Here is a 57,671-nt window from a genome sequence, read left to right on the forward strand (position 1 = left end):
TATTGCCTTCGCGATGAACATTACGGCAGCGGTGATCCAGCCGATGGTCGGCATGTATGCGGACAAACGCCCGCGGCCTTATATATTGCCGATCGGGGTGTGCTTTACGCTGATCGGCGTTGTTGCGCTCGCGCTGGCTCCCGAGTACGCCTATATCGTGATTGCGGTCATGATGATCGGTATCGGGTCGGCGATCTTTCATCCCGAATCCTCGCGCGTAGCCTATTTGGCTGCAGGGGGCCAAAGAGGGCTGGCGCAGTCGATCTTCCAAGTGGGCGGGAATATCGGCGGCGCGCTTGGGCCGATCATGAGCGCTGCGATCTTCGTGCCGCTCGGACAAATCAGCGTCCTGTGGTTCTCCATTGCGGCAATCGCAGCCATTCTGATTCAGAGCTATGTCGCGCGCTGGTATCGGGATCATGGACTGCAGCTGCGTCCTAACGTAGTCCAGAAGAAGGCGGCTTCGAGCGTGAAGCATGAATCTGCTGCTTCTGCTGCCGTCGCGCGAATCGGATTATCCAGCAAACAAATTACATGGGCCATCGTTATTCTGGTGTTTCTGGTGGTATCGAAGCATATTTATATGTCCAGCTTGAGCAGCTATTATAGTTTCTATCTCATGGATACGTTCGGGGTTTCCGTGCAGCATGCGCAGTTGTTTCTGTTTGCGTTCCTGGCGGCAGCCGCGGCAGGAACCTTCTTCGGCGGACCGCTCGCGGATCGCTACGGGCGGAAAAATATCATTTGGTTCTCGATTCTCGGTACGGCGCCGTTCTCGCTGCTGCTGCCGTATTGCGATCTGTTTTGGACATGCGTGATGTGTATCTGTGCAGGGTTCGTGCTGTCTTCGGCATTCTCGATCATTGTCGTATTCGCGCAGGAGCTAATGCCAGGCAAGGTCGGTCTCGTATCGGGGCTGTTCTTCGGGCTCGCATTTGGTATCGGCGGTTTGGGCTCGGCCGTTCTTGGCTGGATCGCCGATGCGACCAGTATTGAATATATGATGAAGCTGTGCGCGTACTTGCCGCTGCTCGGCATCCTCGCGATATTCCTGCCGAAGGATGACAAGCTGCACGCCTAGTCGGTATCATAATTACAGTGAAGAGGGCGCCCGTCGTGGCGTCCTTTTGGTTATTTTCGTCAGGTATAGCTACATATTCCGTACCCGGATGGGCATTGTAATGGGAGCAAATTGCGTACTATACGGGAAAAATCCGACATTTGTTGGTACTCCTCCTTCGTAAGCCTTATGATGAGACAAGGTAAATTGAAGCTATACATTCGTCCATAATCATTCTAGAGTGGTGACACAGAAAGCAGGTTTACACGGTATGGCAGAAAATCAACGACAGCAGTTTCGTTTCAGCGAAGCTCCGATTTGGGAGTTGCAGCGCAACTATTATGAAGAAGAAGGCATGAAGGCTTGGAATAATGACCAAGTCCCGCAATATATATCGAGTAATCCGATGATGGCTACCTCCTACGCGGAGATGATTTTCGGATTTCTGCAAGACCGGGCCGGTATGGGGGATTTAAGCGAGCCGGTTACGATTATGGAACTGGGTGCAGGCGCAGGGCGACTTGCATTTCACACCTTGCATCGATTGTGCGAGCTGCGCGATTACGCGGGTATCGAGCTGCCGCCTTTCCGGTACGTGATGACCGACCTGGCCTCTAAGAACGTATTGGCGTGGCAGCAGCATCCCGCCTTGCAGCCGTTCATTCGGGAGGGACTGCTGGACTTTGCAAGGTTTGATGCGGTACAGGATACTGAGGTGCATCTGGCAGTAGCGCAAACTACGATACGTCCGGGCGATTTGAAGCAGCCGCTGCTGATCGTCGCGAATTATTTCTTCGATGTGATTCCGCAAGAGTTGATCTATGTCCATGACGGCAAGGTTTATGAGTGCGACATCAGCGTCGAATTTCCGGATAATCTCAAGGAGCTTACGACTTCAGAGAAATTGAAGCAAATGAAGCTGAATTACGTGAATCGCCCGGCACCTGAATACACAGAGAAAACCTATCCGTATCACGACCTGATCGACATGTATGTGACGGAGCTGGATGATTCTTATATCCTGTTTCCGGTTGCCGGATTGACCTGCTTGGATCGGCTTCATCGGCTGTCACAGGCAGGGTTTCTGCTGATCACGGCGGATAAAGGCGATCACCGGCTGGAGCATTGGGACCTTGCGGACCCGCCGGAGTTCTTCCATCACGGCAGCTTCTCGTTAACGGCCAACTATCATGCGATTCAGCATGTGCTGGAGCAGCGAGGCGGACTGTCGCTCTTTACGAAGGAGCATCATTATCACGCGATTAATGTCGGCTGTATCCTCATGCTGGAATCGCCTATGCGGTATGCCAACACGCGGCTTGCTTTTCGACGCTTTGTCGACCGGTTTGGGCCGGACGAGTTCTTCAGTTTGAAGGAGTGGGTCGACCAGCATTCCGGCACGATGGGGCTGCAGCAAATCCTGGCCTTTTGGCGGCTTGGCGGGTACGACGCGGAGTTCTTTATCCAGAGCACGAAACGCATCTCGGCTCTGCTGCCTGAAGCGGGCGAAGAGGAATTAATGGATATTCAAAATGGCATTCACATCATGTGGTCATCCTTCTATGTGATGGAGCAGCGTTACGATTTGGCACTCGATGCCGGGCTGCTGCTGTTTGAGATGGAATTCTACGATGACGCGAAGGAATTCCTGAGCTTATCGATTGAAACCGACGAAGACGAGTCTGTGCCGACCGTCTTATTCTGTCTGGCGATATGCAGCTACGAGCAGGGGGACAAGGAAGCGGCAATGGTTTACTTGCGCGATGCGCTCGTCCTGGAGCCGGAGCATGAGGATGCCTTGGCGCTGCTGCATGCGCTGACCGCAGAAGAATAGGGCGGCTGCTTCAGGATAGGCTTTGCAATTACTGCAGCAATGGATAGACAAAAGCATTGTTCTTCTATAGTATGAATAGCAATTGAATAGCGCGATCAAGGTGCACGCTTAGTCGATAAGCGCTGCTTAATAGGGAAGTCCGGTGCAAATCCGGCGCGGTCCCGCCACTGTAAATGAAGAGCTGATCTAGAAGACGCCACTGGCCCATAAGCCGGGAAGGCATAGAGAAGCGTTGACGCATAGCCAGGAGACCTGCCTTGATTGGATTTTCACGGACTCTACGGATGATGGAGGCGGTGCTTTTTTTGTTGTCTATTCGTGTAATTGACGACGCCGGCTGCCCTTGATTCGATAAGAATCAGGGGTTTTTCTTGTTTTTCTGAACAACGAAGGAGACATAGGTGCATGAAACCAAACGGAACAAGATTTATTGCGGCGGCGATTGTCGTCGTTGTCCTCATTATTGCTTTCTATAGCAGCAGTCCTTCGACGACGAAGAAGAGTGAACGGACGACCGTACAAACGGCGACGGAAATGACGAATCCGGCGGGAGAAGAGTCGGCTTCGACTTCGCCAACACCTGCCGCTGAATCCGAGTCGGAGTCAACGGCCGATCCTTCAACCGAGCAGTCGGAGCCGGGCTCTACAGAGGATAAATCACCGGCACTAACTGATGAGGCTGCCGAACAAGCACAGGAGCCGGCAAGTCCTGATGATGGAGTGATCGCCTCTCCTAAGCCTGATCAGTCGGTGAAGCCTAAGCCGGACTCAGGTTCAAACTCAAACTCAAACTCAAATTCAAACTCAGACTCAGGCTCAAACTCAGGCTCAAACTCAAACACATCAGCACAAACCAAGCCTTCCACGCCGCCGAAGGGAGCAACGAAGCCTCCTTCAACGGACGCGAAGCCTCCAGCCAAGCCGGATGCCGGAAAGGATCCCTATCAGACCGAACCCGTTCCGGAAGGAAAGCCGACTCCCGTCGAACCGCAGAAGGCAGAAATCTCCAATAAGGTCATGACAGCGTATCTCTCCGTGAGCTGTGCCACAATCCTTGATCGTATGGATCAATTGGATGCCGAGAAGGTCGAGCTCGTCCCTAAGGATGGCGTCATTTTCAAGTCGCAGAAAGTGACCTTCTATGAAGGCGAGTCCGTGTTTAACGTGCTGCAGCGTGAAATGAAGAAGAACAAGATTCCGATGGAATTTGAGAATATGCCTATGTACAACTCCGCGTATATCGAGGGAATCAATAATTTGTACGAATTCGACTGCGGGGAGTTATCCGGGTGGATGTATAAGGTGAACGGCTGGTTTCCGAACTACGGCGCAAGCCGGTATCAACTGAAACAAGGCGATGTAATCGAGTGGGTATACACCTGCGATTTGGGCCGAGATGTAGGGGACACTTATGCTTCTACCGACGGCGGAAAATCATGAAAGACGCCTTCTCCGGCTATCACCCCTTCGTCAACTTCCTGTATTTCGTCCTAGTGATCCTGTTCGCTATGGTGTTCATGCATCCGGTCTGCTTAGCGATATCGATGATCTTCGCAATCGCCTATTCGATTAACCTGAGCGGTCGGAAAGCGATCGGCTTTCAGCTCTTCTATATGCTGCCTATGCTTTTGCTAACAGCCATCATTAATCCCGCATTCAATCATGAGGGAGTTACGATCCTAACGTATTTGCACAGCGGCAATCCCTTGACGCTGGAATCCATTGCCTACGGCATCGCAGCGGCTGCGATGTTTGTAACGGTTATTAGCTGGTTCACGTGTTACAACGCAGTCATGACCTCGGATAAGTTCATTTACCTCTTCGGTACCGTCATCCCGGTCCTCTCCCTCTTTTTCTCGATGGTGCTGCGTTTTGTTCCGAAGTTTAAGGCGCAGCTTGCCGTAGTATCCTATGCGCAGAAATGCATCGGCAGGGATCTGTCGAGTGGCGGCGTCTTCGTTAGAATCAAGCACGGCATTCGAATTCTATCGATCATGGTGACCTGGATGCTGGAGAACGCCATCGAAACGGCGGACTCCATGAAGAGCAGAGGCTACGGATTAAAGGGGAGAACGGCCTTCTCCCTCTTTAAGTTCGGCCGCCGTGACCGCATCGCGACGATCAGTATGGCGATAATCGGTATATATCTCATCGCAGGCGCAATGGCTAAGGGGCTGTTCTTCAGGTATTTTCCTTCCATGCGCGGCGTTGATCTATCGGTATTCAGCTTCAGCTTGTTTCTGGCCTACGCCGTATTATGCGCAGCGCCGCTGATGATTAATAGTTGGGAGGACAGGAAATGGAAGCTTTCGCAATCCGACATTTGACGTTCACTTACCCCGGCTCGGAGAAGAAAGCGTTAGACGATATTTCTTTATCCATTCGCGAAGGGGAGTTTATGCTGATCTGCGGACAATCCGGCTGCGGCAAATCAACGCTGCTCCGCCATTTGAAAACCGATCTTACCCCTCATGGCGCCCGAAGCGGAGAAGTTCGATTTCAAGGGACGCCTCTCCCTCTTTTAGACAGGCGGCAGCAAGTCGCTCAGATCGGCTACGTCCTGCAATCCCCCGACAATCAGATTGTTACGGACAAGGTATGGCATGAGCTGGCTTTCGGACTGGAAAGCTTGGGCTTCAGCACCTCTGAGATCCGGCGTCGCGTCGCGGAAATGGCCAGCTTCTTCGGTATCCAGGACTGGTTTCACAAGAAGGTAAACGAGCTCTCCGGCGGGCAGAAACAGCTGCTCAATCTGGCCTCCATTATGGCCATGCAGCCTCAGGCCCTCATTTTGGATGAGCCCACAAGCCAGCTCGATCCCATTGCTGCCGCGGAATTTCTGGCCACCATCGCCAAAATCAACCGCGAGCTTGGTGTCACCATCATCCTATCGGAGCATCGGCTTGAAGACGTGCTTCCGCTCTCAGATACGGTCGTCGTTATGGACCGTGCCTCTATCCTCGCAACGGGTGCGCCAACAGAGGTCGGCTTAAGGCTTCGTGAATTGGGCCATTCTATGTTCCATGCCATGCCTGCTCCTGTGCGAATATGTGCAAAAATCGACAATAACTTACCTTGTCCGACCACGGTCCGCGAAGGTCGACAGTTTCTGAGAGAACTTGCGAAAACAAGGAAATACAAGAGGGATATTGCAGAGTTCGTTATGGCGAACAGGCAACGGGAGCCTATTGTCGAGGTAGATGAGGCTTGGTTTAAATATGACAAAAACGATTCCGACATTATTAAGGGATTGCAAGCAAAAGTATACCCGGGAGAACTCTATGCCATCGTAGGCGGTAACGGTACCGGCAAAACGACGACACTATCTCTAATCGCCGGGCTGCGCAAACCCTACCGTGGACGTGTGCTGATTCAAGGACGGCCGATCGACGAGATTCCAGGCGGCGAGAAATATCAGGGGCTGCTGGGTGTGTTACCTCAAAACCCGCAGGCGCTGTTCGTTCGCCAAACCGTTGAGGCAGACCTTAAGGAAGTGCTATCCGGACGAGGATTCCATAAAGAAGCGGTCCAAGAGAGCGTTAATTACATGGCGGATTTATGCGGTTTGCAAGACTTGCTGCATCGACATCCTTATGATCTATCCGGAGGTGAACAGCAGAAAGCTGCTCTTGCCAAGGTGCTGCTCCTTGAGCCGGCTATCCTTCTGTTGGATGAACCGACCAAGGGGCTCGATGCCCAGTATAAACTGCAATTAGCAGCTATCTTGCTCCATCTAAAGCAGCAGGGAACGGCGATTGTAATGGTCAGCCACGATATCGAGTTCTGTGCAAACTTCGCCGACCGTTGTGCCATGTTCTTCGACGGGGGGATCGTATCGGAAGGAAGCCCGCGGGATTTCTTCGCAGGCAACAGCTTCTATACGACAGCAGCGAACCGGATGGCGCGGGACTTAATTCCGAAGGCCATTACAACGAATGATGTTATAAGCGCTTTTCACGGCGAACCGGAAATAAACGACTATCCGATCAAGCCGAAGATGAAGAAACCCGTGTCGTTAACCAAAGCGGACCGTGCAAAGCCCAAGCCGCCGCCAGTAAGCAAAACCACTCCAATGGCACACGAACAAATGCCCATTGAACATCGGAATCTCTCCAAACGAACACTCGCCGCCGCACTTCTCGTATTGCTGTTCATTCCGTTGACGATTTGGTGCGGCATCTATTATTTGAATGATCGGAAGTACTATTTTATTTCCATGCTGGTGATTCTGGAAACGATGCTTCCGTTCATGATGATCTATGAGGGAAGGAAGCCGCAGGCTAGAGAGATCGTGACCTTATCCGTGCTGTGTACCATTGGCGTCGTGGGCAGAATGGCGTTCTTCATGGTGCCCCAATTCAAGCCGGTTGTCGCCATTGTGATTATATCGGGGATCGCATTCGGGGCAGAGGCCGGGTTTCTGGTAGGTGCGATTACGGGGTTTGTATCCAATTACTTTTTCGGCCAAGGGCCTTGGACGCCTTGGCAGATGTTTGCCTTTGGCATCATCGGTTTTCTTGCGGGCCTGCTCTTCAAGAAAGGCATTCTACGCAGAAATCGGCTCGTTTTATGCATGTTTGGCGGCCTGGCGACCTTTATTATCTATGGTTGTATTATGAATTTCTCTTCGGTATGGATGACGCAAACGAATCCTACAATCGCCATGTTAGTCATAGCTTGCATACAGGGAATTCCGTTCGATTTAATACATGCGGGGGCAACGGTGCTGTTCTTATTCGTGCTATCGCGGCCTTTGCTTGAGAAATTAGACCGGATCAAAGAGAAGTACGGGATGGTGTCGGCCGTATCCGACCACGACACAATAGGAAGCGCACAATAACGAAAAGCCTGGGATACCAAGATCCCAGGCTTCTTCTCCACAACGAGCACGCTAATCGCTTACTTCTTGCCTTTCGCTTTCAACCATTCGTCCAGTTGTTTCTGCTTCTCTTCGATTACTTTCGCGGAGCCGGCCTTCTTCATGGCATCAACCAGCTTAGGCATATATTCGTTTGGATCAACTGCGCCTGTAGTGACTGCGGCTTCGTACTCTTTGTAAACAGCATCCATGTTGGCCAACTCCGTCTTGACCGGCTCTTGGTTGAATTGGAAGCCCCAAATTTCCGGTACCATAGCCGAGTTGTTAAGCTCGATTGTTTTCGGCCATGTATCGTCCGATTGGCCTTCCAACAAGTAACCGATTGTAACGTTACCCATTGCCCATGCTACGTTCGGAGCATAGCCACCGTCTGTCTTCACCTTGATATGAGTGGCATCGAGTTTATCATAATGTTTGCCTTCAACGCCGAAGGCTAGGAGATTAAACAACGCCGGATCCGTATTCGCCAGATTGAGGAACATCATCGCTCTCTCCGGGTTTTTTGAAGTATTGCTGATTGCAGTCATAGTCGGCTGAACGCCGGAGAAACGTGGTTCATAGAGCGGGATGAAGACGACATCTTTGCCGCCCAGGTTTTGTTTCATCTCGATTTCTCCGCCCGGTTTGAGCGTCCACTCGTAGAAAGAAACGATTTTCCCTGCTTTCTGATAATCAGCGAACGTAGCTGTGGCTACGTCTTTATTGACATAACCTTTCTTAAACCAATCATGCAGCAATTGATGAAAAGCTAAATATTCCGGTGCTTCCAGCACATATTCGAGTTTGTAATTCGGGTCGCCGGTTCTGTACTCAACTCCGGCAAGTCCGTCAAAGCCATGCATATAAGGAACAAATGAGTTAGATCTGGAACCGAAAGCAATTTTGTCCGGTTCACCGGCTTTGACCTTCTCCAGGAATGGCTCCAAATCTTTATACGTCTTGATTGTGCTAATATCCAAGCCGTACTTGTCGACCATTTCCTTCTGAATAACGAAGCCGCCGCCTTGTGCAATAATTTGATAGTTAGGAATGGCGTATAATTTGCCTTGCGAGTTTCTTGCCCCTTCAATTGCGGCTTTCGGCAGGCTGTTGATGAAATCGGGTGCGTAAGTGGTAACTAGCGACTCTAGGTCCTTGAACGCACCTTTGAGGGAATTATTCTCATAGTTGAATGACCAGTTTGACGTCCACATCATGTCGAACGTTTCACCTGCAGAGACGATTGTGTTCATTTTCTGATCATAGTCACCGAAAGTAATCGGCAGTAGTTTCACGGTCGCATTGATTTTCGGCTTGATGTACTCATTTATGGCAGCTTCAACCGAGGCAAGATCCGGCTGCAATTCAGGTTGAGGAATATAATAGGTCAATTCTACAGGCGGCAGTTCTTCTTTCTCAGGCTCTGCTGGCTCATTGGCAGTCTCTGTTTTCGATGTAGTGGACTCTGTGTTCGTGGTCGTTGCCGGCTCATTCGTTGACGTGTTAGTTTCATTGTTCTTATTGTTACCGCCGCAAGCGCTTACAAGCAAAACGATTAACATGCTTGCCAATAGCAATTTCAGAAAGGCTGTCTTTTTCATAGTAAGCTTACCCTCCTAAGTAATGTTTTCGCACTTTGAATTGACCCTGCCCCAGCACCTTCAAACCAAGTGATTCTTGTACCCCCTCTCGTGGACTCAACTTACGATGAATCGATCACTACCGTTATCCTTTCAAGGAACCCACCGTTAAGCCTTTGACAAAATATTTTTGAAAAAACGGGAAGATGAACATCATCGGACCCGCTGCCAGCACCGTCATTGCCATCCTTGCGGATAAGTTAGGAAATTTGCTGGTATCAATATGCAGACCACTCATAAACTGCGAGCTAGTGGTCAAGAAATTGATCGTACTCATCATTCGCGTAAGCAGCAGCTGAATCGGAACGAGCTTCTCGCTGTTAATGTAGAGCATCGCCGGAAACCAGGAATTCCAGTAGTTAAACGAGATGAACAGGCCCAGTGTAGCAAGCGCGGGCTTGGAAAGCGGCAAGATCATCTGGAAATAAATCCGCCATTCGCTGGCTCCATCCACCTTCGAAGATTCGATAAGCTCCTTGGGGATCTCACCGATAAAGCCTTTCATGATCAGAATGTAGAAGGGGGAAAGCATCCCTGGGAGAATAAGCGCCCACATCGTATCCTTAAGATGCAGGTATTGTGTCATTAAGATATAGGAAGGAACAAGTCCTCCGCTGAACAGCATGGTGAAGAAAATATAGAACGTCATCGGCTTTACGTAACGGTAGTCTTTACGGGACACGACGTAAGCCGTCATGGATGTGAGAGCTAAACTAGCCAACGTACCGATAACCGTCGTCATAATGGTGACCCAGTAAGCTTGGATCAAGATCATAGGCGATCTAAAAATATAATGGTAAGCGTCCGTGCTGAATTGGTGAGGAATCAAATGATAGCCTTGGGTAATAATCGACTCTTCACTCGTTAACGAGATGGCGATAACGAGCAAAAAAGGTACAACCATCGACAGCGTGACGAGAACAAACAAGAGATTGATCCCAATTTCGACGTAGGATACTTTAGGCCCTGTTCTGATCATGATCCACCTACCACAATGAATTTTCCGGATTTATTTTTTTGACCCATAAATTAGCGCTTAGAACGAGGATCAGTCCAACTACGGACTGGAACAAGCCGACTGCTGTAGCCATGCCGACATCTCCGATTTTGGTCAGCGCCCGGTAAACGTAAGTATCAATGATGTCCGTCGTCGGGTAGGTCATGCCGGCCAAGCCGCCATTTGGCACAAAATAATGCAAGCCGAAGTCTCCGGAGATGAGCCCGCCGATCGCCAAGATGAGCAAAATCATAATTAACGGCATGATCATCGGGATGGTGACTTTGCGGGCGATTTGAAACCGTGTGGCCCCATCGATTTTGGCTGCTTCGTAATATTCGGGATTGATGGCAATAATACCGGCGTAATAGACCAGCGCGCTGAAGCCGATACGTTTCCACAGCGCAACGATGTTCAATATGTACGGCCAAGGGCCAGCTTCCATATACCAATCATGTGTCTGCAAGCCCACCATTTCGAGCAGTTTGTTCAGTATGCCGTTGTTGATATCGAGCAGGGTGAACACGATATAATACACCACGACCCAAGACAGAAAGTGAGGAAGGAACAACGCGGTTTGGTAGATCTTCACCGCTTTACGGGATATTTCATTCAGTAATACCGCGAAGAGAAGCGCGAACACCGTTGTAAAGAAGATGTAGCCGATCTCATACAGCACCGTATTACGCGTAATGCGAATGGCATACTCAGATACGAAAAAAAACTCGAAATTCTTAAAGCCGATCCATTCGCTGCCGAACATCCCTTTGTCGTAGTGGAAATTTTTAAATGCCATGATAATGCCGATCATAGGTAAATAAGCAAAAATGAGAATGTACACGACTCCGGGGATGCCAAGCGTAAACAATTCGTGATTTTTTTTGAAGTGGCGCCATTCGTTCGCGATTCGTTTCCACAATCCGTTATCCAAATTGCTTTACCCCTTTCCTGCGTAATTGGTTCTTGGTTGTTGCCCTCATTATTGCTGTTTTGACCCTATCGTATCTAGTGCACAATCAAGGTATTATTGGCGTTTTGAACTGTGTTTTTTGTGTTTTACTACTACAATTCGTGAATGACACGATAAAAAGCCAACCAAAGAGGTTGGCCTTTAAACATAAAGCTATCGCCCAATCGATTTTTTCAACCGATACTCGCCGGGTGTACAACCGATCTTCTTCTTAAACAGCTTAAAGAAGTAGCTTTGATTTGCGAATCCGGCTTGATCCATAATTTCATAGACACTGTGATTTTTGTGTTCCAGGAGTTCTCTGGCGACACCCAGCCGGACCTCGCTTATATAGTCTGCAACGGAAATGAGCTCGTTCTTGCGGAATAATCGGCCTACGTAGTCCGCGGACAATTTCATCATACCGGCTATCGATTGGAGGCTGAGGTTAATGTCGCCGTAGTTTTGTTTGACAATCTCCTTGATCGTCTCAACGAGGATGTCGTTGCGATCCACCAAGCCGCTGCGTTTCTGCTGCGTAATGTCATGCAGCGACTGCCATAGCTGCCGATGAATATCTTCAAGCGTATCCATCTCCAGCATACTTAAGCTAACTTTATTGATATCGATGTCAATGGGCTGTACGCGGTTTTGATTGATTTCCTTCAGTGTTTGCCTAATAATCACCGGTATCTGCGTAATGCCCGTCATAATTTGATCATAGTTGCATGCGGCAATATGGCGTATGAGCTTGTCCAGCGTATCTTCAAGAAGCATGGCATCGTCCGATTTGATTCCTTCGACGAGTCTTTTTTCCAGCTCCGGAAGCAGAGGTTCACTCATATTTCGCATGTTTTCCTCAACTGATTCGAGGGTAAGCAGTGCGTTTCTTCCATAAATGAGCTTGTACATCATGATCTGTTGGGCTTGATGGTACTGCTTGAATATATCCGAGAAATGAAAGATGCTTTCGCTTATGGCGGCACTGATCGTTATTTTGTAGTAGCGCTGTACGGTTTCCTGAACCAGCAACACTTTTTCCTTCAACAGCTCGATTGTATCCTCGAGATCATGCTCCGCACTGACCAAGAATGCCAGATGATCGGATCTTAATTCGGCTCCGACACAGCAATAGCGATTTCCGATGAGTTCCTCTGCAATGTTCAAGATTGCAAAATGAAACAGCTTCATTTGGCTGGGCTGCAGCAGTTGACTAATTTTTCGGAGGTTATCTATTGCGATAACGACCACGATATAAGAACCGTTTTCCTGAATGTTCATTTGGTTTGATCGGATGATGCCGATGAATTGTTCGTGACTGAGCGCCATGCTGCCCGTAAGCAATTGACGGATATGATAGGAATCGATAATGTCGCGGTTATCTCTTTGCATTTTTCTCATATCATGCAGATTATCTACGACGGTGGAATATACTTCGGATAAGTAAGCAAGCTCATCTTTGGCCGCTTGATCTCCGATGCCAAACTGATTGTTTTGGATTTGACTCATGAGCCTGTCGATTGGCCTGTACAGCCTTCGGGATACGAACACAGCGGCAATAATCGACAGCACTAAGAATAAGACCGTCAAGCCAATGGTTGTTTTGCGGATTTGATCGATGTTATGAATGACGGCGTCGTAAGGCTGCGCGCTTACGATATACCAATTGGGTATAACCAGCTTGGAGTAGGAGATAATTTGTTTTTGGTCCCCAACTCGCTGGATCATGTACCCGTTTGATTTGTTTTCACGGACGGAACCGGAGAACAAATCTTGGAATCCGGCCCTATTCAGATCGGACCTCTCATTCGTATATAGTATCTGGCCTTCGCTGTTCACCAGCATGATGGAGCCTTCCTTCTTCAGCCCCAGTCCATTGATCAGCTTGATATTGTTAAATAGCCATTCCGGCTTAATATTCAACACCAGTGCGCCTTCATCCGGCTTGTACTTTCCGAGCGAGTCGTACATGACATAAGAGAATACATCGATTCCCGTGCTCTTCTCCTTCAGTTTCATTGGAATGAACTTCATTTTCTGTACAGCATCGCTGTTACGGAGGAATTGGAGCATATGCTGCGTGGATTCGCTGCTTTGGCTTTTGAGTGCTGAGTTCCCTCCTGCGAAAATCTGGTCGCTGTAGCCGTTATAAATGATAATGGAATCCAGGAAAGAAGTAGAGTTAACGATTGTTTCCATTCTACGGAGTTTATGGGTCAAATCGAAAACAAAAACTTCTTGGTTGGACATCAGAGGCTTGAGCTGAACATCCCAAAACAGGGCGGACACCATGTTTTTGGCGATTTCTTCCATGGAGTTAATATTGTAGTTGATTTGTGCCAAGGTTGCTTCGTTGTACTCTTTTTGCATCTCGACGACGGAATTTCTGGAGGTATAAAACAGTGTGGCAGAGGAACCAATAAGGAAAATAACGGTTAAAACGGATATAGATAGTAGAATGCGGAGTAAGTACTTCTTCGATTGATAGATTTTCAAAAGCCGCATGGTGGTCATACCTTTCCGTCGTATTAGTTCGAATACGGTCAGGAAACGATGGCTAGTAGTGAGCTTTATGTGTATTTATTAATTTACCATATCTGTAGAGGTTTAGGATAGATGAGGCTGCAGGGGAATTGCTTAACGGAATCATGTACTGTTATTGCAATACTAGGGTATCCGCCGTGACGTTTCTCGACGATAGGTAGTAATCTATCCCGAGTGATGTTAAGGAGATGATGGTGTGCCTAGAAAAGGCGGAAGCAGCATTTCGATTAAAAGCAAATGGACGAAGACAAAGTGGTTGCTGGCAGACCGTACATTAAGACGATTCGTTCCCGAAACGAAGCGCTTTACCCGCTCATCACTGCATGCGATGATTGGGCGTTATAAGACGGTTTATTTCAAACCGACAACCGGGACGGGCGGCAGCGGCATTGCACGTATTGCGCGGTTATCTGCTCGGAAATATCAGGTGAAAAAAGATACGCGAACGACCTCAATTTCTTCTATAAGCTCACTTTATCGCCAGTTAACCGGAATCGCTCGCGGCAGGAGCTACCTTCTCCAGAAAGGCATTTACTTAAAAGCTGCTCGAGGCAGACCATTCGATCTGCGGATGATGGTGCAGAAGGACGGCAGCAAATGGGTGCCAACCGTCATGTTCGTCAAGCTTGGCAAGAAGAACAAAATCGTCACGAACTACCATCAAGGCGGCAAGCTTGCTAAGGTTGAGCCGACATTGCGTCGTTCGGGGTACAGCAGTGCTCAGGTTACTCAATATAAGCAGAGGCTGAAGACGCTCGGCATGCAAACCGCGCGCTGCTTCGATCGTCACAGTACACGGTTCAAGGAGCTCGGTCTTGACGTGGCTCTTGATCGCAAGGGGCGGTTATGGATTCTGGAGGTCAACACGAGGCCGGGCTTTAGTGCATTAAAATCGCTTGCCGACAAGCGGTTTTACCGAACGGTTATCCGTTATGGCAGGAAGTATGGAAGAACCAAATGAGCGATATCGAGCAGGCCATCCTTGATGAGGATGGCCTTTATGTGCGTTCTGACAATAAAATGGAGAAAAAGATTGTTATTTCGACAAATTAAGTGTAAATTTCAGATTAAAGACCTAATCTAATAGGATTATAGTCCTATCGAAATAGACATTAGTTGAAATGGGTATTTTGGCTTAGCATCATAGATTATTCCTTACTGAGTGGGGGGTATAGCGTTTTGGATGTCGATAACAAAGAGACGACTTTACGGACGTTAATGAGAATAGGGCCCATTCCGCTTCATTCTTTTTTCTCTATTGCATTGGAATTAGTAGAGTTGGTTAGTCAGCATCATCGTAATGGGATCCTTTACGAGCCTCTCAGCCCCGACCATTTATTTATTCACTATCAAGGTGAGCGGCCGATGCTAAGGCTTGTCAGCTCGCCCTCATGCAATCAGACCGAAAAGGAGGGAAATGATAACGAGCAAGAAGAGCTCAATCGAGCATTTGCCTACATATCACCGGAGCAAACGGGTCGCATGAAGCGGAAGATTGATGAACGCAGCAACTTGTATACCCTAGGCATTCTCTTCTATGAGCTGTTAGTCGAAGAAACGCCGTTAAAGGCCAAATCCGTGAATGAGTGGATTCATGCCCACATGGCCCTGCTGCCAATTCCCCCGCACTCCTTGAAGTCCGAAGTGCCGCGTATGCTGAGCGATCTCGTAATGAAGCTATTATCCAAAGCGGCAGATGATCGGTATTTCAGTGTCTACGGTCTCCGTTATGACCTGCAGAAATGCGCGAATCAGTATAGAGAGAGTGGCAGCATTGCGCCATTTGCTTTAGGAGTAATAGACGAACGAAGTCGATTTCAATTGCCGACTCAGCTATACGGCAGAGAAGAGGATCTGCAGGGACTGCTTCAATCCTATGAGCGTGTCTCCGCGGGATCTATGGAATTTCTCTTAATTGGCGGCCATGCAGGCAGCGGCAAAACTTCGTTAGTGAAAGCCATTCAAACGCCTATTATGCAGAACAAGGGGCACTTTATCTCTGGGAAATTTGATCAGCTCAATCACTCACTCCCCTATTCCTCTCTTATTGTTGCCTTTCGCGATCTCATTGGCCAGATTATAGCGGAAAGTGAAGAACGGTTCTCTTTATGGAAAACGAAGATTTTAACTGCCTTAGGGCAAAGCGGAAGTGTGCTCATTGAAGTGATTTCCGAGCTGGCCCTCATTATTGGCGAACAACCCCCCGTCGAAGATTTACCGCCGGCCGAATCAACGATTCGCTTTCAAACGTTATTTTGCAACTTTATTCAACTATTCGCAGATCAACATCACCCGCTGGTAATCTGGCTGGATAACTTGCAATGGGCCTATGCTGCCTCACTTCATTTACTTCGCGTTTTGTTGAACGACCCAACTAATAAACATTTGCTCATTATTGGCACTTATCGAAACAATGAAATTCATGAGGGACACCCGGTTTTGGAAATATTATTCGGGCAGTCGCCTAAGAAGGATCCCTCTATACACTGCATGAATCTGAAGTCGCTCGGATATTCGAGTGTCATTGACTATGTTGCGGATACGTTGCATACGGATCCGGTGCGAGTTAAGCCGCTGGCGGAAGCGCTTTATCAGAAGACGGGAGGGAATCCCTTTTATATAAAGCAAATGCTGCATCGCGGTTATGAGGACAAGTTGTTATATTTTAATGCGGACCAAGCTTGCTGGGACTGGGATATCGAGCTCATTAAAGAACGGAAAGGCTTCGAAGATGTCATTAGTTTGATTATGAGTCGCTTCAATGCGCTGCCCCCGGATACCCGTAAGTTGTTGCATTTAGCAAGCTGTATCGGCAACGCTTTCGACATCAAACGATTATCCATGTTATGCGAACAAGAGGTTGAAGAGACGGAACAAGTATTGCAGGCTGCATTAAGTGAAGGTTTCGTATGGTGTGAAGGAGATCGCTATATTTTCTTGCATGATCAGCTGCGGAGTGCAGCCTATGAACTTATGCTGGAAGAGGAGAAGAAGCAGGTTCATTTGAAAATCGGGCATTTCATGCTGAGTTGCTTTCAATTGGAAGCGATAGCGATGGATGATCTTCTCTTCGAGATGGTGCATCATCTGAATCGGGGCAGCGAGCTCATAACAGAACCGTCGGAGATTGAGTTGTTGGCTAGTCTGAATTTACAAGCGGGTAAGAGAGCCAAAGCTTCTGCTGCGTATGAGCAGGCGTTGGAGCTGTTGGAGATAGGCGTTCAATTGATTGGGAGCAAGGGTTGGTCTACACACTTTGACCTCTATTCCAATTTGTTGCTTGAGAGCTCAGAGTGCCAGTATTTCTGCGGTTATTTCGACCAGGCCGAGTGTAGGCTGGAGCAGCTTCTCATTCATGTCGTGAATTTGGCGGATCGGGCCAAAATCTATATTATCCAGATTACGATGTACGCTTTCCTGAAGCGGGAAAGGAAATCGGCCGAAATTGCCTTGAGGGCAATGGCGGAATTCGGGTTAGTTGTACCGTCCAAAGCCTCGAAGCTGGCGATTATTTCCGAAATTGCGCTCACCCAGCTAAGTCTGGCTAGGGAAGGCGACAATATAAAACAGCTGTCGAAGAGCAAAGATCCTTTGCACAAAGCTTTAGCTGATATCGTCATGGCTTCATCGCCGATCTTGTTTATTACGAATGAACAATTAGCGGTTATTCTGTTCGCCAAGTATGTAAGAATGGCATTGGATCAGAGAAACTCAGAAGCGCTGGCGATAGCGCTCGGCTCTTATGCGATTACGTTATGCTTCGGCTTGAAAAGCTTTAAAGCTTCCTTGCGCCTGGTTGAAATTGCGCTCCGCTACTCCGAGAAAATGGACAGTGTTGTCTTAAAAGGGAAAATTCATTTCATGGTGGGGATGATTCTACAATTCCTGCGGCCTCAATTGTCGGATCGTCACTTTGAGCATGCGGCTCAATTCAGCTTGGAGGTAGGGGATCTCAATTACGCAGGCTACGCCATATCTTCGAGGATTATTACGGATACCGGCAATTTGCGCCGTTTGAGCCGAATGTGCAAACAATATGAGCTAACCGCGAATCGAATGCTTGATGCGATGTCCGTGAGGGTGATTGATTTAACCAATCAATATGTACGCCTTCTGCAATCTGTGACAGATGCTCCGAATGTGAAAATTCAATTTGAGTATTTCGATAATAGCCGGCTCTTACAGGAAACAGAAATGAACAATGCGTACAAATCCTATATAGTTTATAACGCGACATGCAAGCTTGAAGTGTATTACCTGTATGGCTATTATGCAGAGGCTTTGGCAGCTGCCGAAGAAACGAGGGAATATGAGGGAAGCAAGACATTGTCGTTCGATCAAAGGAACTGCTTCTACCATGCGCTGACCTTAACCGCGCTCTACCCGAATGCTTCCGATGCTTTAAGACGAAGCTATCGCAAACGACTAAATCGGTATCTGGCTCAGATGAAAAAGTGGACAAGGATCGCTCCGGAAAACACACTAAGCAAGTATTGGATCATATTGGCCGAGTCAGCTCGATTAAACGGCAAGCATACAAAGGCGGCAAAGTTGTATGACCAAGCCATAGAACTGGCGCATGTAACCGGTTGTTCGCAGGATGAAGCGATTGCTCTTGATTTGGCCGGCCAATTTCACCTCTCGTTGAATCATCCCCATACCGCAGAAACCTACCTTCGGAATGCGTGCAAAGCGTATTGCAAATGGGGGGCCAGAGGTAAGGTTGCCTTCATGCAGGAACGGTATCCTGCGCTAAAGTCGCTCACTTTCTTCGAAGAAGAGGATAGCGAAGATTGCGATCACATCGCCGAGTTGGGAAAAACAGAACCCGACAGCAAGCTCGCACAGGGCTTGGATAAGGTGATGGATATGGATACGATTCGGCAGGCTTCCAGAATCGTATCCAAAGGCGCGGCAGAAACGAAATTGCTGGAGGGTTTCCTCCGGCTAGCCATTCATAATGCAGGCGCCGAGAAGGGCATCATCTTATTAGGCGGTCTCGGTAAACAGGATATCGTTGCGGAGAGCGATATGAACCGATGCGGTGATCGATGCACAGAGCCTGCTGCCTCTTATTCCGCTGCAGTGGTGCAATATGTCATGAGAACGAAGGAATCCATCGTACTCGCAGATGCGTGCCAAAGTATTTTCGCAAGTGATCCCTATATCCATCGGAAACGACCGAAATCCATCTTGTGCATGCCTATTCGCTATCCGGATCATCGAGAAGGTATCCTGTACCTGGAAAACAATTTAATGGCAGATGTATTTACGATCGAACGCTTCGAAGTATTGGAAATGGCATTCTCGCAGATGGCTTATATGCAGCTCTGGCAATTACGAGAGCCTGCCGGTGAAGCAACCAAAGCGGTCGAAGTGAAACTGGCAGCCTCGCTGATTGAGTCGCTTTCAATTCGCGAGCTGGATGTGCTGCGTCTCATGGCAGATGGTTTATCGAACAAAGAGATTGCCGCAGGACTTGCCATTACAGAAGGCACGGTCAAAATTCATGCCTTCAATATTTATGGCAAGCTGCAGGTTAATCGGAGAGTACAAGCCATTTCCAAAGCGAGAGAGCTGCAGCTATTGGGCTAAACGGTAACCCATCCACTCCAACTTATTGCTGCTCAAGCAGCTCTCCGCGAATAATCGGGATTTCTTTGGGCGCATCAATGGTTAAACGTAACAACCCATCATCACTCTTAATAACAGAAACAATAATATTTTCATTGATGACAATGGATTGTCCGGGTTTTCTTCCGACGACCAGCATAAAACTCGCCCCTTTATGTAGATGGAATTGGTTATAGGATGATCATAAACCGAGCTGGCCGGAATGTGATCTGACGAAAGTTATAGCGGCCATAAGTTTAGGGAAATAGCGATATAACCAAAGTTATAGTGGCCGATAAAACAAAGAAAGAAGGGAACTCTAGCTGTGCTAGAGTTCCCTTCTTTCTAGTGAAGATTAACGGAGCAATTGCAGTACGCCTTGTGGTTGTTGGTTAGCCTGTGCCAGCATCGCTTGAGCAGCTTGGGAAAGGATGTTGTTCTTTGTGAACTCCATCATTTCTTTCGCCATATCTACATCGCGGATACGGGATTCAGCAGCCGTCAGGTTCTCGGAAGAAGTACCGAGGTTGTTGATTGTGTGCTCAAGTCTGTTTTGGTAAGCACCCAGCTTGGAGCGGGCTGTGGATACAGAGCTGATTGCATCGTCAAGAACGGAAATCGCTGCGGAAGCTTTGGAAGCTGTGCTCAGATCAAGCGAATACTCCGTGCTGGATTCGTTTGTAACGGAAGCTTTAGCCGTGAATGCAGCTACTTTACCGTTAGAAGCAGTAATCGTCGAGTTAGCGGCAGTTCCTGTTACTTTCAGAGCTTTGGAACGCATGTCGGCAATTTCAACAGCCAATGTTTGACCGCTGTTCGAACCGATTTGCATGGACAACGAGTTATCCACTACATCATCCTCAAGCTTGAATGTAGTATTGGTGGAGTTCGCCAATGTAGCAGCATTCGTAGTCAGTGAAACGCCGTTATCGAACGCAATCGTATCGCCGGCTTTACCTTTTTGAGTGTCGTACGTTGTTGTTCCGCCATCGTTAGTCAATTCGAATGTATATTCTGTAACGTTGGCATTAACACCGAAGAAGATGCTTCCGTTACCGGAAAGATCCGCGCCGTCATACTCCAATTTAACATCGCGGCCCAGGTCAATAACCGTGTTGTTAGCTGCTGCAGCGCTCAAGGAGTATTTCGCGCCATCAACTGCAGTACCGTCAGCTTTTTGAAGCTCAGCAGTGTAGCCCGATGCTGTTTCAACATCGAAGGATACCGTATAGCTTGCACCGGAAGCTTTACCTTGAAGAGCAGTAGTGCTGAGGTCAATCAGCGCGCCTGATCCGCCGAAGGAGAGGTTCGTCAGTGCATTTGGCGAGCTAGCCAGTTGAAGCTCATTAACAACAGAGCTTGTACCGATTTGGTTGCCGGAAACCGTTTCTTTCAGGCTAACGGTGTATTGGCTTTGAACCGTAGTGGACAATGTGTTGCCCGATACGAAGGAAGCGCCTGTCGAAGTCAGCGTAAGGTCTGTACCGCCGCCATCGAGATCAAATGTAAGATCACCTGTCGTGTTGGAAGCGATTGTTGCTGTTGCGCTGTTAGCGCCTTGAGTAACTTTAACTTGATCCAATGCAGCGCCGGAAGCAAGGCCGATTACTTGACCGTTATAAGTACCGTTATCATTAACAGCATCAGCAAGGTTCAAACCACCAATAATGGCATCAACATCAACATCGAATTGAACGCCGGCAACTTGAAGTGTTTTTGCACCATCGCCAGCTGCTCCGGAAATCGTAACTGTGCTAGTGTTAGTGCCGTCGCTAAACGTAAATGTAATATCTGCAGTGGCGTCACCACCATCGACTACGCCGATTGTCAACGTATTAGCAGTACCGTTGTTAATAAGTGCTGCTTGTGCAGAAGTTGCATTGGAAGCCATCGTGAAGTTGGAGATTACGCCAGCGGATTTAAGCGTACCAGCACCGTTATCCGTAACTTTCGTAGCATCGATTGTTCTCGAGGTTTCGATTGTGTACGTACCGGAATCCGTAGCATTAGCCGTACCGGATTTAATATCCAATCCGCTTCCGATGGAAGAGTAGATTTGGCTCTTAGCAACAGTAAGCGTGTGGTTCACATCATTCAACGAAGAATTGCTCTCCAGCGTGATTGCTGTGTTGCCGCTAGCCGTGTTCAGGATTGCACCAGTATCTGTAGCTGCGCCATCCAGTTGTTTCGTGCTCTCAGCAGTAATCGCGATTTTGTATGCGCCGCCTGCCAGATCAACGGTGTCGCCGGCTGTTACGGAAGCATCTGTAACGTTGGAGAGAATGGTTGATTCGATTTGCGCTACTGTGTCGGAAGTAACCTTGACATCGAATACACCTGTAGGAGCGGTTGATTTAGGATCAACTGTAATTGAAGTAATACCTGTTCCGAGTGTAGTTGTAGCTCCACCGGTAAGTTTTCTGCCATCACCGGTAATCGCAACATCGCCGTTCAAGATTTTTCTTGTATTGAACTCCGTTGTGTTACCGATACGGTTGATCTCGGAAGAAAGTTGGTTAACTTCCTCTTGGATCGCATCGCGGTCCGTTCCCGAGTTCGTGTCATTGGCAGATTGCGTTGCCAATTCACGCATACGTTGAAGGATTGCATGAGTTTCGCTTAGCGCGCCTTCAGCTGTTTGAATCAAGGAAATACCATCTTGAGCATTGCGAGTCGCTTGATCCAAACCACGGATTTGACCGCGCATTTTCTCGGAGATCGCAAGACCGGCTGCGTCATCGCCTGCACGGTTAATACGTAGGCCGGACGAAAGCTTCTCCAGGTTCTTGGACGAGTTCACACCGTTAGCTCCCAATTGACGGGAAGTGTTAAGTGCCGCAAGGTTGTGATTAATTCTCATTGTTCATTACCTCCATGTGGTTGTGTTAAGAATGCCATCCATTTGCATTCTTGTGAGACAATAAAGATGTGCTTCCAATTCGCTGCCGGGTCGCGCGCTGATCCTGCCAATGAATTGTCTGCCTCTTCCCTATCCTCCCTGATTTGAACCACTCGTCCTTAAGTGGAAGGTCATGCATTACTTACTGTTTCTGTTGTTTCGCAAGTTTCTCGTCAACCAGTTCTCCGCGAACGATTGAAATATGTTTAGGTGCATCAATGGCTAAACGCAAGTGCCCCTCATCGCTCTTGACTACTTTCACCATAATGTTGTTGTCGATCATGATGTATTCCCCTGGTTTTCTCCCTAGTACGAGCATGCACTTCTCTCCTTAGAAGTTAGTAGAAAAAAAAGATGAGCAAATACGTCGATGCCCATCTTCATCCTGAAGACTGACAATCGACTTATTTGCTCATCCATAAGTCTTATGATGTTCTGCATTAAACCTAGCGAAGACTGGGCAAACATGATCAGACAGCAAAAGGACGAGTAAATAGGCGGGCAGCTATTCGGATCTTCTCCGGAATAACTACCATGCTTATTCACTCGTCCATGAGTGTAATATGAGATGCTTTACCCAATATATCGACAGCATTTTATTTTTTATTAGCGTTTTTTGATGAAATTCGAAAAAAATTTAGGGACCCTAGGGAGCCTTAATATGCGTTTATTGCAAAAGCTTATGAATGCTATAAAATCATCTGTCTTGTTACTATTGGCCGCACATGATACGTTAAAGGAATCAAGGTAAGAAATCGTACCCGAATGAACGGAATAATTCATCACTCATACGAGAGCGAGGTGTGTAGGGAACATGTTTCAAGTAACAAACAGTCCTTTTCAACAGGATCAAGTGGATTTGCTTAATCGATTAATGCCTACACTGACAGAGGGGCAGAAGATTTGGCTGAGCGGTTATCTATCGGCGATATCGGTCACTGCGGTATCGGCGTCGACGACGACATTGCAAGCTCCGGCCCAGGCTGCGAGTGCACCGGCGATTTCCAAAGAGGTAACCGTGCTCTACGGATCACAAACAGGGAACAGCCACAAGCTGGCCAAGAAATTGTCCGGCAAACTGCAGGATCAAGGCTTTCAGGTGACGCAAGCTTCCATGATTGATTTTAAAGCGAACACGCTTAAGAAGGTGCAAAATCTCTTCATCCTCGTTAGCACGCACGGAGAAGGAGATCCGCCGGACAATGCGATTTCGTTCTATGAGTTTCTGCACAGCAAGCGAGCGCCTCAATTAGAAGGATTGCCGTTCTCGGTGCTTGCTCTGGGCGACACGTCCTATGAATTCTTCTGCAAAACAGGCAGAGACTTCGATCAGCGGCTGGAGGAGCTAGGCGGCAAGAGAATTGCGCCACGCGTGGACTGTGACGTTGATTTCGACGAAGCGGCGAACCAATGGATTGAGAGCGTTCTCGCTTCGCTGGGGCAGGCTTCAGCAACTGTTCAGGTGCCTGCGGCCGCTTCCGCTGCCTTGGAAGGAGCGGTTTCGGACTATTCAAGGTCGAACCCGTTTCAAGCTGCCGTGCTGGAGAATTTAAACTTAAACGGACGCGGATCGGACCGGGAGACCCGCCATCTGGAGATCTCTCTTGAAGATTCCGGCATCCACTACGAACCGGGCGACAGCTTAGGCGTATATCCGCACAATCATCCGAGACTTGTCGATGAACTGATTGCTGCTATGGGATGGTCACCGGATGATCTTATTACACTTCCTAAGATTAATGAGGAGCGCTCAATAAGAGAGGCTCTGACTAGCTATTATGAAATTACCGTGCTGACGAAGCCGCTGCTCGAACAAATCGTTGCACTTACGCCCGGAACCGGCCTGGAAGAGCTTCTGGCCGCCGGTCAGGAACAAGAGCTGAAAGCATACATGAAAGGACGCGATCTGCTCGACCTGGTACAGGATTATGATCTGGAAGGCGTGCCGGCGGTTAGCTTCCTGGCGCTGCTAAGACGCATCCCGCCGAGACTTTACTCTATCGCCAGCAGCTCGAAGGCTTATCCGGATGAAGTGCATTTGACCATCCGCAAGGTACATTACACCGCTTCCGGCCGAGTGCGGTATGGCGTGTGCTCGACCTATGTGTCAGAGCGCCTTGAGCCGGGGCAGTCCGTATCGGTATTTGTTCAGGACAATCCGAACTTCAAGCTGCCATCCAATTCGGAAACCCCGATTATTATGATTGGACCGGGCACAGGCGTCGCGCCTTTCCGTGCATTCCTAGGTGAACGCGAGGAGAATGGCGCAGCGGGCAAGACTTGGTTGTTCTATGGGGATCAGCATTTCGCATCGGACTTCCTCTATCAAGTGGAATGGCAGCGTTGGCTGAAGGAAGGCGTGCTAACGCGCATGGACGTTGCATTCTCACGGGATACTGCAGAGAAGGTCTACGTGCAGCACCGCATGCTGGAGAAAAGCAAAGAGCTGTATCAGTGGTTGGAAGAAGGGGCTGCCGTCTACATCTGCGGAGACGAGAAGAAGATGGCGCATGACGTGCAAGCGGCATTAATCACCATCCTGAAGCAGGAAGGCTCCCTCAGCCAAGAAGAAGCGGAAGCGTACCTGATGAAGATGCAGCAGGATAAACGTTATCAACGGGACGTCTACTAATCAGGGAGATCCAAGAGAGCGAGGGAGGCAGAGACATGTCGGATAATAATCTACTATCAGCAAACAGTGCGCCGCATAGCGACGTGGAAGATATTAAACGCAGAAGCGATTATCTGCGGGGAACGTTAGAGGATACGCTGCAGGATCGGATTACAGGTTCTATTTCCGAGGATGATAACCGATTAATGAAGTTTCACGGCAGCTACATGCAGGATGACCGTGATGTGCGCAATGAGCGGAACAAGCAGAAGCTTGAACCTGCCTATCAGTTTATGGTTCGCGTACGGGCTGCAGGCGGTATCGTAACCCCGGAGCAATGGCTCATGATGGACCGAATTGCACAGCGTCATGCCAATGGCACGATTCGTTTAACGACGCGGCAGTCCTTCCAACTTCACGGTGTTATTAAGTGGAATATGAAATCCGTCATCCAGGAAGTAAATGAAGAGCTGCTAAGCACACTGGCTGCATGCGGCGATGTAAACCGTAATGTCATGTGCAACCCGAATCCGTATCAATCCGAGGTTCATGAGCAAGTACAAGAATGGGCGCAGAAGGTGAGCAGTCATCTGGATCCGCATACTCGCGCTTATCATGAGCTTTGGCTGAATGAAGAGAAAGTGGTCGACAGCCGTGACGGCGTGGAGCAGGAGCCGATTTACGGACCGGTTTACTTGCCGCGGAAGTTCAAGATCGGTATAGCCGTCCCGCCGGCTAACGAAGTGGACGTCTTCTCGCAAGATCTGGGCTATATCGCCATTCACGAAAATGGCCGCTTATTGGGCTTCAACGTAGCGGTTGGCGGCGGTATGGGAATGTCGCACGGCGATCCGAAGACATATCCGCAGGTGGCACGGGTAATCGGCTTTATTAAACCGGAGCAAGCGGTCGATCTCGCGGAGAAAACGGTTATGATCCAGCGGGACTACGGCGACCGTGCAGTGCGTAAGCATGCTCGCTTCAAGTATACGATCGATGACCGCGGCATTGAGTGGTTCGTCGATGAGCTGCAGCAACGACTGGGCTGGAAGCTGGAAGAAGCGCGCTCGTATCATTTTGACCATAATGGGGATCGTTACGGCTGGGTCAAGGGAAGCAACAACAAGTGGCATTATACGTTGTTCATTCAGAATGGCCGCGTGAAGGACGAGGACGGCTATCAGCTGATGACTTGCCTGCGCGAGATCGCCAAGATTCATACAGGGGATTTCCGCCTTACGCCTAACCAGAATTTGATTATCGGCAACGTATCGAGTCAGAAGAAGAAGAAACTGGAGCAGCTTATTGAAACCTACGGGCTTACGGATGGGGCTGAGTATTCTGCACTGCGCCGAAACGCGATGGCCTGCGTAGCGCTGCCAACCTGTGGTCTGGCTATGGCGGAGTCGGAGCGTTATATGCCTTCCCTGCTGGATAAGCTTGAATTGATACTGGATGAAGCGGGACTGCGCGAAGAGGAAATCGTCATTCGCATGACCGGTTGTCCGAACGGCTGCGCGCGCCCTGCATTGGCAGAAATCTCGTTCATCGGTAAAGCACCGGGCAAGTACAACATGTACTTGGGCGGCGGGCATTCCGGTAACCGACTTAACAAGCTATATCGCGAGAATATCGGCGAAACGGAAATTCTGAATGAGCTGAAACCGATATTGCTCCATTATGCGAAAGAACGGAATGAAGGCGAGCATTTCGGCGACTTCTGTATTCGCGGCGAATATGTAAAAGAAGTGGTTTCGGGTCTGGATTTCCACGCTTAATACCATTGATTCATTAATAGTGCCTGACGGTCGCCATGTGCGACCGTTTTTTGTTAAAATCACTTTTACATTGAATGTTGAAGAGGGATTTGTCTGTTTTTGTCGAATGTGTTTATTCTATTCATGATCAGCGTGATATCGGAGATAGAATTATGGGACAACTAGGAGCCAGTGACAACCAATGACCCCGTTTATTCGTGATTTGATCGTAAACACCTCGATTCTTTTTGTATTTACTTTTGTGTCCGGACAGCTGTTTACCAGGTTAGGAAAAGTGCGAAAGCCTTCATGGCGGTATCAGGTGCATGTTGGCGTATTACATGGTGCATTTGGCATCATTCTGATCTTCTCAGGCATTCATTTGCAATCCAATGTCGTGCTTGATGTGCGTAATATCGCTATATTTATGTCCGCACTCTATGGGGGCCCCATTGCAGTAACCGTCACCAGCGCGATTACGGTACTGTTCCGAACGATAGAAGACCCTTCCGCGTTCATGGTGGTGTTCACGGTGGCCGCATGTATATCCGTCGGAAGTGCGATCATCGCCGCCAAGGTGCGCTCTTACGTGCTCAAATGGACCGTCTTCCTGATTTATTTGGAAGTCTTCTTTTTTATCGACTTCTATGTCGTGTTTGACCTTCCGTTCCTGCCAAGAGTGGCTCCTTACCTGCTGATTAACTTGCTTAGCGGCATATTGGCCGCGTATCTGCTTCATTACTTCCGGCGCAATCGCAGCTTGAACCATAGAATCAAAGAAATGCAGCAAGAGCTGCATGGTATTCTAAGGCTGCAATCCGGATTTACGTTCAAAATCACCAATGAATCCGGTACTTATAGGTTTACTTTGGCTGAGGGTCAGCTGCTTGAAGAGATGGGAATGACCCCGGAGGACTTTGTTGGAAAACCGCTTCAAGAGGTGTCCCTATTTGCTTTCTTGCAGCGTAATCTTACGGCTGTGGCGATCACCGAGAAATTGACCTGCGAAGCAGTGGTGTCGGCATTCCATCTCTTAATTACCGTTTGTCCTGTTATGGAAGAGGGGACCGTAAGGGAATGGATCGGTTCGGTTATAGATATCACGGAGCGTAAACGAGCGGAGCAGCAGGTTACGGAGAAGGAAGAGCGGTATCGTACGCTCGTAGAGAACTCGCAGGATTTTATTCTGAGCTTTCGTCCGGACGGTACCATTGCTTCGGTGAATCAGAAGATGTGCGAGGAGCTGCAGCTGCAGCGGGATCAGATCGTCGGGCACAAACTGACGGATATCTTGTTGGACGGGTATCTGGAAGAATGGGAGCGGAGCTTCCAACAAGCAATTGAGGAGCGGAAGACGCAAGAGCTTGAGGTGCGGCAGGTACAGCTGAAGCAGAACAAGATATACAGCCTTACGCTTTCGCCGTATTATGATTATTTTCAAGAGGTTAAAGGGGTTACCGTGACCATTCACGATAATACGGAGCTCTACCAACGGAAAGCGGCCGATGAATCGAATCAAGCCAAGAGCCATTTTCTAGCCACGATGAGCCATGAAATTCGTACGCCGCTTAGCGGCATTATTGGGTTAAACGGCTTACTGATGAAGACGGACCTTACCCCGATTCAGCAAAATTATGTATCCAGAATGGGCTCTGCCTCCGATGCGCTGATGGTCATTATTAACGATATCTTGGACTTTTCCAAAATCGAAGCAGGCAAAATCGAACTGGAGCGCATTCCGATTTCCCTTCACGGCTTCCTGGATAAATTGATGCACATGACGTCATTAATGGTCGAAGGCAAGCCGATTACGCGTATATTCGATGTCTCTGAGGATTGCCCGGACCGCATCATGGGAGATCCGCTCCGATTAGAGCAGGTCATGCTCAATCTATGCGGCAATGCGAGTAAATTTACGGATCGCGGCTTCATTCGCGTTGCGGTCGAAGTCGAGACGACGGCGTCCAAATCGAATAAGATGCTGCGGTTCTCTGTTCAAGATACGGGAATTGGCATTTCCGAAGCGCAGCTCCCGCTGCTATTCCGATCCTTCACGCAGGCCGACAGCTCGACCAGCCGCAAATACGGCGGTACCGGACTTGGTCTTGCCATCTGCAAGCTGCTGGTGGAGACGATGGGCGGTCAGCTTGAAGTGATCAGCGAGCAAGGGAAGGGGAGCACGTTCTCGTTCGTGGTACCGCTGGAGGAGCTTGCGCCGGACAGAGATGATCTTACAGCGCTATCCGGTATTGCTGCGGCGATGGCTGCCGAGAATGTTGAGGAACAAGGGGATCAGCCGGATAGGCAGCTTAAAGGGCGTATTCTGCTCGTTGAGGATAATGAAATCAATCAAATCATAGCGAGAGAAATACTGACAGGGAGCCATTATGATATTGAAGTAGCGAGCAATGGCTACGAGGCTCTCCGGGTGCTGGAGCAATCCGAACCCGGTCAGTGGGATGCCATTCTTATGGACATCCATATGCCGGAGATGGATGGCTGCGAGGCCACCAGGCATATCCGGGCCAATCCACGATTCAGGCATTTACCGATTATCGCTTTAACGGCGGACGTGTTCTCGGATAATCATGAGCTGTACTATCAGGCAGGCATTGATGATATTACGACGAAGCCCTTTATCAAGGCGCAATTGCTGGCCGCGCTGGACAAATGGCTTCGCAAATAATAGGAAAGGCGGCGCAAGGGAGGCCTTGCTGCCGCCTTTTTCATTAGGGCTGAGCTAGATATATCGGCGAATCGTATCCGCAAGCTGGTCGGCAACATAGCTTGCGCCGGAAGCCAGGTGATTGCGGTCGAAGCGAAGCTTGACGTAACGCTCGTCGGTGTCAAAGGCTTCGGAGAACAAGCCGGATAGGCCGCGCGCCTTGCGATCGATCTGCAGCAGCAAATCAACCCCGTCCGCATCGGGATAAAACACGATTTCCAGCTCATCAAGCTGGCCTCGGAACTCCGAGGTGGGAATGAATTCGAATTCTTGCACGAAGGACAGTCCCGCAATTCTGCCGTATTGTGGCGCGTATTGGCAGGTGACTTCGCGAATGCGGAAGCCGAGCTGGCGAACGGCATCCAGTACAACCGCGGAATACGGGTGAGGATTCACTTGAAGCTGATCCCGATCCTTGGGGTCAATGGCTTCCTTGATTTCCAGCCCCGTTTGAATCCATACCGGCGTTCTGCCCATCGTAACCGGCGTATTTACCGGCAGCTGGAAGGATACGGGAAACTCATAGACTTGCTCAGCTTCAACCGTAAACTTGCCGGCGAGTAGAAATTTGGCTATGGGAGCTTCTTCCTCTATCTTCGTATCATTATGTTCCTTAACATATCGTGTCATAACGAAGGCGTAGACGTCATCGACCTGCTGAGCTACACGGCCGCCTTGAATCCGGACAACGCCGCTAAGAGTATCCCCTGCCTGCACCTCATCCTCGTGAAGCATGAGATCGACTTGCGCTGCACCGATTCCGACGCTTGCCAGCATGCGTTTAAACATAGACATTGTGATAGAACGCCTCCTTATAATTGTACGTATTCAATGATCTGATACGACGAGAGGACAACGGAGGTTTCATAGGCGGACTCTTTTTTGCGAGTGAAGGCTGGCCGATAAAAATATAGATGTGCCTTTAGTTGAATTTGGTTGTTTTGTATTGAATTTACTTGGCGGAATGAGTATGCTTAAAGAGAACTACATAGCATATTTATACAGGGGGATTAATGAACTATGGGAGTCATTAAGCGGGTCGTCATTATCGGTTGGGATGGAGCCGGGAATTTCGTGCAAGCTGCTTCAACACCTCATTTAGATCGCTTGATCAGCAGGGGAGCTGTTTCATTCGATGCGCAAACGGCTTCGCCTACGATCAGCGCAGAATGCTGGGGGGCGCTGATGCATGGCGTGAGCCCCGATAAACATGGATTAACGAACTCGAAGGCCGAGAAGCAGCTATTCCCTGAAGATTCGCCTTATCCTTCCATTTTCCGAATCGCCCGCGAAGCAGACACGAGTGTCAAGCTTGCCTCGTTCAGCGCATGGGAGCCTATCAACTATGGCATTATTGAACCGAATATCGGCGTACACAAGGTATCAATGCCCGATCGAGAGATTGCCTTGGCAACGGCTGACTATATTAGTAACCATTCTGATTTCCAGCTGCTGTACGTTCACTTGGATTTACCGGATATAGCCGGTCATAAGCATGGCTACAATACGCCCGAACAGCTGCGCAGCATCGAAGAAACGGATACCAATACAGGCGTCATCCTGGATGCGCTTGAGCAAGCGAATGCGCTGAACGACAGTCTCATCATCGTCGTATCCGATCATGGCGGCGGCGGGGAAGTCGATACCGACCACGGCAGCGACCATCCGCTGGACAAAACGATTTTCTGGGTAGCGGCCGGCCCGGGCATTGAGCCTGGAACAACCATTTCGGAGCCGATTGTCATTACGGACACGGCTGCGGTTGTCGCCCATGCACTGGGACTTGCAGCACCTGTATCATGGGAAGCGAAGCTGCCGCGGCATCTATTCGGCACGGCTGGGGTAGAATAGCATGCTGGTATTCGCTGTTTTCCTAGTGCTGTTCTCCGGACTTACACACGCCGTATGGAATTTGTTTGCCAAACGAAGCTTGAACAAGGCGGCTTTCTTATGGATTATCCTTATTCCAACGACAATCTTCCTGATTCCGCTCGTTGTAAGCAAGCTGATAAGCAAAGCGCTGCCATGGCAGGCATATGTGCTTATTCTCATCACGATGCTGATCCAAGGCTGCTACGCCTTTATGCTGACCAAAGCCTATGATCTTGGGGATTTGTCGCAAATGTATCCCATCATGAGAGGGACGTCAACACTGCTCGTACCGACGATCGGCGTTGCTTTTCTTGGCGAATCGTTGTCTGTATGGGGTTGGTTTGGCATCCTCTGCATGATCGTCAGTTTCTTCATCATCAGTGATTGGTCGTTTCGAAGGAGCAAGAGAGCGCGGTCATCTAAGCCCATTCTCGTTGCGTTTGGGGTGGGGTTATGTACAACCTGCTATGTATTCGTGGACAAATTGACGCTCGACTATTTATCGCCGCCTGAACTGCTTTGTCTGGGCAATCTGGGTTTCCTGCTGGCCTTGACACCGGCTGTGCTGCGTTCAGGAAAGTGGAAGGTCGAGCTGAAGGCGAATTGGAGAGTCATCCTTATGGGCGCCGTGCTTTCGCCGGGTTCGTACTTGTTATTCTTATTTGCGATGAATCTGGCGCCAATGGCTCACATTTCTCCGGTTCGGGAGATTGGTACGGTCTTCGCAACCTTGCTTGGCATCATGGTGCTGAAAGAGCAGCAGGGGATGAAACGAATTGCATCCTCCGCTACGATTGCGACCGCGATTGTGGTCATCAGCCTATTCGGTTAGGCTAAGGCGTGATCCAACGCAGGGGATGTTTGGCGAGTGCCTCGTCCCAATCCGTCGGCGGCGCTTGGTTGCATAGGATAAACGTTACATCCTCCAGATCGCCGAGCTTATAGGGAAAGCGATGCCCGAGTTTCGTATAATCCGCGGCTACAATGACCTCAGTAGCATGGGAGATCGCCTTGCGGGATACGGCGGACTTGCTGTCGTCCAAGCTGGTAAGACCGGCTTCGGCGTGGATGCCATCAACGGAAATGAATGCTTTATCGATATAATAATGGCCAAGAGCCGTTTCAGTCATGGAGCCTGCGCAGCGGGCATGCAAAGCGCTGATCTCCCCGCCGAGAAACAAGATTCGGCCATCGAAGCGACCTTGATTCTGCTGTTCCATCAATAGGGTAGCAGCGGGAAACGAATGGGTCAGCACCGTTAAGCCGGTTTGCGTCAAATGCGGAATGACGGTCAGCAGCGTCGTTCCTTCATCGAGAAAGATCACTTCACCATCACGAATGAGGCCGGCCGCTTGCCGGCCTATTTGATTTTTCTCCTCGCGCTTGAGCGTGATTCGCTCCAAATAAGGCGATTCCTCAAAGATGACGGAAGGCTTAACAGCGCCGCCGTAGACCTTCTTCAGCTTAGCTTGTCCTTCGAGTTCATCCAAATATCTGCGCACCGTTTCCTTCGACACGTCGAATAGCTGCACCAATTCAGTTGAAGATACATTACCGTTCAGCTCAAGCAGATCCAGTATTTTCTGTTTGCGTTCTTCGCCGATTAAGGACATCTAAGACACCTCCAGCATGTGCTCTACTAAGTGTCATTTTAGCAGAAAAACCGGCAGGACGTTCTCCTGTATTTCCAAATCCGACGCGATTCGTTAAAATAGTCGAAAAGGGGAGATGTAAGCGTGACACAAACGACGACAGATACAATAAAAATCATGACATTCAACACATGGCTGGGCGGCGAGGCCGTTCATGACGGCGTAAACAAAATCGCCCGGGCCGTAGAGCTGTCCGGTGCGGATATCGTAGGGTTTCAGGAAACGCCGGATCCCGGCAAAGCAGTGGCGGAGAAGCTGGGCTGGCATTATTACCAGAACCAAGAAGGCCGGGCAAACTGCAGCGTTATTAGTAAATATCCCATCATCGAAGCCGTCCATGTCGATGGCATGAGCGCGGTCCTTACTCACATTCAGCTGCCCTCCGGACAAGTCGTTCTCATTGCCGATGCCCATTTATATTATGATCCTTACGGTCCGTATTGGGCTTTGTTCGATCATAAACCCGTAGACGAGATTGTGGCCATGGAGCAAGAGGCCCGCGGTAGAGAGCTTGAGCTGGTTCTGCGTGACCTTGCCCCTCATCTGGCATCGGATATGCCGCTGTTCCTCATGGGCGATTTCAACGCGCCATCCCATCTCGATTGGGGCGATGATACGAAGTCGCTGCATGAAGGGTATGTCGTACGATGGCCGGTAAGCGCAATGGCGGAAGAGGCGGGGCTTCTGGATTCTTACCGCATGGTGCACCCCGATCCGGCAGCGATGCCCGGTCTTACATGGTCGACGGTCCATACGCCGGAGCATCCCTGGGGAGATAACCCGTTTGAGCCGCAGGACCGCATTGATTTTATCTACTATCATGGTTCCCGCGTGACGGTTGTGAACGCCGAAGTGTTTGTCGTTGGCGAGCCGAAGGGGTTCGGCAGCCATGAGGATAATGAATGGCCGTCCGATCATGCGGCGGTTGTGTCGACCTTCCAAATCGCAACGGCGTAAGATGATATTAAGGAATCGTTCAGATTCCGAGTGGAGTGCATAGGGAATGGGAACGCCTTATTCGGCTATTCTAACGTTGATGGTTACGGCCGGCGTCATTAATGTCATTATGGGGATTTACATCTTAACGAATCGTGCGAAGCAGTCGATGTCGAAGACCTTTGTCGCGCACTGCTTGCTGTCTGCCGTTTATATATTCGGCTCCGCGCTGGAGCTGTCTGCCGGATCACTGGAAGAGATCACATTCTGGATTAAGGTGGAATACATCGGGATGCCGTTTCTGCCTCCCATCAATCTGCTGCTCATTATGTATTTTCTCGGCATGGAGCGTTATTTGAAGCCCACTTTGCGCGCGGGATTGTTCATCATGCCGCTTGTGACCGTTGCGCTCGTGATGTCGAACGAAATGCATCATCTGTATTATCGGTCCATCACGATTAGGCCGGAACTAGGTTTCTTGAAGGTCGATCTGAACGCGGGACCTTGGTACATCATCCAAGGCGCATATACGTTTGGCTGCATGTTCGGCGGCGTTGCGCTGCTGCTGCTGTATTGGGGCCGCATGAAGTCGGCTTACAGGCTTCAGCACATTACGATGCTGGTCGGGCTGCTGCTGCCGCTTGCGGGTGATTTTGCATACCTCGGTAATTTGACGCCGCAGGGGATTGACCCGATTCCGGTTATTATGGCCGGCACCTCTGCGCTGTATATGTGGGCACTCGCTTCGCGCGGATTGATGAACGTGGCGCCGATTGCGCGGGATAATCTGTTCGAGAGCATGAGCGATGGCGTACTCGTGCTGGATATGAACAATCGGCTGGTCGATTACAACCCGGCCGCCGCGCAGGTGATGCCGGAGTTATCGACGTATTCGCTTGGGCGATCGATCGAGCCATTATGGCGCCAGCATACGGACAGTACCCTCATTGAGGAAACGGACTCGCAGAGCACGCAAGAAACGTTGTGGGAGAAGGATGGCCAATCCTACTACTACGATATTCGGGCATCCGTCGTCAGGAAGAAGGGCGGTCAGGAAACGGGCAAGCTGATTGTGCTCATCGATGTTTCCGAACGCGTGCGGCTGCAGCAGCGATTGCATGAGCTGGCTTTTCACGATGGCCTTACGGGGATCTATAATCGGACGCATTTCTTGCAGCTGAGCGAGAAGCTGCTGGCGGAATCGTTATTGAACGGAGAGCCGCTTGCGCTGCTGTTATTCGATATCGACCACTTTAAACGGATTAATGACACTTATGGACATGATGTCGGTGACCGTGCACTCCTTCACGTAGTCGGTGTATGCCGCAATGTGCTGCGCGCGGAAGATGTGCTTGCTCGTTATGGCGGCGAGGAATTCGTTGTGATGATGCCGGGTTTATCGCTTGAGGAAGCGGAAGCTGAGGCGCACCGGATTCGGAATGAGCTTGTCAGTCAGCCAATGGCGTTATCGGCAGCGCCGAAGGGATTCTTAGCGGTAACGGCGAGTTTTGGCGTTGCTGTGGTGAGCGGTGAAGCTGGAACGGACGACTGGCATGATATGAAGCAGCTGCTGAAGGCTGCGGATCGTGCCTTGTATGAGGCCAAGCATGCGGGGCGGAATACGGTGCGTGTTGCGAACCGGACTGTCTTGGTGTAGAGAGAATGTAGAGCAGAGAGAGAGCCGCCGTATAGGTGGCTTTTTTGCTGTCCGCATCTTCACAGATCGTTGCGAATTGCTGTGATTGTAATCACATCGACTTCGGGAGGCGGCCTTGTATACTTGGATTATTCCAAGTGACGAAAGCGAGGAACTGACCATGCTAAGCAAGCAAACAATCGATATTATCAAATCAACCGTACCGGTATTAGAGGTCCATGGCACGACGATTACAAAGCGATTCTATCAGCTGCTGTTTACCGCTCATCCCGAGCTGCTTCATATGTTCAATCATGCCAATCAAACCAAGGGCAGGCAGCAGACGGCACTGGCCAATGCGGTGTATGCGGCTGCGCTTCACATCGATAAGCTGGAGATGATTCTGCCGGCAGTGAAGCAAATCGCCCACAAACATCGCAGCCTTGGCGTCAAAGCAGAGCATTATCCCATTGTCGGCCAAATGCTGCTGACAGCGATCAAGGAAGTGCTGGGTGATGCGGCAACGGAAGAGATATTAGGCGCCTGGGCGGAAGCCTATGGGATCATCGCGAATGTCTTTATCGAAACGGAAGCCGAAATGTACAAACAGGCGGAGCAGCAAAATGGCGGTTGGGCGGACTATAGGGCATTTCGCGTGGCGAGGAAGGTGCAAGAGAGTGAGGTCATTACATCCTTCTATCTGGTACCGGAGGATGGAGGCGCACTTCCTGCTTTCGAGCCGGGGCAGTATGTGAGCGTTAAGGTGCATATTCCCGGGGAGACTTACACGCATATTCGACAGTACAGCTTATCCGGTGGTCCGGGTAAATCGTATTACCGCATTTCGGTCAAACGCGAAGACGAATTCCCGAACAGACCCGGAGGGAAGGTATCGAGATACTTGCATGAGCAGATCAACCAAGCGGACGTACTGTGGCTGTCGGCACCTGCGGGCCACTTCACGTTAGATCGCATGGATACAAGGCCGGTTGTCTTGATAAGCGGCGGCGTCGGTTTAACGCCTCTAGTGAGTATGCTATCCACCTTGACAGAAAGCCATTCGGATCGTCCGGTTACGTTCATCCATGCCGCGCAAAATGCCTCTGTGCATGCGTTGCGAACCGAAGTAGAAGAGCTGGCTTCACGCGCATCGCAGGTATCGTTGTACTGGTGTTACGACAAACCAACCGAAGACGACCGGGCCGCGCAAGCTTTTCATAAAGAAGGTTATATCGACCTGCCGTGGCTCCAAGACGTCGTGCCGACGAAGGATGCGAGCTTCTACTTCTGCGGTCCGGAGCCGTTTATGAGAATGGTGTTTGGCCTCTTGAAGGAGTGGGGAGTCGCCCCGGAGGATATTCATTATGAGTTCTTCGGACCTAGCGGCAGCTTAGAGGCTGCACCGGAAACGACGGCGCAGCCGCAGGAAACGGCTGCTGCGCAAGGATAACGGGTCGCCTGCCTACTTGGTTTCTCCTTCGGATTGGCTGCGCAGCAGCCGATTAATGGTTTCCCGGCGCAGCCCGAGAAACTGCCCGATCTCATCCTGTGTCAGCACATCGGATAAGGAGTAGGGAGAGATGTAAGCTTGAAACCAAGCCTGCAGCTTACGCAGCTTCTCTGCCGGAGCAACCTCGGTGAGTTGGTCAATTCGCTGCTGCATCATGCGCAGCTTGTCCTGCAGCTTAAGGGCGATGTCGCGGCATTGCCCCGGATTTTGTTCAAGCTCGGCGTACCAAGTCTCGGCTGGCAAACAATCGATTTCGCAAGTGACGAGCGCAATCGCAGTGCCGTAATAAGGATTAGGGCTGATTAAGGAATGATGCGGAATGATTTCGTCCGGTACGATAATATTGACCAAAATTTGCGAGCCATCCTGATGGACGCGAACAATCTTGAGCAAGCCGCTCTTCAGGTGGTAGAGGGGGCCGGATTCCCCCTGACGGAATAAGGTTTCGCCTTTGTGTATAATCATCATTACCTCAGTGAATGCCGGCGCTTGCCGGCATTTTTTTATTTTAGTATAACCGATCTGATGCGGGCCTGACTTCATGGGCGTAAGCAAGTACAAGGATTCATAGGAGGGGGCCTGCAGCATAGCCCGCATTATGTGGCAACAAAAATACTTGTACCCTCACGTTCCCACTCTCTATACTTGAAGTAATTTGCTGCAAGGGGGAACCTCTGATGAAACAGAACAAATACGATGATCCGGACTTCTTCGCCAAGTACAATCAAATGCCTCGTTCCATCGGCGGGCTTGAAGCGGCCGGGGAGTGGCCGGCACTGCGGGCTCTTATGCCTGACCTGCAAGGAAAGCGGGTGCTGGACCTTGGCTGCGGCTTCGGATGGCATTGCCGGTATGCGCGCGAGATGCAGGCAAGCTCCGTAATCGGCGTGGATCTGTCCGAGATGATGCTTGCGCGCGCCAAGGCGTTCGAGCATGATCCGGGGATTGAGTATCTTCAGCTTGCGATTGAGGATATCGCGTTCGCCGCGGAGCAGTTCGATGTCGTCATCAGCTCGCTTGCTCTGCATTACGTCGAACGTTTCGATATCGTCTGCCGCAAAATCCACGAGTACCTTGCGCCGGGAGGCAGCTTTATTCTTTCGGTGGAGCATCCGGTGTTCACGGCACGCGCTGCGCAGGATTGGCATTACGGTCCCGCAGGGGAGCGGATGCACTGGCCGGTTGATGATTACCAGCAGGAAGGCATGCGGCAAACGAGGTTTCTGGACAATGACGTCGTGAAGTACCACCGCACGGTCGCGACGATCATCAACCAGCTGATCGAGGCCGGCTTCACCATCAGGCAGCTGTCGGAGCCGCAGCCGACGAAGGAAGCGATCGCTGCCTATCCGGACATGCGGGATGAGACCCGCCGTCCGATTTTTCTGCTGATTGCTGCGCAGAAATAGTGTTCGGTTGCCTGCGATTGCATGCATACAAAGAAGCTGTCCCAGAAGAGTGTCTTGTGACTCTAATGGGACAGCTTTTTTGCGGAGGGAGTCAGCACTACCCGTCCAGAACGCCGGTCATGCGCAGCGGGCCGCGGCGCATGATGCGAGAGATGATTAAGGCCATTTCGTGCGGGGTATGAACCATCCCGGTTTCCAGCCAGTGCTGCATGACGCCAAAGTTGGCAGAGATAATATAGGCCGTGAGAAAATCGCGCGGCACGAGCAGCTTATGATCCTCTGGCTGCAGCAGCATCAGCTTGTTATAGAGATGCTTAAGCATGAGTTCTTTGTAGCGGAGATTAAACGATGGATCACCTTTCGGGCCCATCATGACCCTGAAGAAATCGCCATTCTCCCGCAAGAAACGGAATACATCGACCATAAACGGATACGCCTCATCGCGCTCCACATATTGGAGCAGCAGCTCCGGATTGGCGTGCTGAATCCGTTCTTCGAAGCCTCTCCAGATCTCCGATTTGCACTGCTCCAGCAGATCGAACTTATCGTGGTAGTGCAAGTAGAAGGTTCCCCGATTGAGCCCGGCTTTAAGCGTCAAATCCCGCACGGTAATCGATTCGAAGCCTTTCTCTTCAATAAGCTCAATCAGTGCGCTGCGCAGCATATCTTTGGTCCGCTCGATGCGGGGATCGGTTTTCTGAGACATGCGTACAAGCAACCCTTTCTGCAATAAAATAGTTGTTTTAGATGAATTTTCGCTCCAAATGAACAGCGGCGTTGGCATGTGTTCAATAAGCGACAGAAACGTCGGATGTTGATTATTGAGTTCTCACTTCAAATCATTATAATAAACACGGTGACCATTATTCAACACGATGTCCATTAAAAAGGAGTGGCAAATTTGCATACAAATTTACTGAAGCAGAAATTAGTATGGATCGGCGCGGTAGCTGTGCTGGCCGTGCTTATGGTATTTGGGGTGGCGATGATCGGGCCGGCTGCGGGAGCGGCTCCGAAGGAGCTGCCGGTTGCGCTGGTCGTCTTGGATCAGCCGGTCGATCAGCCGGACGGCAACAAGCTGGCCGTTGGCGAGACGTTAAAGGAGAAGATGACCCAGCAGACGCAGCTGCCAATTAAGTGGGAGATTGTGGGCTCGAAGGAGGAGGCGCTGGCAGGAATCGATGAGCAGAAATACTACGGTGCGCTCATCCTGCCGGCGGATCTTAGCGCGGGTCTGCTCTCGCTGCAAACCGCTGCGCCGCAGCCCGCGCAGCTGCAGATCTATGTCAGCGAAGGGAAGAACGCGCAAGTAGCGGGTACAGTGAACATGCTGCTGCAGGTAGCGATGGATAAAGTCGGCATTCAGCTGTCGACGCAGCTGTTGGCAGAGATCGGGAAACACACCGATGCCATCCCGGTAACGGCCGCCGGCGCACTTATTGAGCCGTTCACGGTCAGCTCGCAGATTGTGCATCCCGTAGGCGCTAACAATGCCAGCGGCAACGCGCCGCTGCTGCTGACCCAGATGATGTGGCTCAGCTGCCTGGCAGTCAGCATAACGCTGTTCTTAGCGTCGCAGCAAGCGGTGAAAGCCGGCGGCGGACATATGCGTATCGTTCTGACTAAGCTTGTAGCGGGCCTTGTTATCGTCACGGGGGCAACGGCTTTTCTCGTATGGATGTCGGGCTCCTGGTACGGCATGGAGCTTTCGGACCGGACGCAGCTATGGTTATTCCTCTTATTAGCCGGATCGGCATTCTTCCTGTTCCAAACGACATTGCTGCGTTGGATTGGCATGCCGGCGGTTCCGCTCATGGTGCTGTTATTCTTCTTCTCGATGCCGGTCATCAATATGGCGCCTGAGATGCTGCCGGCTCTTGCGAAGGATTGGCTGTACAGCTGGACACCGCTGCGCTTCGTTGCAACCGGTCTGCGATCGGTCATGTACTTCGACGGTACGAACATGAACGGCACGTATCAGGTGCTTGGCTGGTTATCCGGCATTTGCATGGTGGTGGCGGCCGCATCTGTACTCAAACCCAAGAAGGCAGCGCCGACGTTGGATAGTTCTATGTAAGTAAGGTTCTCCATTAAAGTGACTGAATCGGATTCCAATATTCCGGTTTGGTCGCTTTTTTTTGGCGCAAATTATGATCAATACGGAAATACGGACATCCATTGACACTGTGGTGCACCACACGGTTTATGCTGGGAGAGGGAGGAGATACATGTACAAGATCAGCGCGTTCTCGGAAATGACCGGGCTTAGCAAGGAAACGCTGCGTTATTACGCGGAAGTGAAGCTGCTGGAGCCCGTGTATATTGATCCCTCGAACAATTATCGGTACTACGACGACGGCAGTTATTTTATAGCGGTGCTGCTTACCAAATTAAGACGGTTCGGCTGTACGATTCAGGAGATGAGCGCGGTCATGAACGACGAGTCCTTTGCCCATCTGGAAGGGTTGCTGGAACAGAAGCGGGACAAGATACAGTCGCAAATAAGGGATCTTCTGCTGCAAGCGGAGGAGATTGACGAATTTCTGGCATCGGGAAGGGAGTAACGGACAACTATGCTGACATGGAAAGAAGAAACGACGATTCATGCGCCAATCGAGAAGGTGTGGGAGCTATTCGCGGATCGGAATATCAAACGGATTATGCCGAAGGTTGAGGAGCATACGCTAATCGAGAAGTCCGAGAAGGAAGCGGGAGCCAAGCATCGTCAGAAATATCGGGAGGGTAAGCGCGTCGAAACGTATGTCGTCGACACCTTGGCGTACGAGGACAAGCCCCATACCAAGCGAAAAACGATCCACTTCGTATTAGGCAAAGCTTTTGAGATTACGCTCACGTTCACATTAGCAAGGGTTGACGATGCCCGCACAGCCTTCATCTATGAAGGGGAAAACAAAGGAGTCAACTTCGTCGGACGGGCTATGCTTAAGCTTGGCAGTCAGAAGGCGAATTTGAAAGTCGTACATGAGTTTATGGCGCTTGTGGAGCAAGAAGCGAGGAAATAAGGAACGCCACTTGCTGCGCGCGGGGCTGTAAGATCGGTTGCCATTTCAGACGCGCTGTGACAAAATAAACGGACAATCACAAGATGAATGGAGCTTCTAACTTTGTCTACTTTACCTAATTGTCCGCAATGCAACTCCGAATACACGTACGAGGACGGAATTCAGTTCGTCTGCCCGGAATGCGCGCATGAGTGGAATACCGCATCGGAAGCCGAGCAAGCGGAAGATGCTGGCCGGGTGATCAAAGACGCCAATGGCAACGTTCTAAACGACGGTGATTCCGTATCGGTCATCAAGGATTTGAAGGTGAAAGGGACTTCTCTTGTCGTTAAGATTGGCACGAAGGTGAAGAATATCCGGTTAATGGATGGCGATCACGATATCGACTGCAAAATCGACGGGTTCGGCGCGATGAAGCTAAAATCCGAATTTGTGAAGAAAATTTAGCCCGGCTACAAATGATAAAGCCCCTGCTCATTACGAGCAGGGGCTTTTTTGTCAGGTCTTCAGGCGAGCGAGCGGCAGTTGCAGACAGGCAGGCACATCTGCTCCAAAGTCAGTGAGCTCAAGGCAAACCGGATACGAATACAGCCGGAAGCTAACGCACTCCGGAGCGTCCGATTCGAACGGGATACCTTCGGCAGCAAGCCGCGTCTTAACTCCCTCAAGAAAATCGATGCTGCTCACGCCGAAGCTTATGCTTATTGCGGGCGGCAGAGCAGTCATTGCGATGGGAATCCATTTTCGCGCTTTGGATACAATGATCGCATGGGCCGTTCCCCCAATGGCAAACGTGAAATTATCGAATACTTTATCAAGCCCAAAGTCCATCAGCCGCACGAGCTGTTCCCGAAACGAAATGACGGCGTCAGCCTCCACCGGCATGCCAACTTCCCGGAGATAGAGGAGGCTCATCTCTCCGATCGGCGGAAGGATGCCTTCCTGTACATAGGAGTGGCAGATGATTTCGAGCAAGTTGCCGTCGCCATCGCGGAAGTAGACGTTCCTTCCTGCCGAATCGAACGCATCCATAATGCGGCCGTCCGGCCACTTGAGGAGCGTTACATGCTGATTGCGCAGCCAGCTTACTGCGGCATCGAAGCCGGAAGCCGCCACTTCGAAAGCGATATGGGCCGGAGCGTTAGGCTCTAACCCTTCCGTGAAGCAGAGCGTAATCGAAGGTAGCGGCTGAAAGTGGATCTCGGTGTCCGACTCATGGGAAATGGGAAAAGCAAGCTGTTCGTGGTAAAACTGCTTCACGCCTTGTATCGAGAAGGTGTGCAGCTGCAAACGAGAGAAATGGGTCACCATAACTATCCGCCTCCCTTTATACACTTATAATACATTTATGTATGTAAAGTTGGCAATCCTTAACATAAAAAAAGCGGCGCAGAGGGCTGGAACCCTCTGCGCCGCTATGATTAAGCCGCTACCGCAGCAGGCTGCGTGCGACGAGCTTGTTTACGAATTAAGAAGGTGAACGGCAACGCAGCCACTGCAATATACGTTGCAACCATGAAGACGTCATTCACGCTCATTGTAAACCCAAACAGCGGAATGAGATTTGCGGTTTCCGTACCGGCAGTTGTCAGCTCCGTCACATGCGTGATCGTATGCGAAGCGAGCAGTGAAGTGAATAGCGCGATGGCGAAGGAACCGCCTACGTTACGAATCCAGTTCGTCACCGAGGAAGCATGCCCAACCATCTGCGGTTGAATTTCTTCCATACCCGCCGTACTTGTTGCGGCCGCGGCGAATGATACGCCGAGGTTACGCACCGCCATCCAGAAAATGATGTACAGATGCGAGGTATCATTGTGCATATGCGTCATTTCATAGCTGCCCCATATGATGAGCACGAGTCCGCCGACCGTTAACCATTTGGCACCGAAGCGGGGATAGATTTTACCCGCAAGTGGCATGGAGAGCGCCATGATCAGGGAGGATGGAAGCAGGATCAAGCCCGTGTCCATCGGTGTGATTTGCTGAACGTTCTGCAAGAAGAGCGGAACGAGCAGCGTGCCGGAATAAAGGCTGATCGTGATGATCGTATTGGCCAGCAACGTGACGGAGAAACGATAATTGCCGAATACCCGCAGGTCAAGCAGCGGATTGTCTGTGCGCAGCTCGCGCCAGATGAACAAGATAAGCATCACGGCCCCGAAGACGAAGAGCCCCACTGTTTTGCCGGAATCCCAGCCCCATTGACGCCCTTGGCTTAGCGCAACCAGAAGCGATACGCTGCTGAGAACGACCGTTGCCAGCCCGATTTTGTCCAAGCCGGTGGATTTGCCGATGCGATAGTTCGGAATCATCGCGACAATAAACACGATGGCAATCAATCCGATCGGCACATTGATGAAGAAGAGCCAGCGCCAGCTGAACTGCTGGATGAGCCAGCCGCTGATCGTCGGTCCGAATGCCGGCGCAAGCATCGCCGAAAGTCCCCAGATACTAACGGCGAAAGGCTGCCGCTCCTTCGGAATGACTTGGAAGATGATCGTCATCGTTGCAGGCAGGACCAAACCCGTAAAGATACCTTGGATAATGCGGAAGGTGATCAGCGAGCCGATCCCCCAAGAGAAGCCGCACAGCAAGGAGAATATGACGAATCCGACCATGGCATACAAGTACACGTTCTTGTAGCCGAATCGATTCCCGAGATAACCGGTCAGCGGAGCGACGGTACCAAGCGAAAGCATAAAGCCGGTCAGCGTCCACTGTACCGTACTCAAGCTAGCATGAAAGTCTTGCATAAAAATCGACAGCGCGACGTTAATCGTGCTGATACCCAGAATACTGAGAAAGGCGCCAAAGAAGATCGCAATCATAATGGGCCAGAACCGAACATTCGGTACACCTGAATGATCCATGAGTAAACTCAACTCCAATCGTAATAAAGGCCGTTGGCCTATTGTAGAGTTGATCATACTGCAATACTCATACAAAGTAAACTACTTTTATCGATTTTAGTTTACTTTGTATATTAAGTTTATTTTAATGTCAGGTTTGTGTATACTAGAAAGGAAGAAAGTGAGTGTGAGCGCTTTATGGAACCGACAGGCGAAACGCAAAGCTGCCGATACACCGATGAATCCACGAAGGATAAATACGTAACCAAGCTGCTGCATCCCATCAAATCGAACGGGTTTCAGGGACTTCGTATGGATGACATCGCGAAAGCCATGGATTTGTCCAAAGCAACGTTATACAAGTATTTCACTTCTCGCGACGAGATTATTGAACGATTAACGGCACTCTTTATCAAATATATTGTTTGCGCTGAAGCGAAGCTTGCCGAAGGCGACAGTAAGGCTTATATTGATGGCTTTCAGTCCGCATTCGCTCAGTCGCTGCTTATTGCCAACTATAGTACGGAAGTGTTCTTCAACGATTTGCGCGAGGTATATCCGCAGTTGATGGCTTCTCTGAATGTGGCCATTAGCGAGCGTAATGAAAGGCTGCGCAAGTTCTATGAACGCGGCATGAAAGAGGGCTACATGCAGGAGCTCAATGCGACGCTGCTTATCCTGCAAGACGAGCTGATGTTCCGGAATTTGCTGGACCCGCATTGCCTGATGAAGCAGAATCTGACGCTGCGAAACGCGATAAGCGATTATTATCAACTCAAGAAGCTGCAGCTATTCAAGCCTGACGTTTATGTGCAGATCGATGATTCGTCGATGGTGGAACGAATCGAACACCTGGTGCGCAAAGTCACCTACGGCGCAGCCTGATAGGACACAAAGAAGCCTGCGGAGCAGTAGTCTCCGCAGGCTTCTTTGTTAATTAATATTGTTCGCGATCAAGCCCGCGCTGCTGAGCGGCAGTCCGGCATGGTAGAGATGTCCGACATCTCCGATGCCGTAGCAGCGCGGAGCTGCCCAGCCGTGGTCGTACTCTTCCATGACCACGGTAGTGACGGAGCTTGGCGCAATCCAGAAGCCGGACCAGACCATTGGCAACGGCAGCTCGAGCAGATGGGACAGCCAGGCAAGGCCGAAGCCAAGGTGGCAGAAGATTGCGATCGTATCTCGGTTCGATTGCTCAATCTTATAGCGCCCGCCTTCGCGGCGGTAGCCGTTCTCCAAGAAGAAGCGATCCGAGTGATCCTTAATCTCTTGGAATCGTTCTGCGAAGGAAAGATCATTGTAGGGCGCCCGCTCATGCCAATCGTCGCTGGAAGGGAACGGCCGATGCTCGCGGACCCACGTGTGATCGGCATTCCATGCGACTATGGGATGGCCGTTCCGATTCGTCATTTGCCAGCCGCCCAGCTCCTGGAGCCACGGCAGAACGGTCGCCTGCATCCCGATTTTATCGGCGGTATACTGCATCGTATGAAGGGCTCGTCCCAGCGGCGAGCTGTAAATGCGGTCAAGCTTGGTGCCGGACAGCCGTTCCGCGAGTGCTTTTGCTTCCAGATGACCGGGCGATGTGATGGTGTTATTCGGGTAATCAGGCTCTGCATGACGAATAATATAGATTTTCATCGCGTACCTCCGGTTCCCATGCCTTTATTTCTTCAGCATATGGAACACTTGCTCCACATCTTTGTCGCCGCGTCCGGACAAGTTCACGATAATAATTTGGTCCTTGCTCATGGTTGGGGCGAGCTTCTTCGCATACGCGATCGCGTGCGCGCTTTCAAGCGCCGGGATAATGCCTTCTGTACGAGACAGCTCTTGGAAGGCAGCTAATACTTCTTCGTTGCTGACGGTTACGTATTCAGCTCGCTCCGTTACCTTCAAATGGCTGTGCTCCGGACCGATCCCCGGGTAATCGAGACCCGCGGCAATCGAATATGTCTTCTTCGGATTGCCTTCCTCGTCAAGCAGCACCAGACACTTGAACCCGTGGATGATGCTTGGCACGCCTTCGGTCAAGGTTGGCGCCTGGTCGGGCTCCACACCGATAAGCCTTACGGAAGGCTCGCCCAAGTAGTGGGCGAAAGCGCCGATCGCATTACTGCCTCCGCCGACACAAGCCAGCACCGCATCGGGAAGTCGGCCTTCTTTCTCCAGGATTTGGCGCTTCGACTCTTCACTGATGACGGATTGGAAATGCTTCACCATCGTCGGGAAAGGATGCGGACCAACTGCGGAACCGAGCAGATAGAATGTATTTTTGTAGTTTTTGATGAGATCGTTCAGCGCTTCGTCTACGGCATCCTTCAACCGGCCTTGTCCTTTATGAACCGGAACGACGGTTGCACCAAGCAGCTCCATGCGGAATACATTGAGCGATTGGCGACGCGTATCCTCCGCTCCCATATAAATGACGCAGTCCATGTTGAACATGGCACATGCCGTTGCGGTTGCCACGCCATGCTGGCCGGCGCCCGTCTCGGCAATGATTCGTTTGGCACCCATCCGTTTGGCGAGCAGAATTTGGCCAACCACATTGTTGATTTTGTGGGCGCCGGTATGGTTCAGGTCTTCGCGCTTCAAGTAAATCTTGGGACCGCCCCATGCTTCAGACAGCTGCTTGGCGAAGGTCAGCGGATTTTCACGGCCGACGTACTCTTTCAAATAATAGCGCAATTCCTCGTTGAACTCGGGATCATCTTTATAGGCATAGAACTGCGCGCTCAAATAATCGAGCACCTCTTGCAATTCAGGCGGTACAAAGCTGCCTCCGAACTCACCGAAGTATCCTTCTTGCACATGCGTATCACTCATCTTGAAAGCGCCTCCAATACGGGATATAGGATATGAAGCGAATTTCTTTTATCCTATCATACTATGTGAGATTGTCATTGAAAATATTGGTAAACGGAAGAAAACAAGAGGTCGAATAAAGACGAGGATTTTCTGCAAATGGAAGTGTATAGTAAGGAATATAGAATTGTACTGCAGCTGCGGGCATTCGAGTGCCGTGTGGCAAGGCAAATAAGGAAGGTGTGTACCTGTGAATATTACCGTTCATCAGCAAGGAAACTCGAAAGTCGCGATTATTGAAAGTTCGGATATCCTCATCGAAGACGTGCAAAGTGCGCTGGATTTAATGGCAACCGTTCGATATAACGAGGACTGCGACAAAATACTGCTTAGCAAATCCAATGTAACGGAAGATTTCTTCGACCTCAAAACCCGAATTGCCGGGGACATTCTGCAGAAATTTACGAATTACCAACTGAAGCTGGCGATCGTAGGGGACTACGAAGGCTATGACAGCAAGAGCTTGAAGGACTTCATCTATGAGAGCAATCACGGCAAGCAGGTGTTTTTCCTAAAGGATCAGCAGGCTGCCCTGGATGCGCTCCATGGCGTTTAAGTAGTCAGTCAAGAGGAGTACGCGGACAAGAAGAGAATAAGTAAAGTATCTTTCTAATTCTTCTTTCTCGGAGGTGGCTTATGAAAGCATTATTCATCGGGGGAACAGGCATCATCAGTTCCGCGATTACGAAGCAGTTATCGGAAACTGACGGATGTGAGCTGTATCTGTTGAACCGAGGCAATCGCAACGAGAGTTTGCCTGCTAATGTAAAGGTGCTTCAAGCGGATATTAACGATGAAAGTCAAGTAGCCAAGCTGATTGAAGACTTGAGCTTCGATGTCGTGGCAGACTTTATTGCGTTTCGTCCGGAGCAGCTCGAGCGGGATTATCGGTTGTTTCATGGGAAAACCAAACAGTTCATCTTCATCAGCTCCGCTTCTGCCTATCAGAAGCCGCTGTCGGATTACCGTGTCACGGAGAGCACGCCGCTTGCCAATCCTTATTGGGAATACTCCCGCAATAAGATCGCGTGCGAAGAATATTTGATCAAGCAATACCGGGAACAAGGTTTCCCGATTACGATTGTACGACCTAGTCACACGTATGATGAGCGTTCCATTCCGCTTGGCGTACATGGCAGCAAGGGGAGTTGGCAGGTTGCCCGGCGGATGCTGGCGAACAAACCGGTTATTATACACGGCGACGGCACTTCCTTGTGGACGATGACGCATAATCGCGATTTTGCAAAAGGGTTCATCGGTTTAATGGGCAACATTCACGCAATCGGAGAAGCCGTTCAAATTACATCCGACGAAACGGTGACCTGGAACCAAATTTACGCGGCCATCGCGGATGCGCTGGGCGTTAAACTTCAAGCGGTTCATGTGTCATCGGAGTTCTTGGCGGCATGCAGCAAAGAGGATTATACGGGCGGTTTGATCGGGGATAAAGCCAATTCCGTCGTGTTCGATAATGCGAAGCTCAAACGGCTTGTTCCCGACTTTGTCGCTTCCACTCGCTTCGATCAAGGGGTTAAACAGACCGTGGCCCATGTACTCGCTCATCCGGAATGCCAAACGGAAGATCCCGAATTCGATATTTGGTGCGATAAGGTGATCGATGCGCTGCAAGGGGCGATCGCGTCCGTTAAAGGCCAGTAGCCGATTAGAAAAATAAAGCCGCTTCTCCTCCTCAGCTGTGGGGGTGAAGCGGCTTTTTTGGTGCTGCTTACAGTGCTTCCCGCAAGTATCTGCCTGTGTACGATTGGCGTACCTGCGCGACTTGTTCGGGCGTGCCTTCCGCCATAACGGTACCGCCAAGCTCGCCGCCTTCGGGACCGATATCGACGATCCAGTCGGATTCGCGAATCAGCTCCATGTTGTGCTCGACGACGATAACCGTATTGCCTGCATCGACCAGTTTGTCGAGCAGCACGGTCAGCTGTCTGACGTCGGCCGGATGCAGACCGGTTGTTGGCTCATCGAGCAGATATAACGTGTGTTTCTTCGTGCGTTTGCCGAGCTCCTTGGCAAGTCGCAGCCGCTGGCCTTCGCCGCCGGATAACGTCCGCACCGATTGGCCCCAGTGCAGATAGCCGAGACCGACTTCGCAGAGCAGGCTGATGGTGTCGGCCATCTTCGCCGCGCCTTCGAAGACGGCGAGACTTTCTTGAACGGTCAGATCCAGCAGATCCGAGATGGAGTAACCCTCATAGGTAACGCGCAGCACTTCTTCTTGGAAGCGGCGGCCTTTGCAAGCCGGGCAGCGAACCTCGATGTCCGGCAGGAAGTGCATATCCACGGTAATGACACCAAGCCCTTGGCAGTTCTCGCAGCGTCCGCCCGGTGTGTTAAAGGAGAAGTGCTTCGACGTCAGCTTCAGCTTCTTCGCCTCCAGCAGCCCTGCGTATAAATTGCGCATCGCCGTAAACATATCGGTGTAAGTCGCCACGTTAGAGCGCTGCATCCGTCCTACGGGGGACTGATCTACGGTTATCCAGTTGCCGACTTCCTCGGTCCCTTCGATGCCGCCGCAGCCTTCCGGCTGTAAGTTATTGTTGGCCCCTTCGGCCAGCAAGTCGAAGAGCAAGGTGGATTTGCCTGATCCGGATACGCCGGTTACCGCTACGAGGCAGCCAAGCGGGAACGAGACGGTCACGTTCTTCAAATTGCGGGCATGTGCATTGCGCACGGTGAGCTTGTGACCATTGCCTTGGCGGCGACTTTTGCGGGTAAGCTTGTAATGCGCTTCGTCGCGCAGATAAGCCCCGGTTACCGATTCCTCAGCGGCCATTAGATCGTCCAGCGAGCCCTCGCCCACGACCCGCCCGCCGGTGCTGCCGGCGCCCGGCCCCATGTCGATGACATGATCGGCCGCTCGCATCATCTCCACATCATGCTCGATGACCAGCACGGTGTTGCCGAGATCCCGAAGCTGCTTCAGCACTTGAATGAGGCCGTCCGTATCCCGCGGATGGAGGCCGGCGGTCGGTTCATCGAGAATATAGAGGACGCCTGTCAGACCCGAACCGAGCAGGGATGCGAGCCGCAGCCGCTGTGCTTCACCGCCCGACAACGTAATGGATTGCCGATTGAGCGACAGATAGCCGAGTCCGACATCCAGAATCCGTTTCAAACGGGAGGGGATTTCGTCGGATACGATCGTCTCCAGCATTTCGAGGCTGTCAGGGGACAGTTCATTATGGAGGCGACCTACCCAGTCATATACATGACCAAGCGGCCAATCGGATATTTCGTGAATGGCCGCGCCGCCTACTTTCACGGAGCGGGCAAGTTCATTCAGCTTCGCCCCATGGCAGTCCGGGCATAGCTGTTGATGGAAGACGGAGGCTGTGTTCATGCCGCCCTCCGCATCCGGCCCTTTCTCTTTGAAGCGCCGCCATATTCCGGTAAGAATGCCCTCGAATTTGCCGCTGTTCACTTTCTTCGGCGGTTTCATATCCGGATAATGGCGCATAAACTGCTCGCTCTCCACACCATAATAGAGCAGGTCGCGCTGTACTTCGTTATAGTCCTTGAGCGGAAGGTCCGGATCGAAGCGGAAGCCGTAATATTCGCCCGCTGCCTTCAAGATGACGGTATAATAGTCGATCATCATCTCGAATAGGGACGGCACGCCGCCCCCTCGCAGGCTTTTCTCTTGATCGAACACAGCTTCCATTCGCAGTGTGGAGACCATGCCAAGGCCGGAGCAGCTTGCACATGCGCCTTGCGGCTGGTTGAACGAGAAATGCGACATGGTCAGCCGTTCGACAGCGGTATGACATTTTGGACAATTCACCCATTCTTGGCGGTCGTCTTCTTCAACTGCTCCTATATGGGCAGTGGTCGCGGGCCCGGGAGGGATGCTTTCGCCGCAGGAAGGACAAGCACGGTGCCCTGCCCGGGAGAAAATCGCCCGTAAATAAGTGTAAATGTCTGTAACGGTTCCTACTGTCGAGCGTGGATTGCGGTTCGTGACATGCTGACCGACGCTGATTGAAGGGGAAAGGCCAATGATGGCGCCGACCTTGGGTTTATTGATGGAGTCGGAGACCATGCCCATCGATTCCATGTATTGACGTTGGCATTCTCGCTGCAGCGTATCCATTGCAAGCGTTGATTTGCCGGAGCCGGATGGCCCTGTCAGCACAACAAGCCTGTACTTCGGAATGCGAAGGGAAACATGCTTTAAATTGTTCTCATACGCATCCTTGATTTCGATCCAATCGTTCACCGTTATTTTCCTCCCTAATGAAGAACTAACCTTATTATATAACATTGGTGCAAATGCTAAGGTTATTGGGATTTCATGTCGATGATAGCAAGATTGTAGAGTAAAAACTTTGTCATGGTGCGTTAATCTTCAGTTAGAGGCTTTGTACATAGAAAAGAGGTCCTCTGCATAGAAGGGCCTCAAGAGAAACTTACTAATTTGATTTGTCTTCTGCTCGATAGATGATCCCCCTGCCAGAGTGGAGGGGCTGTGTTCTAACGGTTGCCACAGTGCTTATTTGGTCCTTTTTGGCTTTGAATTTTCTCTAACGGTTATTTTGGAGCTTATTTGTCCATTTTAGGGCGGAAACCATGCCTAAATCGTGAAATAGCCTCTCTGGCAACCGTTAGAAATTCAGAATGCTTAAAAAAGTGGAGATTAGGCGCACTGGCAACCGTTAGACTTCGGGGGAGCGAGATTCTCGACAGACAGAAGGCCCTCCATGAAGGAGGGCCTTTGAATAGATGACTATTAGTTTCATGTCTGTATTAGACGAGGGAGATTCCGGCGCTTGCATAACCGGCAATAACTGTTGCAACATCGATGCCGGCAGTAACCGTTGCGGTGAACACCATTAATAGTCGGGTACCTGCTACTACGGGAATGCTGAGTCCTGTTGTAATTCCGCTGCTGGTATCACCAATGCTCAGTGTTCCGGTGAGAGCAGGGGCTAATGTTACAACTGCTCCAGGAACCGCAGTGAAGGCATTATTAGGCGTAGTAGATTGGAACAACCGGGCTGTTATGGTTACAGTAGAACCTACTAGAGTTAATGCTGCTGTAGTACTGAAGTATGCAGCCATGGATGTCAGGGTTGCTGCGCGCGGAACCGAGAATGCTTCGTTGAGTAAGATACCGGCTCCCCCGGTAAGATCTATGGTTCCGCCTGTAATGGTGATATTCGATGCATTGGTTCCAAAGCCAATCACACTTGAAGTGTTGAGAAGCCCGAGAAGTACTGTTGTTAAAGTGGAAGGCAACCCTGAAGCAAATGGAATGATAGCACCGCTTCCGGGAGCGCCGGTGTCTCCGGTAGCACCAGTAGCCCCTGTAGCGCCAACGCCAGTCGCGCCAGTAGCACCGGTCGTTCCAGTAGCGCCAGTCGCGCCGACAGTACCAGGTGTACCGGTAGCACCAGTAGCTCCGGCAGCCCCAGGCGTACCAGGATCGCCGGTTGCGCCTGTAGCTCCAGTCGCGCCGACAGTACCAGGTGTACCGGTCGCACCAGTAGCACCAGTCGCGCCGGCAGCTCCAGGCGTACCAGGATCGCCGGTCGCACCAGTAGCTCCAGTAGCACCGGTTGCGCCGGCGGCCCCAGGCGTACCAGGATCACCGGTAGCACCAGTCGCACCAGTAGCACCGGTAGCTCCAGCGGCGCCAGGTGTACCAGGGTCACCGGTCGCACCAGTAGCACCAGTAGCTCCAGCGGCGCCAGGTGTACCAGGGTCACCGGTCGCACCAGTAGCACCAGTAGCTCCAGCGGCCCCAGGCGTACCAGGATCACCGGTAGCACCAGTCGCACCAGTAGCACCGGTAGCTCCAGCGGCGCCAGGCGTACCAGGGTCACCGGTCGCACCAGTAGCACCGGTAGCTCCAGCGGCGCCAGGTGTACCAGGGTCACCGGTCGCACCAGTCGCACCAGTAGCTCCAGCGGCGCCAGGTGTACCAGGATCGCCGGTCGCACCAGTCGCACCGGTAGCTCCAGCGGCGCCAGGTGTACCAGGATCACCGGTTGCGCCAGTCGCACCGGTAGCTCCGGCGGCGCCAGGCGTACCAGGGTCACCGGTCGCACCAGTAGCACCGGCAGCGCCAGGCGTACCAGGATCACCGGTCGCACCAGTCGCGCCGGTAGCACCAGGCGCTCCAGGTTCACCAGTCGCCCCGGTTGGACCTGTAGGACCACCGGGTTCACCAGGCGTACCAGTTGCCCCAGTCGCACCAGGGTCACCGGTGGCTCCGGTAGCGCCAGTAGCGCCAGCAGCGCCCGGCGTACCAGGATCACCGGTCGCACCGGTCGCACCCGTCGCCCCAGCAGCGCCCGGCGTACCAGGATCACCGGTCGCACCAGTCGCGCCAGTGGCTCCGGCAGCGCCAGGCGTACCAGGATCACCGGTCGCGCCAGTCGCCCCGGCAGCACCAGGGGCACCAGTGGCTCCGGCAGCGCCAGGCGTACCAGGATCACCGGTCGCGCCAGTCGCCCCGGCAGCACCAGGGGCACCAGTGGCTCCGGCAGCACCAGGCGTACCAGGAGCACCGGTAGCACCGGTCGCGCCAGTGGCGCCGATCACTCCGCCGGCGTCACTCAACAATTCGTTGGTAACCAGACGATGGGAGGCAACCAGTTCACCGCCGGCATCTTTGCCCCAAACCGAAATTTGAGCAGACGATGCTCCGTCACCTGAGGCGTCGAAGATAAATTCAAATGCATCTATATCAGCGAAATAGGTTTTGGTAACGACCTGATTGGCAAAGACCACAAACAATTCTTCGACATATAGTGATCGCACAGTGCCCACATAATAGCCCGTAAGATAAAGGATATACGAGTCAGTAGAATGACTGTTATCGATTTTGATCGTTACGGTTTGTGTAGGTCTAGTTCCGGTTTCTGCGGCAATACTATTTTCAATCGGTCCAGTTGAGAAAATAGGCAATTTATTAATTCCTCCTTATTGATTGGATTAAGATTCCGCCGCGATAAAGCGATGGGTGTCAACTAAACGGCCAGTGCCGGTTTTACCCCAAGCAGATACCTCGGATTGATTGGCGCCAGCACCTTCGATCGTAAATTGATACTCGTAAGCGTCAAAGTCGGCGTAATACACTTTTGAAAACGTTTGATTGGGTAATAAGCTAACCAGCTCATTAACATACATGGTGCGACCCCCGTTCAAGTAAAATCCTTGAACAAGGACGGTGGACATGCTTTGCAAATCCCGATTAACCATCCGCACCGCCAATTGCTGAACACGGTCGATTGCGCCGACGGCATGATTAGCAACGGGGCCGGTTGACAGGAAGGGCATTGGTTCTCCCCCTCTCGAATTAGATTTCGTTAAACTCGTTGTAAACTAGTTCGTATAAGCAGAAGCTGCTAGACGAGGAACCTGAAGTAATGGACAACTTTTTTGGCTCTATCATAGTAGTATTCAATAGGGATTCAACCGTGTGGATAAACGAGTATAAATCTCATAAATATTGTAAATTTAGGCGACTTTCGATCCAAGAAATCCGCTTTTTGGATGCTATGAAATCTAGATTGACGCAGCATCCAATCGTAACTTATAATTAATAAATCCAATGGAATAATTATATATAGCCATCTTTGTGATACTAGCTGCTTCACTAATTCGTTAGGGGGGTTCAATTATGTCCAAGATTCTCAGGCAACGCAAGCCGGCTATTCTCCTCATCCTCATTTCGCTTCTCGCTACCTTTTTTCCCGCCATCAGCTTCGCCGCAACCAATCTCGCACTGAACAAAACCACCACCACATCATCCGTTTGGGCAACCGGCTATGGAGGCGCCAAGGCCGTAGATGGCAACAGCACAGCCACCAGTTGGGCAAGCGCGGAATCCGAAGCCACCTCATGGATTTACGTCAACTTAGGTTCGCTGCAAACGATTGACAGCGTTGTGGTTAAATGGCCGCAATACACGTATGCGTCGGCTTTCAAGATCCAAACCTCCACAGATGCTTCGAACTGGGTGGATAAATACACGACAACAAGCGGAGCAGGAGGGACGACGACTGCAAATTTCACGTCAACCAGTGCGCAGTATGTTCGGGTGTATTTGACGGGCAAAGCCGATATCTACTACGAAATCTTTGAGCTGGAAGTTTACAATAACGGCGGTGGCAGCGGCGGAGATACAACGGCACCAACCGCACCTACAGGACTGACTTCTCCTTCACAAACCTCAACCAGCGTAAACCTCTCGTGGACCGCTTCAACCGATAACGTCGCCGTAACCAGCTACGACGTTTACAAGAACGGCGCAAACCCGGTTAACGTAACAGGTACAACCGCTGTCATCAGCGGATTAACAGCCAGCACGTCCTACACGTTTACGGTGAAAGCGAAGGATGCCGCAGGCAACGCCTCAGCTGCGAGCTCGCCGCTGTCGGTTACAACCACTGCTTCAGGCGGCGGATGCTCTTCCAACTGTCATGTGAACAACGCTACCTTCCTAAACTCGGCTTGGTTCGCTTCGGCGCAGAGCGCGGCAAACATCGCGACCTACGTGAACGAGCTCGCGGCCAAGAAGATCAAGTACCAATTTGCCGATATCGGCGTGCTGGTCGATTCCGCCACTTCAACTAACGGCACCTTGCCTGCAGCGGGTTACGCAGGTCTGGCCACATGGATTAAGAACTCCAGACTGACGGATCCGAACCAATTGATTATTATCGACCTCAACTACGGCAGCCGTTTTACAAGAGTTAGCGGAACGAAGGTCGGCAATCCAAACTTCGGCAATGCGACGTTTAATACGAACGTCAATGCCATTATCAATACGCTCGTTAACGTTGGCGTCCAAGTCGGCGGAACTGGTCCGTTCTACAAGGCGGACGGCGTTCATTTGGATATTGAAGGCTTCATGACGAATGACACCACATTGCTGAATACGCTGCAATATTTGCGCAATAACGCACTGGCTTCGAATACTAATTTTTCGATCTCCACACCGGCAGATCCGCCATACAGCGGCGTGAGCAGCTACCAGTGGAGCAACGCTTATATCGGTCAAGTCGCTGCCATCGTCAACATGATGAACCCGATGATCTACGACGCGATGGGCTGGGGCTCGGATATTACGACCGCCAATTCGTTTAAGACACTATGGACGAACGAGATTACAAGATACAGCAATGCCATCGGCAATACCGGACCGGGCGGCGTTCGCAGCCAGCTGGTACCGACGCTGCCTTCGTATGAGCTGAAATCAGCGGATGGCACGGTGTATCATGACCCTGCCGTGGAGAGCCTGCAGAAAGCAGCCGAAGGTCTAAATGCGGCTATTGCGGGCGGCGCGAATGTGTACGGAGCGGGCATTTTCTGGTGGAGCAACTTTATCGGACGCAATGCCGGCGTGTACGGCTCCTCGTTCTATACACCGGATCAGACGAACTGGATGAACTTGTGGGTCAATCATTCCTAAAGGCAAGGGATAAAGTCAAATCCCGATCCATGTCTGACATGGGTCGGGATTTTTCTATATAACAATGAGGGGGCAGACCCAATGATCGCATTCAACGAAGAGAAAGTGCAAACGATGCTGGAGAAACTCAGTTTGAAGCAAAAGGTTGCACTGATGTGCGTAACAGGCGTGCCGGGACAACAAGTAACCGAACAGGATCGAGGCAGAATCGGCGAAACCGAGGTAGGGGGATTAGGCCTGTTTCCACATAACATCAGCTCTGAGCAGCAGCTTAAGCAGCTGGTGACGGATATTGAAGCCGCATCGGCGAGAAACGGTCTGCCTTATCCGGCATTGCTGTCAATCGACGAAGAAGGCGGAAGCTTGTCCAACCTGACCGACTTCTACGTTTCGGTGCCGGGCAATCGGGCGATTGGGCTGGCGGAGGATGCGGGCCTTGCTTATTTGACGGGTAAAGTAATCGGCAGTCAGCTGTTCCACCTCGGAATTGGCATGGACTGGGCGCCGGTTCTTGATGTCAACACCAATCCGCTTAATCCGGTCATTGGTGTCCGTTCATTCCATGAAGATGCCGCCATTTCGGCAGCCTATGGGCAGGCATTTATATTGGGCATGCATCGCTCGGGCGTCGCGGCTACGGCCAAGCACTTTCCCGGGCACGGCGATGTTGCGGTCGATTCGCATAAGGCGCTGCCGACTTGCAGCCTCACGCTGGAGCAGCTGCACCGCGAGGCGCTGGTGCCGTTCAAGGCGGCTATTGAAGCCGATGTAGACGCGATTATGGTGGCGCATGTGGTGTTCGATCAAATTACGGAAGCGGGCGGGCTGCCGGCGTCGCTATCGCGATATTTTGTCACGGAACTGCTTAGGGGTGAGCTTGGTTATCAAGGCGTTATTTGTACGGATGATATAGAAATGCATGCTATCGGACTGTACTTCACTCCTGAGCAAGCAGGGGTACTTGCGGTGAAAGCAGGCAATGATCAGGTT

The 57,671-nt window shown here is 50.9% G+C and carries 43 protein-coding genes and 1 riboswitch (2 of these 44 running past the window's edge); of the genes, 25 read left to right on the forward strand and 18 right to left on the reverse strand.

The annotated features are described in order from the left end of the window. The 5 genes from BM412_RS26690 to BM412_RS32685 form a co-directional block, all read left to right on the forward strand. Positions 1 to 1,081: the 3' portion of an MFS transporter gene (locus BM412_RS26690; protein ID WP_256256608.1), read on the forward strand. The gene continues 167 nt to the left of window position 1, outside the view; the window shows 1,081 of its 1,248 coding nt (coding positions 168-1,248); its start codon lies beyond the left edge, outside the window; its stop codon occupies positions 1,079 to 1,081. Between the two features lie 250 nt (positions 1,082 to 1,331). Then, positions 1,332 to 2,894, forward strand: coding sequence for an SAM-dependent methyltransferase (locus tag BM412_RS26695; RefSeq protein WP_091224753.1), 1,563 nt, complete (start codon positions 1,332 to 1,334; stop codon positions 2,892 to 2,894). Positions 2,895 to 2,975: 81 nt separating this feature from the next. Beyond that, positions 2,976 to 3,169, forward strand: a riboswitch (cobalamin riboswitch). A 130-nt stretch (positions 3,170 to 3,299) separates the two neighbouring features. Then, positions 3,300 to 4,334 (forward strand): DUF4430 domain-containing protein, encoded by a 1,035-nt coding sequence (locus BM412_RS26700; RefSeq protein ID WP_177246107.1) that lies wholly within the window; start codon positions 3,300 to 3,302, stop codon positions 4,332 to 4,334. Beyond that, complete coding sequence (locus BM412_RS26705) at positions 4,331 to 5,221, forward strand: energy-coupling factor transporter transmembrane component T (RefSeq protein ID WP_091224754.1); 891 nt, start codon at positions 4,331 to 4,333, stop codon at positions 5,219 to 5,221. The genes BM412_RS26700 and BM412_RS26705 overlap by 4 nt, the downstream gene beginning before the upstream one ends. Next, a complete protein-coding gene (locus tag BM412_RS32685; RefSeq protein ID WP_091224755.1) occupies positions 5,194 to 7,734 on the forward strand; it encodes an ATP-binding cassette domain-containing protein in 2,541 nt (846 codons plus the stop codon). Before BM412_RS26705 ends, BM412_RS32685 begins: the two co-directional genes overlap by 28 nt. Positions 7,735 to 7,793: 59 nt before the next feature. Here BM412_RS32685 and BM412_RS26715 read toward each other — a convergent pair whose 3' ends face one another. From BM412_RS26715 to BM412_RS26730, 4 genes are all read right to left on the reverse strand, one after another. Then, positions 7,794 to 9,353, reverse strand: a complete 1,560-nt coding sequence (locus BM412_RS26715) for an ABC transporter substrate-binding protein (RefSeq protein WP_091224756.1) — start codon at positions 9,351 to 9,353, stop codon at positions 7,794 to 7,796. A 124-nt stretch (positions 9,354 to 9,477) separates the two neighbouring features. After that, positions 9,478 to 10,371: a carbohydrate ABC transporter permease gene (locus BM412_RS26720; RefSeq protein WP_091224757.1), complete on the reverse strand. Its 894-nt coding sequence runs from the start codon at positions 10,369 to 10,371 to the stop codon at positions 9,478 to 9,480. A gap of 7 nt (positions 10,372 to 10,378) precedes the next feature. Next, positions 10,379 to 11,320 carry an ABC transporter permease gene (locus BM412_RS26725; protein WP_256256609.1) on the reverse strand — a complete coding sequence of 314 codons (942 nt, stop codon included), beginning with the start codon at positions 11,318 to 11,320 and terminating at the stop codon, positions 10,379 to 10,381. Positions 11,321 to 11,512: 192 nt separating this feature from the next. Next, complete coding sequence (locus BM412_RS26730) at positions 11,513 to 13,834, reverse strand: AraC family transcriptional regulator (protein WP_177246108.1); 2,322 nt, start codon at positions 13,832 to 13,834, stop codon at positions 11,513 to 11,515. A 244-nt stretch (positions 13,835 to 14,078) separates the two neighbouring features. Between BM412_RS26730 and BM412_RS26735 the strand changes: the two genes are divergently transcribed. Both BM412_RS26735 and BM412_RS26740 read left to right on the forward strand, forming a co-directional pair. Then, complete coding sequence (locus BM412_RS26735; RefSeq protein WP_091224759.1) at positions 14,079 to 14,843, forward strand: YheC/YheD family protein; 765 nt, start codon at positions 14,079 to 14,081, stop codon at positions 14,841 to 14,843. 218 nt (positions 14,844 to 15,061) lie between these two features. Next, entirely contained in the window at positions 15,062 to 19,477 is a 4,416-nt protein-coding gene (locus BM412_RS26740) for an AAA family ATPase (protein WP_091224760.1), read from the forward strand. Between the two features lie 22 nt (positions 19,478 to 19,499). On the opposite strand, the gene BM412_RS26745 is transcribed toward BM412_RS26740, so the two are convergent. From BM412_RS26745 to BM412_RS26755, 3 genes are all read right to left on the reverse strand, one after another. Continuing rightward, entirely contained in the window at positions 19,500 to 19,655 is a 156-nt protein-coding gene (locus tag BM412_RS26745) for a carbon storage regulator (protein ID WP_091224761.1), read from the reverse strand. Positions 19,656 to 19,850: 195 nt separating this feature from the next. Continuing rightward, positions 19,851 to 22,355, reverse strand: coding sequence for a flagellin N-terminal helical domain-containing protein (locus BM412_RS32795; protein WP_091224762.1), 2,505 nt, complete (start codon positions 22,353 to 22,355; stop codon positions 19,851 to 19,853). A gap of 181 nt (positions 22,356 to 22,536) precedes the next feature. Continuing rightward, complete coding sequence (locus BM412_RS26755) at positions 22,537 to 22,713, reverse strand: carbon storage regulator (RefSeq protein WP_091224763.1); 177 nt, start codon at positions 22,711 to 22,713, stop codon at positions 22,537 to 22,539. A gap of 495 nt (positions 22,714 to 23,208) precedes the next feature. On the opposite strand from BM412_RS26755, the gene BM412_RS26760 reads away from it, so the two are divergent. The 3 genes from BM412_RS26760 to BM412_RS26770 all read left to right on the forward strand — a co-directional run bounded on the left by BM412_RS26760 (position 23,209) and on the right by BM412_RS26770 (position 29,448). Further along, a complete protein-coding gene (locus BM412_RS26760) occupies positions 23,209 to 25,026 on the forward strand; it encodes an assimilatory sulfite reductase (NADPH) flavoprotein subunit (RefSeq protein WP_091224764.1) in 1,818 nt (605 codons plus the stop codon). Positions 25,027 to 25,061: 35 nt separating this feature from the next. Then, positions 25,062 to 26,783: an assimilatory sulfite reductase (NADPH) hemoprotein subunit gene (gene cysI / locus BM412_RS26765; protein ID WP_091224765.1), complete on the forward strand. Its 1,722-nt coding sequence runs from the start codon at positions 25,062 to 25,064 to the stop codon at positions 26,781 to 26,783. 181 nt (positions 26,784 to 26,964) lie between these two features. Next, a complete protein-coding gene (locus tag BM412_RS26770; RefSeq protein WP_091224766.1) occupies positions 26,965 to 29,448 on the forward strand; it encodes an ATP-binding protein in 2,484 nt (827 codons plus the stop codon). Between the two features lie 54 nt (positions 29,449 to 29,502). Here the strand turns inward: BM412_RS26770 and BM412_RS26775 are convergent, their stop codons facing one another. Next, a complete protein-coding gene (locus BM412_RS26775; RefSeq protein WP_091224767.1) occupies positions 29,503 to 30,282 on the reverse strand; it encodes a sporulation protein in 780 nt (259 codons plus the stop codon). 225 nt (positions 30,283 to 30,507) lie between these two features. On the opposite strand from BM412_RS26775, the gene BM412_RS26780 reads away from it, so the two are divergent. Together BM412_RS26780 and BM412_RS26785 are read left to right on the forward strand one after the other, a co-directional pair. Next, the gene (locus tag BM412_RS26780) at positions 30,508 to 31,338 is read left to right on the forward strand and encodes an alkaline phosphatase family protein (RefSeq protein ID WP_091224768.1); all 831 of its coding nucleotides are present in this window, start codon (positions 30,508 to 30,510) and stop codon (positions 31,336 to 31,338) included. A gap of 1 nt (position 31,339) precedes the next feature. Further along, positions 31,340 to 32,191 carry a DMT family transporter gene (locus BM412_RS26785; protein ID WP_091224769.1) on the forward strand — a complete coding sequence of 284 codons (852 nt, stop codon included), beginning with the start codon at positions 31,340 to 31,342 and terminating at the stop codon, positions 32,189 to 32,191. Position 32,192: 1 nt separating this feature from the next. Here the strand turns inward: BM412_RS26785 and BM412_RS26790 are convergent, their stop codons facing one another. Continuing rightward, a complete protein-coding gene (locus tag BM412_RS26790) occupies positions 32,193 to 32,972 on the reverse strand; it encodes a DeoR/GlpR family DNA-binding transcription regulator (RefSeq protein WP_091224770.1) in 780 nt (259 codons plus the stop codon). Positions 32,973 to 33,095: 123 nt separating this feature from the next. Between BM412_RS26790 and BM412_RS26795 the strand changes: the two genes are divergently transcribed. The 3 genes from BM412_RS26795 to hmpA all read left to right on the forward strand — a co-directional run bounded on the left by BM412_RS26795 (position 33,096) and on the right by hmpA (position 37,033). Beyond that, positions 33,096 to 33,968: an endonuclease/exonuclease/phosphatase family protein gene (locus tag BM412_RS26795; RefSeq protein ID WP_091224771.1), complete on the forward strand. Its 873-nt coding sequence runs from the start codon at positions 33,096 to 33,098 to the stop codon at positions 33,966 to 33,968. A gap of 46 nt (positions 33,969 to 34,014) precedes the next feature. Beyond that, positions 34,015 to 35,604 (forward strand): histidine kinase N-terminal 7TM domain-containing diguanylate cyclase, encoded by a 1,590-nt coding sequence (locus tag BM412_RS26800; RefSeq protein WP_091224772.1) that lies wholly within the window; start codon positions 34,015 to 34,017, stop codon positions 35,602 to 35,604. 160 nt (positions 35,605 to 35,764) lie between these two features. Then, on the forward strand, positions 35,765 to 37,033 hold the full coding sequence (hmpA, locus tag BM412_RS26805; protein ID WP_091225070.1) for an NO-inducible flavohemoprotein: 1,269 nt from the start codon (positions 35,765 to 35,767) through the stop codon (positions 37,031 to 37,033). A 12-nt stretch (positions 37,034 to 37,045) separates the two neighbouring features. Here hmpA and BM412_RS26810 read toward each other — a convergent pair whose 3' ends face one another. Beyond that, positions 37,046 to 37,558, reverse strand: a complete 513-nt coding sequence (locus BM412_RS26810) for a Crp/Fnr family transcriptional regulator (protein ID WP_091225071.1) — start codon at positions 37,556 to 37,558, stop codon at positions 37,046 to 37,048. A 212-nt stretch (positions 37,559 to 37,770) separates the two neighbouring features. Here BM412_RS26810 and BM412_RS26815 point away from each other — a divergent pair, with 212 nt between their 5' ends. Next, positions 37,771 to 38,502: a class I SAM-dependent methyltransferase gene (locus BM412_RS26815; protein ID WP_091224773.1), complete on the forward strand. Its 732-nt coding sequence runs from the start codon at positions 37,771 to 37,773 to the stop codon at positions 38,500 to 38,502. A 97-nt stretch (positions 38,503 to 38,599) separates the two neighbouring features. Here the strand turns inward: BM412_RS26815 and BM412_RS26820 are convergent, their stop codons facing one another. Continuing rightward, on the reverse strand, positions 38,600 to 39,208 hold the full coding sequence (locus BM412_RS26820) for a TetR/AcrR family transcriptional regulator (protein ID WP_177246110.1): 609 nt from the start codon (positions 39,206 to 39,208) through the stop codon (positions 38,600 to 38,602). A gap of 195 nt (positions 39,209 to 39,403) precedes the next feature. On the opposite strand from BM412_RS26820, the gene BM412_RS26825 reads away from it, so the two are divergent. The 4 genes from BM412_RS26825 (at position 39,404) to BM412_RS26840 (ending at position 41,972) form a co-directional block, all read left to right on the forward strand. Continuing rightward, positions 39,404 to 40,579 carry a YhgE/Pip domain-containing protein gene (locus BM412_RS26825; protein WP_143111710.1) on the forward strand — a complete coding sequence of 392 codons (1,176 nt, stop codon included), beginning with the start codon at positions 39,404 to 39,406 and terminating at the stop codon, positions 40,577 to 40,579. Positions 40,580 to 40,730: 151 nt separating this feature from the next. Next, positions 40,731 to 41,066: a MerR family transcriptional regulator gene (locus tag BM412_RS26830; protein WP_091224775.1), complete on the forward strand. Its 336-nt coding sequence runs from the start codon at positions 40,731 to 40,733 to the stop codon at positions 41,064 to 41,066. A gap of 9 nt (positions 41,067 to 41,075) precedes the next feature. After that, positions 41,076 to 41,525, forward strand: coding sequence for an SRPBCC family protein (locus tag BM412_RS26835; protein WP_091224776.1), 450 nt, complete (start codon positions 41,076 to 41,078; stop codon positions 41,523 to 41,525). Between the two features lie 102 nt (positions 41,526 to 41,627). Further along, positions 41,628 to 41,972, forward strand: a complete 345-nt coding sequence (locus BM412_RS26840; RefSeq protein ID WP_091224777.1) for a zinc ribbon domain-containing protein YjdM — start codon at positions 41,628 to 41,630, stop codon at positions 41,970 to 41,972. Between the two features lie 51 nt (positions 41,973 to 42,023). On the opposite strand, the gene BM412_RS26845 is transcribed toward BM412_RS26840, so the two are convergent. Then, positions 42,024 to 42,836, reverse strand: coding sequence for a VOC family protein (locus BM412_RS26845; RefSeq protein ID WP_091224778.1), 813 nt, complete (start codon positions 42,834 to 42,836; stop codon positions 42,024 to 42,026). Between the two features lie 110 nt (positions 42,837 to 42,946). Then, a complete protein-coding gene (locus BM412_RS26850) occupies positions 42,947 to 44,398 on the reverse strand; it encodes a DHA2 family efflux MFS transporter permease subunit (protein ID WP_091224779.1) in 1,452 nt (483 codons plus the stop codon). A 177-nt stretch (positions 44,399 to 44,575) separates the two neighbouring features. Here BM412_RS26850 and BM412_RS26855 point away from each other — a divergent pair, with 177 nt between their 5' ends. Continuing rightward, positions 44,576 to 45,262: a TetR/AcrR family transcriptional regulator gene (locus BM412_RS26855; RefSeq protein ID WP_091224780.1), complete on the forward strand. Its 687-nt coding sequence runs from the start codon at positions 44,576 to 44,578 to the stop codon at positions 45,260 to 45,262. Between the two features lie 48 nt (positions 45,263 to 45,310). Here BM412_RS26855 and BM412_RS26860 read toward each other — a convergent pair whose 3' ends face one another. Next, entirely contained in the window at positions 45,311 to 46,018 is a 708-nt protein-coding gene (locus BM412_RS26860; protein ID WP_091224781.1) for a histidine phosphatase family protein, read from the reverse strand. Between the two features lie 24 nt (positions 46,019 to 46,042). Continuing rightward, on the reverse strand, positions 46,043 to 47,206 hold the full coding sequence (gene trpB, locus BM412_RS26865) for a tryptophan synthase subunit beta (protein WP_091224782.1): 1,164 nt from the start codon (positions 47,204 to 47,206) through the stop codon (positions 46,043 to 46,045). 229 nt (positions 47,207 to 47,435) lie between these two features. Here trpB and BM412_RS26870 point away from each other — a divergent pair, with 229 nt between their 5' ends. Together BM412_RS26870 and BM412_RS26875 are read left to right on the forward strand one after the other, a co-directional pair. Further along, positions 47,436 to 47,801 carry a DUF4180 domain-containing protein gene (locus BM412_RS26870; RefSeq protein WP_091224783.1) on the forward strand — a complete coding sequence of 122 codons (366 nt, stop codon included), beginning with the start codon at positions 47,436 to 47,438 and terminating at the stop codon, positions 47,799 to 47,801. A gap of 80 nt (positions 47,802 to 47,881) precedes the next feature. Continuing rightward, complete coding sequence (locus BM412_RS26875) at positions 47,882 to 48,904, forward strand: SDR family oxidoreductase (RefSeq protein WP_091224784.1); 1,023 nt, start codon at positions 47,882 to 47,884, stop codon at positions 48,902 to 48,904. A 67-nt stretch (positions 48,905 to 48,971) separates the two neighbouring features. Here the strand turns inward: BM412_RS26875 and uvrA are convergent, their stop codons facing one another. From uvrA to BM412_RS26890, 3 genes are all read right to left on the reverse strand, one after another. Then, positions 48,972 to 51,479, reverse strand: coding sequence for an excinuclease ABC subunit UvrA (uvrA, locus tag BM412_RS26880; protein WP_091224785.1), 2,508 nt, complete (start codon positions 51,477 to 51,479; stop codon positions 48,972 to 48,974). A 527-nt stretch (positions 51,480 to 52,006) separates the two neighbouring features. Next, positions 52,007 to 54,172 carry an exosporium glycoprotein BclB-related protein gene (locus tag BM412_RS26885; RefSeq protein ID WP_091224786.1) on the reverse strand — a complete coding sequence of 722 codons (2,166 nt, stop codon included), beginning with the start codon at positions 54,170 to 54,172 and terminating at the stop codon, positions 52,007 to 52,009. A 27-nt stretch (positions 54,173 to 54,199) separates the two neighbouring features. Continuing rightward, positions 54,200 to 54,544, reverse strand: a complete 345-nt coding sequence (locus tag BM412_RS26890; protein ID WP_091224787.1) for a hypothetical protein — start codon at positions 54,542 to 54,544, stop codon at positions 54,200 to 54,202. Positions 54,545 to 54,887: 343 nt separating this feature from the next. Between BM412_RS26890 and BM412_RS32800 the strand changes: the two genes are divergently transcribed. Both BM412_RS32800 and nagZ read left to right on the forward strand, forming a co-directional pair. Beyond that, the gene (locus BM412_RS32800) at positions 54,888 to 56,681 is read left to right on the forward strand and encodes a galactose-binding domain-containing protein (RefSeq protein ID WP_091224788.1); all 1,794 of its coding nucleotides are present in this window, start codon (positions 54,888 to 54,890) and stop codon (positions 56,679 to 56,681) included. 81 nt (positions 56,682 to 56,762) lie between these two features. Continuing rightward, positions 56,763 to 57,671 carry the 5' portion of a beta-N-acetylhexosaminidase gene (gene nagZ / locus BM412_RS26900; RefSeq protein ID WP_256256610.1) on the forward strand. It continues 660 nt past the right edge of the window, so only the first 909 of its 1,569 coding nucleotides appear in the window; its start codon is at positions 56,763 to 56,765; its stop codon lies beyond the right edge, outside the window.

The organism is Paenibacillus sp. BC26 (genome assembly GCF_900116125.1).
GTDB classification, from domain to species: domain Bacteria; phylum Bacillota; class Bacilli; order Paenibacillales; family Paenibacillaceae; genus Paenibacillus_Z; species Paenibacillus_Z lignilyticus.

Bases quoted from the DNA above. Each gene is read 5' to 3' on its own strand.
- BM412_RS26695 (WP_091224753.1), top strand. From the start codon at position 1,332: ATGGCAGAAAATCAACGACAGCAGTTTCGTTTCAGCGAAGCTCCGATT.
- BM412_RS26700 (WP_177246107.1), top strand. From the start codon at position 3,300: ATGAAACCAAACGGAACAAGATTTATTGCGGCGGCGATTGTCGTCGTT.
- BM412_RS26705 (WP_091224754.1), top strand. From the start codon at position 4,331: ATGAAAGACGCCTTCTCCGGCTATCACCCCTTCGTCAACTTCCTGTAT.
- BM412_RS32685 (WP_091224755.1), top strand. From the start codon at position 5,194: ATGGAAGCTTTCGCAATCCGACATTTGACGTTCACTTACCCCGGCTCG.
- BM412_RS26715 (WP_091224756.1), bottom strand. From the start codon at position 9,353: ATGAAAAAGACAGCCTTTCTGAAATTGCTATTGGCAAGCATGTTAATC.
- BM412_RS26720 (WP_091224757.1), bottom strand. From the start codon at position 10,371: ATGATCAGAACAGGGCCTAAAGTATCCTACGTCGAAATTGGGATCAAT.
- BM412_RS26745 (WP_091224761.1), bottom strand. From the start codon at position 19,655: ATGCTGGTCGTCGGAAGAAAACCCGGACAATCCATTGTCATCAATGAA.
- BM412_RS32795 (WP_091224762.1), bottom strand. From the start codon at position 22,355: ATGAGAATTAATCACAACCTTGCGGCACTTAACACTTCCCGTCAATTG.
- BM412_RS26755 (WP_091224763.1), bottom strand. From the start codon at position 22,713: ATGCTCGTACTAGGGAGAAAACCAGGGGAATACATCATGATCGACAAC.
- BM412_RS26760 (WP_091224764.1), top strand. From the start codon at position 23,209: ATGTTTCAAGTAACAAACAGTCCTTTTCAACAGGATCAAGTGGATTTG.
- cysI (WP_091224765.1), top strand. From the start codon at position 25,062: ATGTCGGATAATAATCTACTATCAGCAAACAGTGCGCCGCATAGCGAC.
- BM412_RS26770 (WP_091224766.1), top strand. From the start codon at position 26,965: ATGACCCCGTTTATTCGTGATTTGATCGTAAACACCTCGATTCTTTTT.
- BM412_RS26775 (WP_091224767.1), bottom strand. From the start codon at position 30,282: ATGTCTATGTTTAAACGCATGCTGGCAAGCGTCGGAATCGGTGCAGCG.
- BM412_RS26780 (WP_091224768.1), top strand. From the start codon at position 30,508: ATGGGAGTCATTAAGCGGGTCGTCATTATCGGTTGGGATGGAGCCGGG.
- BM412_RS26785 (WP_091224769.1), top strand. From the start codon at position 31,340: ATGCTGGTATTCGCTGTTTTCCTAGTGCTGTTCTCCGGACTTACACAC.
- BM412_RS26790 (WP_091224770.1), bottom strand. From the start codon at position 32,972: ATGTCCTTAATCGGCGAAGAACGCAAACAGAAAATACTGGATCTGCTT.
- BM412_RS26800 (WP_091224772.1), top strand. From the start codon at position 34,015: ATGGGAACGCCTTATTCGGCTATTCTAACGTTGATGGTTACGGCCGGC.
- hmpA (WP_091225070.1), top strand. From the start codon at position 35,765: ATGCTAAGCAAGCAAACAATCGATATTATCAAATCAACCGTACCGGTA.
- BM412_RS26810 (WP_091225071.1), bottom strand. From the start codon at position 37,558: ATGATTATACACAAAGGCGAAACCTTATTCCGTCAGGGGGAATCCGGC.
- BM412_RS26815 (WP_091224773.1), top strand. From the start codon at position 37,771: ATGAAACAGAACAAATACGATGATCCGGACTTCTTCGCCAAGTACAAT.
- BM412_RS26820 (WP_177246110.1), bottom strand. From the start codon at position 39,208: ATGTCTCAGAAAACCGATCCCCGCATCGAGCGGACCAAAGATATGCTG.
- BM412_RS26830 (WP_091224775.1), top strand. From the start codon at position 40,731: ATGTACAAGATCAGCGCGTTCTCGGAAATGACCGGGCTTAGCAAGGAA.
- BM412_RS26835 (WP_091224776.1), top strand. From the start codon at position 41,076: ATGCTGACATGGAAAGAAGAAACGACGATTCATGCGCCAATCGAGAAG.
- BM412_RS26845 (WP_091224778.1), bottom strand. From the start codon at position 42,836: ATGGTGACCCATTTCTCTCGTTTGCAGCTGCACACCTTCTCGATACAA.
- BM412_RS26850 (WP_091224779.1), bottom strand. From the start codon at position 44,398: ATGGATCATTCAGGTGTACCGAATGTTCGGTTCTGGCCCATTATGATT.
- BM412_RS26855 (WP_091224780.1), top strand. From the start codon at position 44,576: ATGGAACCGACAGGCGAAACGCAAAGCTGCCGATACACCGATGAATCC.
- BM412_RS26860 (WP_091224781.1), bottom strand. From the start codon at position 46,018: ATGAAAATCTATATTATTCGTCATGCAGAGCCTGATTACCCGAATAAC.
- trpB (WP_091224782.1), bottom strand. From the start codon at position 47,206: ATGAGTGATACGCATGTGCAAGAAGGATACTTCGGTGAGTTCGGAGGC.
- BM412_RS26875 (WP_091224784.1), top strand. From the start codon at position 47,882: ATGAAAGCATTATTCATCGGGGGAACAGGCATCATCAGTTCCGCGATT.
- BM412_RS26890 (WP_091224787.1), bottom strand. From the start codon at position 54,544: ATGCCCTTCCTGTCAACCGGCCCCGTTGCTAATCATGCCGTCGGCGCA.
- BM412_RS32800 (WP_091224788.1), top strand. From the start codon at position 54,888: ATGTCCAAGATTCTCAGGCAACGCAAGCCGGCTATTCTCCTCATCCTC.